The 57,671-nt window shown below is 42.6% G+C and carries 48 protein-coding genes and 2 pseudogenes; 36 read left to right on the top strand and 14 right to left on the bottom strand.

Annotated features, from left to right (window positions below):
• Nucleotides 1-101 precede the first annotated feature (101 nt).
• Nucleotides 102-719 (bottom strand): Maf family protein, encoded by a 618-nt coding sequence (locus tag EXU30_RS01330; protein ID WP_130597461.1) that lies wholly within the window; start codon nucleotides 717-719, stop codon nucleotides 102-104.
• A 237-nt stretch (nucleotides 720-956) separates the two neighbouring features.
• Here EXU30_RS01330 and yceD point away from each other — a divergent pair, with 237 nt between their 5' ends.
• From yceD to EXU30_RS01280, 10 genes and pseudogenes are all read left to right on the top strand, one after another.
• On the top strand, nucleotides 957-1,481 hold the full coding sequence (gene yceD, locus EXU30_RS01325) for a 23S rRNA accumulation protein YceD (RefSeq protein WP_130597460.1): 525 nt from the start codon (nucleotides 957-959) through the stop codon (nucleotides 1,479-1,481).
• An 18-nt stretch (nucleotides 1,482-1,499) separates the two neighbouring features.
• Complete coding sequence (rpmF, locus tag EXU30_RS01320) at nucleotides 1,500-1,670, top strand: 50S ribosomal protein L32 (protein ID WP_011496728.1); 171 nt, start codon at nucleotides 1,500-1,502, stop codon at nucleotides 1,668-1,670.
• A 15-nt stretch (nucleotides 1,671-1,685) separates the two neighbouring features.
• Nucleotides 1,686-2,713: pseudogene (gene plsX, locus EXU30_RS01315) on the top strand (phosphate acyltransferase PlsX).
• Between the two features lie 8 nt (nucleotides 2,714-2,721).
• A complete protein-coding gene (locus EXU30_RS01310; RefSeq protein WP_130597459.1) occupies nucleotides 2,722-3,681 on the top strand; it encodes a beta-ketoacyl-ACP synthase III in 960 nt (319 codons plus the stop codon).
• A gap of 50 nt (nucleotides 3,682-3,731) precedes the next feature.
• Nucleotides 3,732-4,658 (top strand): ACP S-malonyltransferase, encoded by a 927-nt coding sequence (gene fabD / locus EXU30_RS01305; RefSeq protein WP_130597458.1) that lies wholly within the window; start codon nucleotides 3,732-3,734, stop codon nucleotides 4,656-4,658.
• Nucleotides 4,659-4,668: 10 nt separating this feature from the next.
• The gene (gene fabG / locus EXU30_RS01300; protein WP_130597457.1) at nucleotides 4,669-5,409 is read left to right on the top strand and encodes a 3-oxoacyl-ACP reductase FabG; all 741 of its coding nucleotides are present in this window, start codon (nucleotides 4,669-4,671) and stop codon (nucleotides 5,407-5,409) included.
• A gap of 161 nt (nucleotides 5,410-5,570) precedes the next feature.
• Nucleotides 5,571-5,804, top strand: coding sequence for an acyl carrier protein (gene acpP, locus EXU30_RS01295; RefSeq protein ID WP_011496723.1), 234 nt, complete (start codon nucleotides 5,571-5,573; stop codon nucleotides 5,802-5,804).
• 137 nt (nucleotides 5,805-5,941) lie between these two features.
• Nucleotides 5,942-7,180: a beta-ketoacyl-ACP synthase II gene (gene fabF / locus EXU30_RS01290; protein ID WP_130597456.1), complete on the top strand. Its 1,239-nt coding sequence runs from the start codon at nucleotides 5,942-5,944 to the stop codon at nucleotides 7,178-7,180.
• A 114-nt stretch (nucleotides 7,181-7,294) separates the two neighbouring features.
• A complete protein-coding gene (locus EXU30_RS01285; protein ID WP_130597455.1) occupies nucleotides 7,295-7,783 on the top strand; it encodes an acyl-CoA thioesterase in 489 nt (162 codons plus the stop codon).
• Nucleotides 7,784-7,794: 11 nt separating this feature from the next.
• Nucleotides 7,795-8,670, top strand: coding sequence for an NAD(P)-dependent oxidoreductase (locus tag EXU30_RS01280; protein ID WP_130597454.1), 876 nt, complete (start codon nucleotides 7,795-7,797; stop codon nucleotides 8,668-8,670).
• Nucleotides 8,671-8,826: 156 nt separating this feature from the next.
• Here EXU30_RS01280 and cdd read toward each other — a convergent pair whose 3' ends face one another.
• The gene (gene cdd, locus EXU30_RS01275; RefSeq protein WP_130597453.1) at nucleotides 8,827-9,720 is read right to left on the bottom strand and encodes a cytidine deaminase; all 894 of its coding nucleotides are present in this window, start codon (nucleotides 9,718-9,720) and stop codon (nucleotides 8,827-8,829) included.
• A gap of 23 nt (nucleotides 9,721-9,743) precedes the next feature.
• The gene (gene sbcB, locus EXU30_RS01270) at nucleotides 9,744-11,165 is read right to left on the bottom strand and encodes an exodeoxyribonuclease I (protein ID WP_130597452.1); all 1,422 of its coding nucleotides are present in this window, start codon (nucleotides 11,163-11,165) and stop codon (nucleotides 9,744-9,746) included.
• Nucleotides 11,166-11,588: 423 nt separating this feature from the next.
• On the opposite strand from sbcB, the gene EXU30_RS01265 reads away from it, so the two are divergent.
• The 13 genes from EXU30_RS01265 to EXU30_RS20340 all read left to right on the top strand — a co-directional run bounded on the left by EXU30_RS01265 (nucleotide 11,589) and on the right by EXU30_RS20340 (nucleotide 32,380).
• Nucleotides 11,589-11,810 (top strand): hypothetical protein, encoded by a 222-nt coding sequence (locus tag EXU30_RS01265; protein ID WP_130597451.1) that lies wholly within the window; start codon nucleotides 11,589-11,591, stop codon nucleotides 11,808-11,810.
• A gap of 1,254 nt (nucleotides 11,811-13,064) precedes the next feature.
• Nucleotides 13,065-13,967: a polysaccharide lyase family 7 protein gene (locus EXU30_RS01260; RefSeq protein ID WP_423213391.1), complete on the top strand. Its 903-nt coding sequence runs from the start codon at nucleotides 13,065-13,067 to the stop codon at nucleotides 13,965-13,967.
• A 255-nt stretch (nucleotides 13,968-14,222) separates the two neighbouring features.
• Nucleotides 14,223-17,264 carry a TonB-dependent receptor gene (locus tag EXU30_RS01255; protein WP_130597449.1) on the top strand — a complete coding sequence of 1,014 codons (3,042 nt, stop codon included), beginning with the start codon at nucleotides 14,223-14,225 and terminating at the stop codon, nucleotides 17,262-17,264.
• A gap of 63 nt (nucleotides 17,265-17,327) precedes the next feature.
• The gene (locus tag EXU30_RS01250) at nucleotides 17,328-20,942 is read left to right on the top strand and encodes a VCBS domain-containing protein (RefSeq protein ID WP_130597448.1); all 3,615 of its coding nucleotides are present in this window, start codon (nucleotides 17,328-17,330) and stop codon (nucleotides 20,940-20,942) included.
• A 700-nt stretch (nucleotides 20,943-21,642) separates the two neighbouring features.
• A complete protein-coding gene (locus EXU30_RS01245; RefSeq protein ID WP_165398946.1) occupies nucleotides 21,643-23,016 on the top strand; it encodes a sugar ABC transporter substrate-binding protein in 1,374 nt (457 codons plus the stop codon).
• Complete coding sequence (locus EXU30_RS01240) at nucleotides 23,013-26,933, top strand: response regulator (protein WP_130597446.1); 3,921 nt, start codon at nucleotides 23,013-23,015, stop codon at nucleotides 26,931-26,933. The genes EXU30_RS01245 and EXU30_RS01240 overlap by 4 nt, the downstream gene beginning before the upstream one ends.
• Nucleotides 26,934-26,941: 8 nt before the next feature.
• The gene (locus EXU30_RS01235; RefSeq protein WP_130597445.1) at nucleotides 26,942-27,958 is read left to right on the top strand and encodes an HD domain-containing phosphohydrolase; all 1,017 of its coding nucleotides are present in this window, start codon (nucleotides 26,942-26,944) and stop codon (nucleotides 27,956-27,958) included.
• Nucleotides 27,959-28,034: 76 nt separating this feature from the next.
• Entirely contained in the window at nucleotides 28,035-29,570 is a 1,536-nt protein-coding gene (locus EXU30_RS01230; protein WP_130597444.1) for an ATP-binding response regulator, read from the top strand.
• 115 nt (nucleotides 29,571-29,685) lie between these two features.
• Nucleotides 29,686-30,495 carry a hypothetical protein gene (locus tag EXU30_RS01225; RefSeq protein ID WP_130597443.1) on the top strand — a complete coding sequence of 270 codons (810 nt, stop codon included), beginning with the start codon at nucleotides 29,686-29,688 and terminating at the stop codon, nucleotides 30,493-30,495.
• 6 nt (nucleotides 30,496-30,501) lie between these two features.
• Nucleotides 30,502-31,317, top strand: a complete 816-nt coding sequence (gene rlmA, locus EXU30_RS01220; protein ID WP_130597442.1) for a 23S rRNA (guanine(745)-N(1))-methyltransferase — start codon at nucleotides 30,502-30,504, stop codon at nucleotides 31,315-31,317.
• A gap of 258 nt (nucleotides 31,318-31,575) precedes the next feature.
• Complete coding sequence (locus EXU30_RS01215; protein ID WP_025009607.1) at nucleotides 31,576-31,785, top strand: cold-shock protein; 210 nt, start codon at nucleotides 31,576-31,578, stop codon at nucleotides 31,783-31,785.
• A gap of 139 nt (nucleotides 31,786-31,924) precedes the next feature.
• Nucleotides 31,925-32,077 carry a hypothetical protein gene (locus EXU30_RS20345; protein ID WP_207234091.1) on the top strand — a complete coding sequence of 51 codons (153 nt, stop codon included), beginning with the start codon at nucleotides 31,925-31,927 and terminating at the stop codon, nucleotides 32,075-32,077.
• Between the two features lie 21 nt (nucleotides 32,078-32,098).
• Entirely contained in the window at nucleotides 32,099-32,380 is a 282-nt protein-coding gene (locus EXU30_RS20340; RefSeq protein ID WP_207234090.1) for a GNAT family N-acetyltransferase, read from the top strand.
• A gap of 390 nt (nucleotides 32,381-32,770) precedes the next feature.
• Here the strand turns inward: EXU30_RS20340 and EXU30_RS01205 are convergent, their stop codons facing one another.
• The 4 genes from EXU30_RS01205 to EXU30_RS01190 all read right to left on the bottom strand — a co-directional run bounded on the left by EXU30_RS01205 (nucleotide 32,771) and on the right by EXU30_RS01190 (nucleotide 36,367).
• Nucleotides 32,771-33,673: an ABC transporter ATP-binding protein gene (locus EXU30_RS01205; RefSeq protein ID WP_130597441.1), complete on the bottom strand. Its 903-nt coding sequence runs from the start codon at nucleotides 33,671-33,673 to the stop codon at nucleotides 32,771-32,773.
• The gene (locus EXU30_RS01200) at nucleotides 33,670-34,503 is read right to left on the bottom strand and encodes an ABC transporter permease subunit (protein ID WP_130597440.1); all 834 of its coding nucleotides are present in this window, start codon (nucleotides 34,501-34,503) and stop codon (nucleotides 33,670-33,672) included. The genes EXU30_RS01205 and EXU30_RS01200 overlap by 4 nt, the downstream gene beginning before the upstream one ends.
• Before the next feature lie 232 nt (nucleotides 34,504-34,735).
• Nucleotides 34,736-35,389: a YceH family protein gene (locus tag EXU30_RS01195; RefSeq protein ID WP_130597439.1), complete on the bottom strand. Its 654-nt coding sequence runs from the start codon at nucleotides 35,387-35,389 to the stop codon at nucleotides 34,736-34,738.
• Nucleotides 35,390-35,530: 141 nt separating this feature from the next.
• A complete protein-coding gene (locus EXU30_RS01190) occupies nucleotides 35,531-36,367 on the bottom strand; it encodes a CvfB family protein (RefSeq protein ID WP_130597438.1) in 837 nt (278 codons plus the stop codon).
• 356 nt (nucleotides 36,368-36,723) lie between these two features.
• Here EXU30_RS01190 and speA point away from each other — a divergent pair, with 356 nt between their 5' ends.
• The 8 genes from speA (at nucleotide 36,724) to EXU30_RS01150 (ending at nucleotide 44,022) form a co-directional block, all read left to right on the top strand.
• On the top strand, nucleotides 36,724-38,637 hold the full coding sequence (speA, locus tag EXU30_RS01185) for a biosynthetic arginine decarboxylase (RefSeq protein WP_130597437.1): 1,914 nt from the start codon (nucleotides 36,724-36,726) through the stop codon (nucleotides 38,635-38,637).
• Nucleotides 38,638-38,690: 53 nt separating this feature from the next.
• On the top strand, nucleotides 38,691-39,704 hold the full coding sequence (locus EXU30_RS01180) for an adenosylmethionine decarboxylase (protein ID WP_130597436.1): 1,014 nt from the start codon (nucleotides 38,691-38,693) through the stop codon (nucleotides 39,702-39,704).
• A 40-nt stretch (nucleotides 39,705-39,744) separates the two neighbouring features.
• The gene (gene speB, locus EXU30_RS01175) at nucleotides 39,745-40,683 is read left to right on the top strand and encodes an agmatinase (RefSeq protein WP_130597435.1); all 939 of its coding nucleotides are present in this window, start codon (nucleotides 39,745-39,747) and stop codon (nucleotides 40,681-40,683) included.
• Nucleotides 40,684-40,776: 93 nt separating this feature from the next.
• Nucleotides 40,777-41,415 carry a pyridoxamine 5'-phosphate oxidase gene (pdxH, locus tag EXU30_RS01170; RefSeq protein WP_130597434.1) on the top strand — a complete coding sequence of 213 codons (639 nt, stop codon included), beginning with the start codon at nucleotides 40,777-40,779 and terminating at the stop codon, nucleotides 41,413-41,415.
• 8 nt (nucleotides 41,416-41,423) lie between these two features.
• Complete coding sequence (locus EXU30_RS01165) at nucleotides 41,424-41,879, top strand: YaiI/YqxD family protein (RefSeq protein WP_130597433.1); 456 nt, start codon at nucleotides 41,424-41,426, stop codon at nucleotides 41,877-41,879.
• A 58-nt stretch (nucleotides 41,880-41,937) separates the two neighbouring features.
• Complete coding sequence (locus EXU30_RS01160) at nucleotides 41,938-42,525, top strand: YceI family protein (RefSeq protein WP_130597432.1); 588 nt, start codon at nucleotides 41,938-41,940, stop codon at nucleotides 42,523-42,525.
• A 65-nt stretch (nucleotides 42,526-42,590) separates the two neighbouring features.
• On the top strand, nucleotides 42,591-42,941 hold the full coding sequence (locus EXU30_RS01155; protein ID WP_130597431.1) for a DUF3802 family protein: 351 nt from the start codon (nucleotides 42,591-42,593) through the stop codon (nucleotides 42,939-42,941).
• A gap of 184 nt (nucleotides 42,942-43,125) precedes the next feature.
• Nucleotides 43,126-44,022 carry a putative ATP-dependent zinc protease gene (locus EXU30_RS01150; protein WP_130597430.1) on the top strand — a complete coding sequence of 299 codons (897 nt, stop codon included), beginning with the start codon at nucleotides 43,126-43,128 and terminating at the stop codon, nucleotides 44,020-44,022.
• A gap of 120 nt (nucleotides 44,023-44,142) precedes the next feature.
• On the opposite strand, the gene ilvN is transcribed toward EXU30_RS01150, so the two are convergent.
• The 3 genes from ilvN to EXU30_RS01135 form a co-directional block, all read right to left on the bottom strand.
• Nucleotides 44,143-44,637, bottom strand: coding sequence for an acetolactate synthase small subunit (ilvN, locus tag EXU30_RS01145; RefSeq protein WP_130597429.1), 495 nt, complete (start codon nucleotides 44,635-44,637; stop codon nucleotides 44,143-44,145).
• Nucleotides 44,637-46,355: an acetolactate synthase 3 large subunit gene (locus EXU30_RS01140; protein ID WP_130597428.1), complete on the bottom strand. Its 1,719-nt coding sequence runs from the start codon at nucleotides 46,353-46,355 to the stop codon at nucleotides 44,637-44,639. The genes ilvN and EXU30_RS01140 overlap by 1 nt, the downstream gene beginning before the upstream one ends.
• 409 nt (nucleotides 46,356-46,764) lie before the next feature.
• On the bottom strand, nucleotides 46,765-47,979 hold the full coding sequence (locus EXU30_RS01135; protein WP_242620291.1) for a multidrug effflux MFS transporter: 1,215 nt from the start codon (nucleotides 47,977-47,979) through the stop codon (nucleotides 46,765-46,767).
• Between the two features lie 192 nt (nucleotides 47,980-48,171).
• On the opposite strand from EXU30_RS01135, the gene EXU30_RS01130 reads away from it, so the two are divergent.
• On the top strand, nucleotides 48,172-50,055 hold the full coding sequence (locus tag EXU30_RS01130; protein ID WP_130597427.1) for a choice-of-anchor I family protein: 1,884 nt from the start codon (nucleotides 48,172-48,174) through the stop codon (nucleotides 50,053-50,055).
• A gap of 136 nt (nucleotides 50,056-50,191) precedes the next feature.
• Here EXU30_RS01130 and EXU30_RS01125 read toward each other — a convergent pair whose 3' ends face one another.
• Nucleotides 50,192-51,427, bottom strand: coding sequence for a uracil-xanthine permease family protein (locus tag EXU30_RS01125; RefSeq protein WP_130597426.1), 1,236 nt, complete (start codon nucleotides 51,425-51,427; stop codon nucleotides 50,192-50,194).
• A 222-nt stretch (nucleotides 51,428-51,649) separates the two neighbouring features.
• On the opposite strand from EXU30_RS01125, the gene EXU30_RS01120 reads away from it, so the two are divergent.
• From EXU30_RS01120 to EXU30_RS01110, 3 genes are all read left to right on the top strand, one after another.
• A complete protein-coding gene (locus EXU30_RS01120) occupies nucleotides 51,650-52,717 on the top strand; it encodes a DUF2066 domain-containing protein (protein ID WP_165398945.1) in 1,068 nt (355 codons plus the stop codon).
• 90 nt (nucleotides 52,718-52,807) lie between these two features.
• The gene (hda, locus tag EXU30_RS01115) at nucleotides 52,808-53,518 is read left to right on the top strand and encodes a DnaA inactivator Hda (protein WP_130597424.1); all 711 of its coding nucleotides are present in this window, start codon (nucleotides 52,808-52,810) and stop codon (nucleotides 53,516-53,518) included.
• A gap of 173 nt (nucleotides 53,519-53,691) precedes the next feature.
• The gene (locus EXU30_RS01110) at nucleotides 53,692-54,876 is read left to right on the top strand and encodes a GGDEF domain-containing protein (RefSeq protein WP_165398944.1); all 1,185 of its coding nucleotides are present in this window, start codon (nucleotides 53,692-53,694) and stop codon (nucleotides 54,874-54,876) included.
• 120 nt (nucleotides 54,877-54,996) lie between these two features.
• Here EXU30_RS01110 and EXU30_RS01105 read toward each other — a convergent pair whose 3' ends face one another.
• The 3 genes and pseudogenes from EXU30_RS01105 to bepA form a co-directional block, all read right to left on the bottom strand.
• Nucleotides 54,997-55,377 (bottom strand): DUF2069 domain-containing protein, encoded by a 381-nt coding sequence (locus tag EXU30_RS01105; RefSeq protein WP_130603159.1) that lies wholly within the window; start codon nucleotides 55,375-55,377, stop codon nucleotides 54,997-54,999.
• 35 nt (nucleotides 55,378-55,412) lie between these two features.
• Nucleotides 55,413-55,766: an arsenate reductase (glutaredoxin) gene (gene arsC, locus EXU30_RS01100; RefSeq protein ID WP_130597422.1), complete on the bottom strand. Its 354-nt coding sequence runs from the start codon at nucleotides 55,764-55,766 to the stop codon at nucleotides 55,413-55,415.
• 94 nt (nucleotides 55,767-55,860) lie between these two features.
• A pseudogene (gene bepA / locus EXU30_RS01095) lies at nucleotides 55,861-57,347 on the bottom strand (beta-barrel assembly-enhancing protease).
• Nucleotides 57,348-57,446: 99 nt separating this feature from the next.
• Here bepA and EXU30_RS01090 point away from each other — a divergent pair.
• Nucleotides 57,447-57,665, top strand: a complete 219-nt coding sequence (locus EXU30_RS01090) for a sulfurtransferase TusA family protein (protein ID WP_130597421.1) — start codon at nucleotides 57,447-57,449, stop codon at nucleotides 57,663-57,665.
• Nucleotides 57,666-57,671: the final 6 nt, after the last annotated feature.

The following is a 57,671-nucleotide window of genomic DNA, read 5'->3' as shown; positions in this document are numbered from 1 at the left end:
TATCGCCGCTTTTTGTCGCGACTTATTGAATTCGCCTTGTGCGTAGTGTTTTCAAAACGCGAGAGATAAGACGTTACACGTTAAATAGGCTTTCTGGTTAACTACAACACGTGCACGTCATGCTGACTAAGTAGGTCGATAAGCTTGATTAACGGCAGGCCAATTAAGGTGTTTGGGTCGTCACCTTCAAGTTTGTCGAATAGCGCAATACCAAGCCCCTCACTTTTAAAACTCCCCGCGCAGTATAGTGGTTGCTCGGCTGACACGTAATTTTCAACTTGTGCTTTGGTTAATTGCCGAAAATGTACAGTAAAGGGCTCAATGCAGCTATGTACTGTGTTCTTGTTAACATCTAGCACTGCAAGCCCTGTATAAAAGGTGATGGCTTTTCCAGAGGCACTAAGCAGTTGCTTGACCGCATTTTCATGGGTCAGCGGTTTACCAATTATTTCACCATTAATCACCGCTACTTGATCGCTACCAATAACCAAGTGCTTAGGTTTCTCTGCGCTTGTGCCGTTAGAGGGCTTTTCTAAGCACATTTTTGCCACTGCTTTTGCTTTTTCAATCGCAAGGCGTTCAACTAATGCTGTTGGCGACTCTCCTGTAAGAGGGGACTCGTCAATGTCTGGACTTAAGCAGTCAAATTCGAGGTTTAATTTGGCCAATAATTGTTGGCGATAAACTGAGCTAGAACCCAGGGTTAACTTAGCTTTCATGGTATTTTTGATTAAATAATTATCTGATGGCTGAGAGTTTACTAAAATTAATTTCTAAATGTAGATTTTTAGCGATCAACAGCTTGTTTTGAACCATGCTGTTGGGTAGAATTCTGCTTCGTTTTAATATGGCGTTAGTTTAAAAGAGCACTTAGCCCACGAATAGGGTGATAAATCATCGTATTTAGGGAAATTTTCTTTGACTCTGACGCTTGCAAACTATAATATGCGCGCCTTATGCAAACAGTAAAGATACCGGTTTCAATTGATCCAGTTCGCGCCGCCACGAGTCGTCTTCGTTACGAAGGCATCATTCCTGGCAAGCAGAACAAGCGATTAAATGAATTATCAGCCGGCGACTGTTCCGACGTAGTTGTGTCGTTGGAATGTGGTGTCGACTTACAGGGGATAGTCTACCTTCGCGGGAAGGCTGTGACGGAGCTCACTCTGCTATGTCAACGTTGCATGACACAATTTACTACTGAGGTTACGGTCGACTTTTGTTTTAGTCCTTGTAAGACTGAGGCAGAAATCGATGAGCTCCCGGATGCGTATGATCCAATTGAGGTTAATGAGATTGGAGAAGTACGTCTACATCAATTGATCGAAGATGAATTGATAGTCGCTATGCCAATTGTTGCCATGCACGATGATGAAGATTGTCAGCAAGGTTCACAAGATATAGCTGTAGGCGAAATCGAAGAAGCTCAAGAGGAGCGTCCAAATCCGTTTGCAGTGTTAGAAAAACTGAAGAGCAAGTAATCGTAGGAGACAGGTCAAATGGCTGTACAACAGAATAAAAAATCTCGTTCTAAGCGCGGTATGCGCCGTTCACATGATGCATTGAGCACTGCTCAACTATCTGTAGACGCAACTAGCGGTGAACTACACTTACGTCACAACGTGACTGCTGACGGTTTCTACCGCGGTAAAAAGGTAATCAACAAGTAATTTGTTGCTAGCCTTATGAATAGTCTGACGCTTGCGTTAGATACGATGGGGGCGATCATGGCCCCCACATCACAGTGCCTGCCGCCGTGCAGGCATTGAAATCTCAAGCATTTCTAAAATTTATTTTGGTGGGTAACGAAGCCGAAATAAATCCACACCTTAAAGGTGTCTCCCCAGAAGTTACTTCCCGTATCGAGATCATTCACACCACCGAAGTTGTGACCATGTGTGATAGACCGATCCATGCTTTGCGTTTCCGTAAAAACAGCTCAATGCGTTTAGCGCTCGAGTTAGTTAAAGATGGCCGCGCTGCCGCGTGCGTAAGCGCCGGTAATACGGGTGCGTTAATGGCAATGTCGAAAATCATTTTGAAGATGTTGCCTGGTATTGACCGTCCAGCGTTGGTGTCTTGTCTGCCAGCAGTTACAGCCAAACCTGTTTACTTGCTAGATCTTGGCGCTAATGTCGCCTGTGACTCTGAGACTCTGTTTCAGTATGCGGTGATGGGTAGCGTGTTGTATGAAGCCATTCACAAGAACCCTCAACCAAAGGTTGCGCTATTGAATGTCGGCATTGAAGAGATAAAAGGCAATGACCAAGTTCAGCAAGCAGGGCAGATTTTGCAACATACCGATCAATTAAATTATGTTGGTTTTGTCGAAGGTGATGAAATCTATACCGGTAATGTTGATGTGATTGTGTGCGATGGATTCGTGGGTAACATCACGCTTAAAACTTCTGAGGGTATCGCTAAACTCTTAGTGCACCAGCTCAAAAATGGCCTTAAAGACGGTCTAATTGTTCGCTTATTGTCCAAATTAATAGCGCCTAGAATTCAAAGTGTTCTCAGCAAGATGAACCCCGACCACTATAACGGAGCAAGTCTGATAGGATTGCGCGGAATAGTAGTAAAGAGTCATGGAAACGCTGATGAAGCTGCCTTTTTACAAGCAATAAATCTAGCGGCAACTGAAGCGCAACGTCGTCTACCAGATATGATTAATGATCGTCTGGAGTCGATACTTTTAGACATCAATAGCTGATCTTTTTTATGCACACAAAAATTCTCGGAACGGGCAGTTACCTGCCTGCACAGGTTAGAAGTAACCAAGATCTCGAAAAAATGGTCGAAACCAGTGACCAATGGATTGTTGAACGTACTGGTATTTCTGAACGCCGTATTGCCGCTCAAGATGAGTCGGTATCAACCATGGGTTATCAGGCTGCACTAAATGCGCTAGAAATGGCGGGTGTTGACCCAAGTGAACTCGACATGATTGTATGCGGCACCACATCAGCGCCGAACGCATTTCCTGCAGCGGCATGTGAAATACAAGCCATGTTAGGCATAAAAAACATTCCTGCTTTTGACGTAGCTGCAGCTTGCTCAGGTTTTGTTTACGCTCTGTCAGTTGCTGATCAATTTGTTAAAAATGGCGCGGCTAAAAAAGTATTAGTCATTGGCGCCGATGTGCTTTCACGTTTATGTGAACCAGATGACAGAACCACTGTCATATTATTTGGTGACGGTGCTGGCGCTGCTGTTATTGGTACAAGCGATACTCCAGGTATTATCAATACCCATATCTATGCTGACGGTAGCCAAGGCGATTTGCTTAAATGCTCATTCCCTCCACGCGCTAATGAAAGCTCAGAAGCCGTGGGCTATATGACCATGAAAGGCAATGATGTATTTAAAGTCGCGGTGACACAATTGTCTAATGTGGTAACTGAGACATTGAAGATCAATAATGTCGATAAATCTGAAATCGACTGGTTAGTGCCACATCAGGCTAACTTTAGAATTATTAAAGCCACTGCGAAGAAACTCGACATGAGTTTAGATAAGGTGGTGTTGACGCTAGCGAAGCATGGTAATACCTCTGCTGCGTCAGTACCTATCGCATTAGATGAAGCAGTGCGCGATGGACGTATTCAGCGCGGTCACATGTTATTACTTGAAGCGTTTGGTGCAGGTTTTGCCTGGGGCAGTGCGCTAGTTAAGTTCTAATTTGACTGGTCTTTATACGACTAAAAATAACAACAAACAGGTATATACACATGGAAAAATTAGCATTTGTTTTCCCAGGCCAAGGTTCTCAAGCTGTCGGTATGCTTGCTGAACTTGCTGAGTCACAACCAGTTGTCGCACAAACATTTGCCGAGGCAAGTGAAGCACTGGGTTATGACTTATGGGAGTTAGTTCAGCAAGGCCCTGCTGAAAAGCTAAATGAAACAGATAAAACTCAGCCTGCATTATTGACGGCAAGCGTCGCAATTTGGCGCGCTTACCTTGCAGCTGACAAGCCTATGCCAGACTTTCTTGCTGGCCACAGTTTAGGTGAATACTCTGCGCTTGTGTGTGCTGGTGTCATTGAGTTTACCGACGCCGTTAAATTGGTTGAACTACGTGGTCAACTAATGCAGCAAGCGGTTCCTGCAGGCACAGGTGCTATGTTCGCAATTATCGGTCTAGATAATGATGCGATTGCTAAAGCTTGTGAAGAGTCGGCTCAAGGTGACGTTGTTAGCCCAGTTAACTTCAACAGCCCAGGTCAAGTCGTGATTGCTGGTGAGAAGCACGCGGTAGAGCGCGCAGCTGATGCATGTAAAGCTGCGGGCGCGAAAATGGCGGTTGCTCTGCCAGTGAGCGTACCATCGCATTGTGCGCTAATGAAACCTGCCGCAGATAGACTCGCCGTTGCATTAAAAGCAATTAATTTTAATGCGCCGACTATCTCTGTTATTAATAACGTTGACGTTGCAACGCTAACAGACGGTGATGCAATTAAAGATGCATTAGTACGTCAGTTATATTGCCCTGTGCGTTGGAGCGAAACCGTTGAGTACATGGCAGAGCAAGGTGTTACTCAAATGGCAGAGTGTGGCCCTGGCAAAGTGCTTGCGGGTCTTACAAAAAGAATCAACAAATCAATTAAAGCAAAACCTGTAAACGACAATGCTTCGTTTGCAGCTCTTACTGAATAAAGGAATTTTCATGTCATTTTCTGTAGAGGGCAAAATTGCTCTAGTGACTGGCGCTAGCCGCGGTATTGGCCGTGCTATTGCTGAAACACTTCAAAAGGCTGGTGCAACCGTCATTGGTACCGCAACCAGTGAAAAGGGCGCCGCTGCAATTCAAGCCTACCTAGGTGAAACAGGGTTTGGAATGGTGCTCAACGTCACAGATAGTCAATCAGTGGCCGATTTATATACTGAGATCAAAGAAAAAGCTGGCGATGTCGATATTCTAGTGAATAATGCTGGTATCACTCGTGATAACTTAATGATGCGTATGAAAGATGATGAGTGGCAAGACATCATTGACACAAATCTAACGTCATTATTTAAGCTAACTAAGCCAGTGATGCGTTCTATGATGAAAAAACGTCAAGGTCGTATTATCAGCATTGGCTCTGTAGTCGGTACTATGGGTAATCCAGGCCAAGTTAACTATTGCGCAGCGAAAGCCGGTTTGATTGGATTTACAAAATCTCTTGCGAAGGAGGTTGCATCTCGTCAAATAACAGTGAATGCTATTGCTCCAGGGTTTATCCAAACCGATATGACTGATGAGCTGACAGAAGATCAGCAACAAGCTATCATGTCGCAAGTACCTATGGAGAGATTAGGGCAAGCGCAAGAAATTGCCAATGCAGTATTGTTTTTAGCCTCAGATTCAGCCGCTTACATTACAGGTGAAACCTTGCATGTGAACGGCGGTATGTATATGGTTTAAAGCGATTGGCAGTAACATGCCAAATTTTTGAGTAACATGGGTAGCATTGAAATTGTAAATTTGTGGTTAGACCACAGAATCTATACTTGCAATGTTACCTCAATCTAATAAACTACTCGCAATCTTACGCAAGTGCGTAATTTGAATAGGAAAGAGAACTAATGAGCAACATCGAAGAACGTGTAAAGAAAATCATCATCGAGCAACTAGGCGTTAAAGAAGAAGACGTTAAATCAGCTGCTTCTTTTGTAGACGATTTAGGTGCAGATTCTCTAGACACCGTGGAACTAGTTATGGCTCTTGAAGAAGAGTTTGACACTGAGATCCCAGATGAAGAAGCTGAAAAGATCACCACTGTTCAAGCAGCGATCGATTACGTTTCTAAGAATCAGTAATCCAGAATTCTCAGAAACAGGCGGCAATTATGCCGCCTGTTTTTGTTTAAACCCCGATAAAACACCATCAACGTAAAATTCATTATGCTGTTTCTTGATTGCTTTTACGTTGGTTCATCACAATGAAGGTAATTACCATGTCTAAACGTCGCGTAGTGATTACTGGCTTAGGGTTAATCACCCCAGTTGGTAATGATGTGGACACCTCTTGGCAAGCATTGCTTGCTGGCCAAAGTGGCATCGAGCCTATCACCAAATTTGATGCTACCGAATATGGCACCCGCTTTAGCGGCTCAGTTAAAAATTTCGATATAGAACAATACTTATCGAAAAAAGACGCGCGCAAAATGGATCTGTTCATTCAGTATGGTATGGCAGCTGGCATCCAAGCTATGAATGACTCAGGTCTTGATATGAGCGCATTAGACCCTAGCCGCGTTGGTACTGCGATTGGCGCTGGTATGGGCGGTATGTGGTTGATTGAGCAAAACCACAGTGCATTATTAAAAGGCGGTCCTCGCAAGGTTTCTCCATTTTTCGTACCAAGCACGATTATTAATATGATTGCCGGCCATATGTCGATTAAGTATGGCATGACAGGTCCGAATTTTGCTGTAACAACCGCTTGTACTACGGGCGTGCATAACATCGGTTTTGCTGCGCGTACCATCGCTTATGGCGACGCTGATGTGATGGTTGCAGGCGGTAGTGAAGATGTGACTTGTCCACTTGGTGTAGGTGGTTTTGGCTCAGCAAAAGCGCTTTCTACTCGTAATGACGATCCAAAAGCGGCAAGCCGCCCATGGGACAAAGACCGCGATGGCTTTGTTATTGGCGATGGCGCAGGCATGATGATTGTTGAAGAATATGAGCACGCTAAAGCGCGCGGCGCAAAAATTTACGCTGAGCTTGTGGGCTTTGGTATGAGCGGCGATGCATTCCACATGACTTCACCTCCAGCCGATGGTGCAGGTGCCGCTGCAGCAATGGAAAATGCGATTAAAGATTCAGGCGTTGCTAAGACCGAAGTGGGTTACATTAACGCGCACGGCACATCAACACCTGCGGGTGATAAAGCTGAGGCTGCAGCTGTTAAATCTGTATTTGATGAGCATGCTTACAATCTGTTAGTTAGCTCAACCAAATCAATGACTGGTCACTTGCTAGGTGCAGCTGGTGCGGTTGAGGCTATCTTCACTGTACTTGCACTACGCGATCAACATGTACCTCCAACCATTAACCTGGATAATCCAGATGAAGGTTGTGATTTGGATTTCGTTGCACACACGTCGCGCAAACATAGTTTTGATTACGCTTTATGCAATTCATTTGGTTTTGGTGGCACCAACGGTTCGTTGATGTTCAAGAAGGTCTAATAGCAAGCAATTAATCGTCACTATCGAATAATTCAATTAAAAAAGCGCGTTACGCGCTTTTTTTATAGGTATACTGAACTTAACAGTAATTGTATGACAAATAGAGGGGCGACGATGGCGGGTCAAGATAGAGAGCTTACTTTACGGTTTTTAGCCGAACCTGCGGATGTTAACTTTGGTGGTAAGGTTCACGGCGGCGCAGTAATGAAGTGGATTGACCTTGCGGCATATGCAACGGCTGCAGGTTGGAGTGGTAAATACTGCATTACGGCATATGCAGGTGGTATTCGTTTTGTTAAGCCAATTCATGTAGGCAATATTGTTGAGGTTACTGGCAAGATAATTTATACCGGTGCCACCTCGATGCATGTGGCAATTGATGTACAAGCTGGCGATCCCAAAAATGCCGAACGTCAATTGACCACACATTGTATTGTGATTATGGTAGCTGTCGACGACGAAGGTAAACCCACTCCTGTACCCGAGTGGATACCTGAAGCAGAAGAAGACATTCGTTTACGTGACAGTGCGCTGCGCCTAATGGATATGCGTAAACGTATTGGCGCAGAAATGGAAGCGCACGTAAAACCGACCATAGACTAAAAGAGGATGGCATGGCAAAGGTTGCATTCATTGGCCTAGGAGTAATGGGCTACCCGATGGCGGGTTTTCTACAAGAAAACGGCCATCAAGTTACTGTATACAATCGTACTACCGCTAAAGCGGAAAAGTGGGTTGCTCAATATGGCGGTGAGTTTGCGTCAACGCCAAAACAGGCTGCTGCAGAGCAAGACATCGTGTTCACTTGTGTTGGTAACGATGATGACTTGCGTCAGGTGGTGATTGGTGAACATGGTGTCGCTCAAAGCATGAAAAGTGGCAGTATTTTAGTCGATCACACAACAGCATCTGCCGATGTCGCCAGAGAGCTAGCGACCAAACTTGCCAAAAATAATATTCGCTTTATGGATGCGCCTGTATCTGGCGGTCAAGCTGGTGCTGAAAACGGCGTACTAACTGTGATGATGGGTGGTGAACAAAAAGATTTTGATCAGGTTAAACCTGTCATTGACGCATACAGCCGCTGCGCAGAGCTGCTGGGTGAAGTGGGCAGTGGTCAGTTAACCAAAATGGTGAACCAAATTTGCATTGCCGGGGTGGTTCAAGGTTTGGCAGAAGGACTGCATTTTGCTCGCAGCGCCGGCTTAGACGGCCCTAAGGTTGTTGAGGTTATCAGCAAAGGCGCCGCGCAAAGCTGGCAAATGGAAAATCGCTATCAAACCATGTGGGAAGGCGAGTATGACTTTGGATTTGCTATCGATTGGATGCGCAAAGATTTAGGCATCGCGCTTGAAGAAGCGCGCAGAAATGGCAGTCATTTACCTGTCGCCGCGCTTGTGGATCAATTCTATTCAGAAGTGCAAGCAATGAAAGGCAATCGCTGGGACACATCAAGCTTAATGGCGCGTTTAGAGAAAACTCGCAGTTAACTGAGTTTGTATGTCAACGAGTTAGTCGTACAGCACTGCTTATTAACAAAACAAAAGGACAGCAAATGCTGTCCTTTATTTTTACTATGACCGTTTGCAACAAAGCAAATATGCTAATAGCTTTAGCCTATAAATAGCTTTACTCGTTGAGTCGCACTAGGTTTGTGGCTCAGCCACTAAATGCTCTAGCTCAACAGCCGCGACCGAATGAAGCGCATCCATTGCCGCACCAACTAAACTAATTTTCCCTGCTGCAGACTCGATTAGTACCGCGCGTTTAATGTCGCTGAATTGGTAATTACTGCGGACAAGGTTAGTCAGCGCCATTTGCATTGGTTGCATTGATGGATTAAACGCGGCGTTTTCAGCATATCGTCCACAAAGGATTTTACCATCAGCCATCTGCAGTGTGACAGCGCCATGACTTTGCGTATAAGGAGCATAGCTAGTATTGAGCTGCTCAAGCGCTTCAATGATAACAGGGTCATCACTAGGCAATACAAAATTGAGGTTCTGCTCAGTCAATAACGGTTGAGTCACTTGTAAATCTGCAGGACCAAAAGCATAGGGCAGATAGTGGGACAGCTTTTGTGGCCTTTGATTAGGAAGGTGAATAGTCACATCTTGCCCCTCAATTAATTCATTGATGAATTGGCGACAATGGCCACAAGGGCTGAAGTTAATAATGATGGCTTCAATGTGTTTTTCACCGGCAAGCCAAGCATGACTAATAGCGCTTTGCTCGGCGTGTACCGTGTGAAACAGTGCTTCACCTGGAAGTTCTAGGTTGGCTCCCATATATATGTTGCCTGAGCGACCTTTGACTATCGCGCCAACAAAAAACTGGCTGAGTTCAGGGCTTGCTAGTGCTGCCGCAATAGGTAATAGCGCAAGCAACAACTCATTAGTTTCTAGCTTGGTTTGCTCACTTAAGTTGGCTAGCTGCTCGGCGCTAATGTGACCATTAAACTGCTCGTTCAAAATCGGGACGATGGCAGTGGCTAATTCTTGTGGTAATTGGTTTAACGCAGGTGCAAATCTATCTTGCATATTCCTTTCCTTGTATTCACTTACTATAACGATTGTAGGTATTGGAATAGGGCTTTTAGTAATTTTTGTTTGTGTTCATTTTGGCTGGTTTCTTCGACCAAGTTTTCTAGGTTTATCACATAATCGGGATCTGATAAGCGTTGCTGGCAAAACTCTCGCCATTTGAGCGATTCTTCATCAGACAAGGTTGCTGGATAATTCCGTGCGCGATATCGAAACAGCATTTGATTAATTCTTTGGTCTTCAAACTGCAGATCAAGTGCTGCCAGGTGCTCTGGGGCTGTGCGCTGAATAATCTCCATTTTAGATTTATCCGCAGGGCTAAAGAAGCCGCCGCTGTAGAGCATAAGATCAGGGTCAGTGATTTCAGCGCGGTCTGATTCGATTTCAAATACCGCATTTAGCTTCTCGCGAATTTCAGTATTCTGCCTTAGCTTTCTAAATTGCTCTCTGGCAAATTCGATATCGAAATTAATGTGATCACAGACTTTTTCATCAAGTAGCTTTGTTGGACCAATAAATGGGCACTTATTAAGGTGCACCAGCTTGACGCCAACCGGTAGCTGCTCTTCGTTGAGCTGCGCTCTTGGCGTGTACATACGCTCAACGATTTCCTCTGGAGTGAGTGACAGCAAAGGCTCAATATCCATAGCAAGGTTAACGCAAATAACCGCATTTTTATTGGTTGGGTGGTACGCAACGGGAGCTATTAAGGTGGTGCACCCTTGGGCAGAGCTAATTTTACTACTCACATGGACTAGCGGCGTCATTTTGAGTACATCAATTTGTTCAGCTACTGCTTGTTTACGGCGCAAGTTAAAGTAGTAATCAAACAACTTAGGCTGCTTTTGCTTGATGAGCTTTGCCATATCAATGGTGGCGTAAACATCTGACATTGCGTCGTGGGCTTTCTCGTGACTTAAACCATTTGCCTGGGTGAGTAGCTCTAGCTTAAAGCTTGGTGCACCGTTTTCACCCATTGGCCATTCAATACCTTCAGGTCTAAACGCATAACAGGCTCTGACCAAATCAATAATATCCCAACGAGAGTTGCCGTGTTGCCATTCACGTGCATAAGGGTCGATAAAGTTACGATAAAAGCCATAGCGGCTGACCTCATCGTCAAAACGAATCGAATTGTAGCCAGCAACACAGGTATTTGGCGTGGCAAATAGACGATTAATCTTCGCCATAAATTCAGCTTCTGGGCTGCCTTTAAGATTGGCTAGTTGCGGGGTGATCCCTGTGACTAATATTGCTTCGGGTGCTGGAAGGTAGTCAGGAGCAATTTTGCAGTAAAATGTCTCTGGCTCGCCAATGATATTGAGATCTAAATCGGTTCTGATCCCCGCAAATTGGGAAGGTCTGTCTTTTGCTGGGTTTGCACCAAAGGTCTCGTAGTCATGCCAAAAAATAGACGGGCTCTCGCTATCGTTTTTATTCATTTGTTTGATCTTTCTTTTTCTTCGTTTTAATCGCTTAAATAAATAGCTTAAGCTTTAAAAATGTTGCGCTCTCATCATTTTAATTCACTTTGACTTATCTTGCATTAAGCCAATCTGCGTACATTTAGGAACTTGGGGGTTAAGGTTGTTTCATAAAAATGTACACCGACTCCCCTAAAGTGTCCTTAGCTGACATGCAGTTACCTGCAATTAATGGCAGTGCATACAATGGCAGCCCAGGAATCAAAAATCGTGACGGCCTTAGCGAGCGTGTCACACCCATTGGTTCCATCATGTTTCAGTACTGGTGCAGGCTTAACGGCAAAGCTGTTCGAGTAAGTTTAGGCCGATGCACGTAAGCAAGGGGGACGCGGCAAGCAGGCGCCTAGCTTAGTTAAAAGCCTAACTGTTAACTTTACATGGATGAATGACGCTTCAGGTGGTTCAAAATATCGACCTGTTGAAGTGAGTGTTACTCCGCAATCAATTCAACACCTTATTGAGTTTGTTGGCGGCGGGTTATTCCAAACCTCAGCTTGCACAGCAAGCCTTTCAGCCAAGCTAGCCAATGGCGGAGACATATTGACCGCAGAGATATTCCATTTTCGAAAAGGTTATCGGGACATGCTTCGAAATAAGCACTAATGCGCCTGACAGCGTAGCTTCGTTCAGCAAGAGCATTGATGATAAATCACAATCAATTCGAATTATCGTACTGCTTATAATCTGCACATTAGTTCTGAACTGCAATCGCATTACATCATCTGATGGTAACACCTGTGTGAAACTTGGTACTACCCGTATACAAATCGGTAATACCAATTTGTCGATTGGAATTACCAGCATGGAAATTGGTAATAACCTGTTGTGAATTTGGAATACAGCTGACGCACTGATTAGCTTTGTTCTGCTATTTGGTAATGTTGTCATATCCATTGGTAGCGAATATAAAAACTACTCAACAATAATTGCTTGGCTTTTCTGTAAGTGTTTGTTTATACAGTCTCTTTATGTTTGGTGAACGCATGTCAAACCAATGCGTTAGTCCTTTTTGTACCTCTGTTACAACCAATTTTTGTTTTTGGTAATGTTTTGTGTGCTGTTTTTGGTTGACAATGGTGTGTCGTGGTGGTTATATTTTTGTTAATTAGAGGTTACAGGTGTGAGCGAGTTGTTAGGTGTGTAGCTGTGTGGGGGAAGTTGTATATGATTCTATGTACAACCAAGGCGAGCGCATGAGTGATTGATTATCAATCATGTGCTAAGAGTTGTTGAACTTTGAATGCGCAAGACGCCGTAAAATCATCCTTGCTAGCTTCGCTTGAGCATCCCTGCTAAATAGGCTTGCTTACTCAAAGCTCATAAAGCTCATAAAGCTCATAAAGCTCATAAAGCTCATAAAGCTCATAAAGCTCATAAAGCTTATAAACCTCATAATAAATCGCGCGATAAAATGTTCAGGAACTCGCCCTGTATGTATAACGATTAATCACAGCTCTTTGATCATATGCGACAAAGAGTTCTGCTTCTTATTACAACGAACTTAGATAATTTTTGGTGTTAATTAGAAGCGGTGGTAATTAGAAGCGGCGTTAATTAGAAGCAACGTCTCATCTATTTATATTGCGTTTTTTAGGGTTGGTTAAGTTCATGTTTAGGTGCAACACTATATGCACCGAATATAGGTGTTCTAAGTAAGATTTGAAAATAGTTAAGCCGAACAATACACGAACATATTCAACAAAGAGATCGTAAATTATAAAGGATTTCAATATTAACACATATAAATCTTACCGACATTTTCAAAATAAAATGTGTGACGTTTTCGCAGTGCTCGCGTTTGCTTTAGCTGTTTTTAGCGCATCACTCAATGCTCAGGAAGTTGAGGAAAATACGCTTATTCCCAAGTCACACACTAGCCTTGCTGAAGGTGTTTTACTGGGGGATTTGTCAAAACTCGATCCGCATAAAAAGCCAGGTGAAAATTTTGATTTACTCGATTGGTCGTTAACGTTGCCAACCGATCTCAACAAAGATAAAAAAGCTGATACCGTCTATGAGAAATCATTAGCTAAGGGCTTTAGCTTAAAGCCATTTTTTTATACAGCAGATGATGGTGGCTTGGTCTTCGCTTGCCCAAACGTTGGTGCCAAAACCTCAAAAAACACCAAATATGCGAGAACCGAATTACGCGAAATGCTACGTAGGGGTAATAGTCGAATAAAAACGCGTGGCCTGACAAAGAATAACTGGGTTTTCAGTAACGCGCATGGTTCAGCAAAAGCTAAGTCTGGCGCTGTCGAAGGCAGTTTGGAAGGGACTTTGGCAATAAACCGAGTATCTACCACAGGTGATGTAAAAAAGGTTGGACGCGTGGTCATCGGGCAAATTCACGCGACGGATGACGAACCTATTCGTTTATATTACCGAAAATTACCAGACAACTCGAAAGGGGCTATTTATTTTGCCCATGAAATAAATGGTGGTGATGATATTTGGATAAATATGATTGGCTCACGTTCACATACTTTATCAGACCCTGATGACGGCATCGCCTTAAACGAAAAATTCTCTTATAAAATTTCCGTCATAGATGAAGTGTTGTTCGTCACTATCATCAGGGAAGGTAAGCCTAATATTACTAAATACTACGATATGAAAGATAGTGGTTATAGTGCTAGTAATCAGTATATGTACTTTAAAGCGGGTGTTTATAATCAAAACAATGACGGCGCTGATGGTGATTATGTACAAGCCACTTTCTATCATATCCATAACACGCATAAAGGGTACAAGTTTTAGCGCAATTAAAGTATCAACTTATAATTCTAAATTCATAACTCGTAACTATGGTTTTTGGGTTGCATTTTTATTTGGATTAATATTTTGGAGGTTTTAGGGTTTCGTCTATTTTAATTGATATAACTCTAATTAAAGTATAATAGTTTGATGGTATTTACCGCTTGCAAAAATGAATATAAGAATTTAATGGTAGTAACCTGTTTGCAATAAAAATATATCAATAAATGGCATTAAAATACTAAGGGGAAGTACGGTATGTCGACGAAATTAAGTAAAAAAACACAACCCATCCTTAAAATAGGGAAGTTCAAGCTTTCACCTATCGCAAAATGGTTGAAGCTTGCTGCATTTACTTCTGTAACTAGCTCTTTTGCATTTTCGGCTACAGCACAAGAAGCCGAAACTGAAAATCTAGATAAAGCTAAGGATGATATAGAGGTTATTGCAATTGTTGGTACACGTAGAACAATTCAAGACCAAATTGCAATAAAGCGCGAGTCTACCACGGTTGTAGACGGTTTATCTGCTTCAGATATTGGTGATTTACCTGCACTTTCAATTGCTGAGGCGCTAGAATCATTAACGGGTGCATCATCGCACCGTGAAAATGGTGGTGCTACTGAAATCAGTATTCGTGGTTTAGGTCCATTCTTAAGTGCCACTAACATCAATGGCCGTGAAGCGACCAATGGTAGTGGTGACCGTTCAGTTAACTTTTCTCAGTTCCCATCAGAACTGATGCAGAAAGTGGCTATTTATAAAACACAAGACGCCTCAATGATTGAAGGTGGGGTTGCCGGTCTTATTTCATTGGAGACACTTAAGCCTTTAGAATTTGGTAAGCAACGTTTTCAGGCTGAAGTAAAAGCTAATTACAACCCAGACCAAGCCAACGTTGACAGTTCACTTCAAGATGATTTGGGCTACCGTGGAACACTAAGCTATGTTGACCAATTTGAATTTGATAACGGCCAAGCATTTGGTTTGAGTGTAGGTTTTCAACGTCAAGATATTAGCCAGCCAGAAGCTGAATATAGGAGCTCAAGCCCAACCGGTTCATCTTTGTGGGCATGTTTGAATGATCCAACCGATACCAATACCGGTTTTTTCCGCAGCTCAGCGGGCGATTGTGAAGATAGCGTTGATGGTTCATTTAGTAACCAAGGTTATAATAATGATATTGATCCAGAAACAGGTCTTGCAGTAGATGAAGGCAGAGAATATGCATGGACTGGTTCAAGCCGAAGCTTCCGTCAAAATGAAACATCAGATAAAAGAGACGCTTTATTCTTTGCTCTGCAATACCAACCCTCAGAAAAATGGGATATCAATTTTGACGCACAATTTTCAGATCGTACCCAAGCAGAAGCGCGTCATGATTTAATTTTCTTACAAAAGCGCGTTACGCCAGGTGTAACGGGACAAAATCTGATCACAAACGATGTTGGCGGTATTTTACATTGGGAAGGTGAAGAACGCATCGAATCTGCGGGCGAGCAATTTTCGCGTGAAGAAAACTATCGTGGATATGGCTTGAACGTAGAACATTTTTACTCTGATGATCTAAAGATTAGTGTTGACCTTGGCTATTCTAAAACCAGCCGTGAAGAACTACAAATAACTAACCGAGGAAGAACGAGCTCTCGTCCTTTCATATCTTGGGATTTAGGAGAACATATTCCTCATTTCACAGTGACTGATTTTGATGTGACTGATATTTCCAATTTTACAGATAGTCTTCGCACTCGCCTCGACAGAGAAAATGTTCGCGACAACGAAATTATGGGTGCACGCGTTGACGTTCAATATTATCTAGACAGTGATGTTTTTAGAAGCGTTCAAGCTGGCGTTCGCGTTTCTGAACTAACATTTGTTCAATTTGGTGGCACTAACGGTAACGGCTCAAGAACGACATACAATTTAGATGAATCTGCAACGTCGGCCATCGATGTACTTGAAGGTTGTCAAATAGCCTTCCCTGAGAGTGATTTTTTATCTAGTGTTTCTGACGGTAATATTATCACCCATGTTGACAGCTCAGGTAATGTTGTTGAAAGCGGTACAGGCAATTCATGGGCAACTTACGATAACGAGTGTTTCTCTCAAGCATTAGCAGCATCACAAGGCGGCGAATTCGCCTATCCAGAGGTGATATACGAGAATGCGGGTACTATTGACGTAACAGAACAAACTACCTCTGCTTATGCAATGCTTAATTACGACACTGAAATGTTTGATAAATTTGTTCGCGGTAACTTTGGTGTGCGTGTAGTAAATACTGATGTTAACTCTATTGGTTTTAGAGAAGGTTTTGACGTTGTTACAGATCCGGTCACAGGTGTGGTATCTCTAGTACCAAATGGCACTATTGAACAAATTGAAAGTGGTGGCGATTACACTGAAGTACTACCAAGCTTTAACTTAGTTGTTGATTATGATGATAATATTCTCCTAAGGGCCGGCATTTACCGAGGTATGTCACGTGCCGATCCATCTGATATGGGTTATAGCCGCACATTTGTAACCGATGACTCTGATGACCCTCAATCCGTTGAAGACTTGTTAGTGGGTGCAAATGGCTCTGGTAACCCTGAACTTAAACCATTAATGTCATGGAACTATGATCTTGCTGCTGAATGGTACCCAAGCGACGATGCTATTGTTGCTTTAGGTGTTTACTACAAGCAATTTAATGGTGGTTTCCAACAGCAAACACAATTAGAGACGTTTACCGTTGACGGTGTGGAAGTTGTTTTACCTATAACTAATTCAGTAACGACTGAGGAAAAAAGTGACCTTTATGGTTTCGAAGCGACATTCTCGTATCGTTGGGATTTAGGGATTGGTGTGAAGTTTGGTTATAACTATGCAGATACTACCTATGAATTTGAAGATAGTAACTACGGTAATACCTTTACAACTGATTTAGACGGTGTAACCACTCAGCTTACCGCAGGTATTGTTCCACCTGCCTCAGTCCCCGGATTTTCTGAGCATGTATTCAATGGTCAGGTTTACTACCAAATAGGCGATTTTGATACTGCGCTTATCTATAAGTATCGCAGCGAATACTTCCAACCTTACACTTCTAACGGCACAAGACTGCGTTATGTTGATGAGGCAGGTACTTGGGAAGCTCGTGCGGCATACAAAATCAATAAACACGTTCGTGTTAAATTTTCAGCAATTAACTTGTTCAGCGAACCTCGCAGTGATGACTTCTATGTCAAAGGTAACTTGGGTCAAGTAAGTGATTATGGTCCACGCCTGTTCGCAGGTGTCAGCTTTAAGTACTAGCCAAGTCTAGTTCTTAACTAAAACAAGCTAATTTGAAGAAAGAATCTTTTTGGAGTAATAAAAATGAATAATAAATTACTTTTACCGCTCATCATTGCGACAGGCCTAGTAGGTTGTGGCGGTGATGACGGTGCTGAACTCGATGCTAATACTCGCGGTAGTATAGAAATAATCGGAAGCGACTTTTATGCTGGCGCCACGCTCTCTGCAATAGCTACTGATGCTGACGGAATTAAAGAAGACACCATTACATACGTTTGGTCAACAGGTACTATTGGCACATCTTACACAATTACTGAAGCCGACGAAGGCACAATCATATCTGTTTCTGCCAATTATACCGATAATGCAGGCTTTACAGAAGGTGTAGGTGCATCAACACCTACTATCAACCCAACCCTAAATGTTTCAGCTAGCATTATTAAGGGCCCTATTGATGGTGCAAACTGCGACATATTTGAAGTTGATGATAGTGGTGCTGCAGTTCTTCCTGCGCAAGGCACTGCAACCTCTGACGCTTCAGGTGGCGTTACATTTATCGACGTACACTTCGAAGGTTTAGGTTTAATTACTTGTACTGGTGGTACTTATACTGACGAATCAACAGGTTTAACCTTAAATGCTCCTCAACTACGATCTGTAGTGACTGTCGATGAATTTAGAGTTGCTAAAGATGAAGAGGGTAATGATGCCACAGATGAAAATGGAGATTTAATACTCGTAATACCTACCTATGTTGTCTCACCTTTAACCGAAATGGCTGTTCAAAACGCGGGTAGTGATTTAAACCAGTTTGCTGAAGCAGCTGAGATAATTAATGGTCGTTTTGGTATTCGTTTTGATACAACAGAGGTGCTTCCTACTTTAGTTGGTACTGTTGAACTTGGTGCTGATGGTGCTGAAGATGCCGATAGATATGGTTCTGTGCTAGCGCTACTATCACAAGTTGATGCAGACAACGCAGACGCAGATTTATCTACCGTTATGGAACAACTTGCTAGTGACGTCGCTGATGGCTCTTTTTCTGAAGTGTCTTTAGTGACACTTGAGACAGCACAAATTAATTTACAAACGACTTCACAAGTTGCTGGTTCTGTTGATGAGGAGCTACTTAATGTAATTGGAGCCGCTGTTGGTTATAACAATGACCCTGTTGCTGCAATCATCGAAGGTGAATTTGGCGGTACTGTTCAACATACTGCTGTTAATCCACTAACTGGTTCACTCACCATTATTGATCCAAACTTTGAAGAAGATGCTTTTGTTGCTCAAACTGATGTAGCACTTGATTATGGTTCTTTTAGTATTAGCGCCAACGGTAGCTGGTCTTACACGGTTGACACTGCAAATGACACTTTAGCGAGCCTTGAACTAGGTGAATCTGTAACAGACTCAATCACTATCGCTTCTATTGATGGTACGACTGCTGATATTGTTATTCGTGTTGCTTCACTTACTCAAGTTGTAAAAATAAGCGATACAGGCGGCGATACGGGTGAGATTAGATTTAGCGTTGATAACCTTCGTCAAGGTAAGCTGACTGCATCTATATCTAAAGAGGTTGCGCTTGGTAGTGATGGAAATATTAAAGATGCTTATATTACGCTTTATGGTTCATCTGGTAGTTCTAGTGAATCGCTTGTAGATTTGCGTATTCAAGGAACTCAAACTCAAGCCGATGGTACTGTAATTGAACCTCGTTTCTTTGTTCGAAATACTGACAGTGACGCTTATCCTGGCAATATTATCACTGCACCATTTGTTGAAGAGCAGTTTTATGATGTAGAAATCGAATGGGACTTAGATCAAGCAGATCAAATCACAGTGACTATTGATGGGGTAGTGATTGGTGGAGGTTCATTCTCTACTGCAGCAGTTGTTGACTCTGATTATACAAGCTTAGACCAGTGGTTTGCTGATGGTGTTAAAGCTATCCAATTTAGATTTGGTGATAATGATAGAACGATTCCTTTCGGTTCTTTCTATGTTGATAACATTGAAGTATTTTCTGATACCGCTGGCACTGCAAGCGTGTTTTCAGATGACTTTGAAAGCTATGATGCAGGTGAGACTTTAGATGGTGTAGACAGCAAGTACGGCTTAGCTATTTACTCAGAAGTTATTGTATTTGATGCAGGTGAGGGCACAGAAGAGCCTACACCAGCAGTATTCTTTGATTTAACGGGAAGAATTGCAGCTGATGAAGCAACGACTACAGGTTTGGTAAGTGTACTTGACCCAGATGAAGGCGAAGCATTTATTGTTCAGGCAACCTTAATGGGTACATACGGTTCATTAGCAATATTAGAAGATGGCTCTTGGACATATTCACTTAATACTGCTGATCCCGTTATTGCAGCACTTGTTGTTGGTGAAAGTGAAATCGATACCTTTACTATTGAATCTTTGGATGGTACTACCGCTGAATTAATTATCACTATTACAGGCACAGTTGTTGTTGATACCGGAGCAAACAATGTTGCTAGAATGGCTGATACTACAACAGACGCCGATGCCGAGCTACGTTTAACCACAGATCCACTTGCTGAAGGCTCTATTTCTGCAACCATTAAGCTACAAGCAATTGATGGTTTCACTGCTACACCAGGTGTTTCTGAAGATAATACCGCTTACATCAGTATTTACGGCGGCTCAGCTTCTTCAAGTAACTTAACTGGCGAAATAATCTTTGCTAAAGACGGTAAGGTTAAATATCGTGATGCAGCAAAATCGCAGCAAACCATTGAAGGCTTAACTTATTTTGATGATACCGATATTGACGTTGTTATCGATTGGACTGCAACAGGTTATTCAGTTTCAATTGATGGTGGTACAACCTTCTACGGCCCATATGAAGCAATCAATACAGGTACAGCAACAGAAACGTATCAAATCCGTATTGGTAGCTCTTCTAAAGAGTCAGCAAAAGAATTACTCGCTGATGATGTCGTCATTGCTGATGAAACAGATATGGCAGTATTATCTGAAGACTTTGAAAGTTATGCTGACGGTGAAGATTTAAGCTCTACTTACTCAAGCTCTGCTGAAGCAACTGTTAGGACCATAGCGGGAACGAGTGTAAATAAAGTTGCTAGAATGGCTGACACAACAACAGACGCCGATGCTGAGTTACGTTTAACAACAGCGGCTCTTGCTGAAGGTTCTATTTCTGCAAGCATTAAGCTTCAAGCCATTGCTGGCTTCACTGCTACACCCGGTGTTGATGAAGATAATACCGCTTACATTAGTATTTATGGTGGTTCTGCCTCTTCAAGTAACCTAACTGGCGAAATAATCTTTAGTAATGATGGTAAGGTTAAGTATCGCGATGCAGCAAAATCGCAGCAGGTTATTGATGGCTTAACGCATACAAACGATACGGACATTGATGTAGTGCTTGAATGGACAGCAACGGGTTATTCACTTTCAATTGATGGTGGCACAACCTTCTACGGTCCTTATGTTGCCATTAATACAGGGACTGCGACAGAGACGTATCAAATCCGTATTGGTAGCTCTTCGAAAGAGTCAGCAAAAGAGTTACTCGCTGATGACATTGTTATCGCTGATGCAAACAATACGGCAGTGCTATCTGAGGACTTCGAAAGTTATGCAGTGGGTGACGATCTAAGTACGATTTACTCTAGTTCTGCCGAAGCAACAGTGCAACAAGACTAATCAAATTTCAGTTGTAAATTAATATTTTAAACAATGTGTTAAAAATGCCGCTTATTGATAGCGGCATTTTTTGTTCTACTTTTGTAGACCAAAGTGTGCTGCTTGATTGCGACTTTCGCTCTTTTACAAGTAATAAATAGCAAAGTATCTATTTTTACCGCTTTATCTTTTTGGTCTTTAGCGAGTTTTTTAATTATCAGCCATAAGCATGTTAACAAATAGGTGAGTGAAAAAAGCAGAGTCTAGATCATCAAGCTTGTAGAGTGTTTGAAAGTTGAATTTGGGAGAAATGTGTACATGGTAGAGTACATATGAAATCGATCTAAAAAATATACCTAATTCAAATCAATGCCTTATATGATTAGGTGACCTAGTCGTGCCCAAAATAGTGGCCTGTGTATCTTGGTCCCTTGACGCATTCATTATTGCTACAGAGTAAGAAGTTGTTTGAAGCCGACTGTCCGAAGAGTCAACGTAAAGCCTCGGCTGATAGTAAACGTTTATTAGCATCAAATCGATATCACAATTGTTTTAGTGTGTTTTTCGATCGCATACCAATAACTTGACTTAAAGCGCAACAGTACACTGTTCCCATTGCAAGCTTTAACTCGTTTGAAAAATATGCTGTTATAACAATCTGTTTACTTTTTCTGTTCGAGTAATCAATCTCATCGAATTTCTTATTAAGGATCGTATGTTGATGTGTAACTCAGAAATCAAAGTATGGCTATTTGGGTTCGCTGCCATCGTTGCAACAGGTTTTGCGCAAGCGCAAGAACAGGTGCGTATGCCTGAAACACAGCAAAGTAATCAAGCAGAGATTAATTGGCAAAAGGTGGTATCACTGCAAGGGAACGAGTTAATTCAGTATGTCGACAGCTTAAAATTATCAGGACAAGCTTCGTTGAATTTTTGGAAGCAGTTACCGCTGAGCCACGCAAATCATCAAGTTGCTCATTTCTATAATAGTCAGGCGTTTCCCATCTATATGCGTCGCTACCCAAGACCGCAAAAAGATGCCATAGAGTTTACGCCCAATATGGGTACGAAAATTATCAGTCCGATTGATGGTAACACTTTGATGCTGCCATTTACTGATTACTATCCAATTGATTCAGGTATTTATGGTGATGCTAAAAAGACCTACAAAATTGGTTTTTCTACTCATGGATTAGAGCACCCGTGGTTAATGAACAGTGCGGCCTCTGCGCAGTGGCAAGCGAACGAGTTGACCAACGTGGAGTTATCGATAGCAGATGCTCAGTTTGATAATCAGGTGCAAGCCAAGCATATCGATACTTGGATTGAACAACAATATGATGGAATTTTGATTTGGCCAATGCAAGAGGCTCCTACTGGGCCTCCTGTAGATAGAGCATATAAAGCGAATATACCTGTTGTATCGATTGACAGGCTAGTGGGCTCAGCAAGAGTAAGTAAACAAATAACAGGTAACTTTGCTGCGAATGGCGCTCAGCAAGCGATGTACCTTGTAGATAGGCTTTATAAAGAGCTTGGAACTGTAAAAGCGAATGTGGTCTTAGTAAGAAAGCCGCTTGGAAGCACGGCCGATGCCATGCGCACTGGGCACTTTTTGAAAGTTTTAAGCTACTTTCCTGAAATCAACATTATAGAAAGTGTTCACAATAACTCTGATCGAGAAGACTCGTTGCAACAAGTCGCAAAAGCGTTAGTTAGCCACTCGATTATTGACGTAGTGTTTTGCACTGGCGCTGAGCAGGCCATGGGCGCTGTGAAAGCAATCGATGATGCTAATCGTTGGAATAGCAGAGCCGGGGGAAACAAGGTGATAGTACTCAGCAATGATGAGCTTCATTCTTCATTAGATGCAATAAAAGAAGGGAAGATCGCAATGGCGGCCCCTTATACTCCCTTTTTAGCGTCTCTTGGGCTTAGAGTACTACTCAAGCATATTGAAACTGGCACCGGACACAAAAACATTACTACACCCGATTTACCCATGATCACCAAGCAAAGGATGAATATCTTTGGTGTAGATACTCTGTCTGCTGAAGATTGGTTGCCATACAGTTATGGAAGTACCAACGAATGAATCTATTGAAATCAACAAGTATCCGAACCCGATTTCTTACTGTTTTGTTAGCGGTGAGTTTACTGCCGGTGAGTACTGTTAGCTTAGTGATCACTGATTACGTGCAACATACCTTGTCAAATAACATATTTAATAAACTTGAATATGTGCGCTCGGCAAAGCACAGCCAGCTTAAACATTACATTAATACGCTGCATGCTAATGTGAGCGTACTTGCGGAAAGCACTACGATTAGTTCTTCGGTTGAAGCGTTTTCTTCAACATTCGACGAGGGAGTAATGGATGAAGTTCAGTATAACTTTTTTGAGTCATTAGAGTATGGGGATGCTTTTAAGAAGTTTCTGGCCGGGTATCAATACTATGATCTGATGCTGGTAAATAATGATGGCAACATCATATACAGTGTTTTGAGAGAGGACGAACTTGGCCAAAATGTTCAATCCGAACGGTTTACGAACACCTTACTACCAGTTGCTTACGCTAAGGGGCGACAAGGAGTGTCAATTACTGATTTTGGTGAGTATTGGCCCTCAGCTGACAAAATTTTGTCCTTTGTATCTGCGCCAATTACCAGTCAATATGGAGAGATACACGGTGTAGTAATCCTTAAAGTCTCAAATGATTATGTGAATGAGGTAATGAAGCAACGCTCTGGCATGGGAGAAACCGGTGAATCTTTATTGATCGGGCCAGACTATACGATGCGATCTGATGCTTATCTTGACCCCGTTAATCGTACAGTGTCAGCATCATTTGCCAATCCTGAGTTAGGGTCAATTAAAACCGAAGGTTCAATTGCAGCTTTGCAAGGAGAGAGTGGTGGCATCATCACCAAAGATTACCGAGGAGTATCCGTTCTATCGACTTACACTCCCATTATGTGGGGCGATATCAACTTTGCTTTACTGGTAGAGATGGATGAGTCCGAGGCATTTCATGCGATTTTGCAAACCAGAAAGATTATCTTTGTCACCGTAATATTTCTTGCTGCTTTGATGGCCATCATCGCGATATTTCTTGCCACTGTACTAACCAGGCCTATTTTGAAATTAACCCATGCATCACAGTCTATCGCTGTAGGGGTACACACCGATGACGTGATTGTAAAACGTGACGATGAACTTGGGACGCTAACCAATAATTTCAATCAAATGAAGCATGCGATTAACCAGCAATTGCAAACTATCCGTACCCAAAAAGCGGCGCTGAACAAGAGCAATGAAGATCTTGAAGCCCAAGTCAAAGCACGCACTGCAGACTTAGAGGAGTCGAAAAAACGTTTTGAGCTTGCAATACATGGTAGTGGTGATGCCGTGTGGGAGTTTGAAGCATCTGGAAAGATGTGGTTTTCGCCTCGATTCTATGAAATTGTCGGTGAAAATATGATTATAACAAGCCGTGAACATTGGCATGAGTTAATCCATCCTGACGATTTTGCACGCACTTATGAGGCGATGAAAGCGCATATATTCCAGCAGCAGGCATTTAATATTGAATTTAGGGTTTATGGCAGCAATAAAAAGCTCATTTGGTTCCAGGCCAGAGCGAAATCACTGCGTGATGAAAACGGAATTGCTGTGCGCACCAGTGGTACCTTGACTGACATTTCATACCGTAAACAAATTGAACATGAACTGGCTGAGACGACAGAAAAAGCCAAGCTTGCAAGTAGAGCTAAAAGTGATTTTCTTGCCAATATGAGCCATGAAATTCGCACACCAATGAATGCCATCATTGGGATGAGTTATCTAGCTTTGCAAACTGAATTGAACTCTAAACAGCAAAATTATATCGAGAAAGTGAATTCGTCGGCAGAGTCACTACTTGGGATTATTAATGACATACTCGATTTTTCTAAAATTGAGGCTGGCAAGCTCAATATTGAACATACCGATTTTAACCTTGACGATATTTTTGACAATCTAGCAAATATTGCGGGGTTAAAAGCGGAAGAGAAAGGATTGGAGTTGATGTTCCAAATTTCTCCACAGGTACCCAAGTATCTGTTGGGAGATCCGCTTCGTCTTAGTCAGATCCTTATAAACCTAACCAATAATGCAGTTAAATTCACTCAACAAGGAGAGGTAGTCGTTAAGGTTGACGCACAAGAAATTGATGAAAATAGCGTGAAGCTATTGTTTTCAGTAAGAGATACAGGCGTTGGGATAAGTCCAGAAATCCAATCACAATTATTTACATCGTTTAGTCAGGCTGATACGTCTACTACGCGCAAGTTTGGTGGTACAGGATTAGGGCTTGCTATTTGCAAAAAGCTGACTGAGCTAATGGACGGCGATATTTGGGTTGATAGCCGTGAAGGTGAGGGCAGCACTTTTCATTTTAACCTTGTGTGTGATTTACAAACTCATATTTTCGAGAAACAGGCGCAGTTCCCAAGTGCTGATCAGAATAAAGCCTTCCATATTCTAGTTGTCGATGACAATAAGTCATCACGTAAAATTCTTCTCGAAATGCTAAGTGTTCATGGTTTCAAAGTTGATGAAGCAATAAGTGGGCTGAAAGCTATTGATATGCTGGTAGCTAGAGATAAAACAACGCCTTATGACCTAGTATTAATGGATTGGAAGATGCCTGAAATGGACGGTATCAAAGCAGCAGAGATCATTCAGACACATCAACAACTCACCCATTATCCAACTGTCATTATGGTTACAGCCTATGGCAAAGAGGAAGCGGCAGAAGCGGCTAGAAACATCAATATTGAAGGATTTTTAACTAAGCCAGTTGTCGAAAATCAGCTTATTGCAGCCATATTATCGTCTCTGGGTATAGCTTATGAAAGTGCTCCTGTGAGCAAGACAAGTAAGCTTACTGATTTTGCTATCAGCAACCTAGAGGGAGCGAAAATACTATTGGTGGAAGACAACGCTGTAAACCAGGAGTTAGCGAAAGAGCTGTTGGTTAGTAGTGATATAGAAGTCACGGTTGCCAACAATGGCCAAGAAGCACTGGATATACTTGAAACTGCAGATTTTGATTGTGTGTTGATGGATTGCCAAATGCCAGTGATGGATGGTTATGAGGCGACTAAAGCAATAAGACAACAGAAAAAATTTAATAAGTTACCTATTATTGCGATGACGGCCAATGCAATGGTTGGTGACAGAGAAAAAGTGATCGCATGCGGGATGAATGATCATGTTCCCAAACCAATAAGAGTAAAGGAGTTATTTTCAACGCTCAGTAAATGGATTTTGCGAAGCCCAGTCGTCGATTCACTGACTAAATTCAAACAGTTTGAAGTTAGCCCTGAATTACTCGAGCTAGTACCAAAGCTCCCAGGTGTTGATAAAACCCTAGGGCTTAACATTTGCCAAAACAACGTTGACCTCTATTTAAAACTGCTGAAAATTTTTCACGATAATGAGCAGCATTTTACTGAAAACTTTACCCAACTCATGTTGGCCGAAGATAAGCAGTCTGCCTGTCGAATGGCACATTCATTAAAAGGTGCCGCTGGAAATATAGGCGCAACTCATATTCAACAAGCTGCTGCCAAATTGGAGTTAGCTTGTCACGAAAACAAGTCATTAGAAGAGTTGTCCAGTGAGCTAGATCTGGTGACATCTTCAATGGCCGCCACAATTGCTGACATGTCAAAAATTGATTTTGAATATTTATTGGGAGCAATCAATCAGGCATCTGAGCAATCTGATATTACGCAAGTAGAAAATCTGACCGAAGAGGTCGCTAAGCTTAAGCAGTTACTTGAAACATTTAGTACTGATGCTTTGAGTCACTTTGAGTTGATACGAGGTGCGTTAGAGGACGCTGCTGGTCGTAAAACAGTTGCAAAACTACATCGCATGATTGATGGGTTTGAATTTGAACGTGCAGTTGAGCATGTAGATCAACTCGCAACTAAGCTAGCTGAAAAAACTAGACACGAACTTTAAGGGAACAGATGACAAAGCACACCATTCTGATAGTTGATGACGTAGCGGACAATATTCATTTGTTAACTGATGTGCTCGGTGACGAGTACACCATAAAAGCGTCGTTAAACGGTACGACTGCGCTGAAAATATGCCAGCAACCAAGCAAACCCGACTTAATCTTGCTCGATGTGATGATGCCAGAGGTCGATGGTCATGAAGTTTGTCGCAAGCTTAAAGCTGACCCCACCACAAAATCAATTCCGATTATTTTCATCACAGCCAATAGCGAAGTATCTGATGAAACACTCGGTCTGTCATTAGGGGCGGTTGATTATATTACCAAGCCTATCAGTCCAGCGATTGTAAAAAGTCGGGTCAGAACCCACTTGGCTTTGTACGATCAAACAAGGGTACTGAATAAAAAGGTTTTAGAGCGCACTAAAGCGTTAACACAAACTCAAACCAAGATCATTGAGCGTCTAGGTAAGGCTGCTGAATACAAAGATAATGAAACGGGAATGCATGTCATTAGGATGAGTCATTATGCGCATATTCTTGCAATAGCGAGTGGCATGGATGCACTTGAAGCTGATTTACTTAAACAAGCCGCACCTATGCATGACATTGGCAAAATAGGCATACCAGATCATATTTTATGTAAACCAGGACGGCTGACAGATGATGAAAGAGTTGAGATGCAAAAACACGCCGAGATTGGCGCCGACATTATCGGCGATGACGATTCCGAATTACTTAAACTTGCTAAAACGGTGGCAATCAGCCATCACGAAAAATGGGACGGAAGTGGTTACCCAAATGGGTTGTCGGGTAATGATATTCCACTGTGCGCACGAATAGTCGCTATTGCTGATGTGTTTGATGCGCTGACCTCTGAACGTCCTTATAAAAAGCCATGGTCAATTGAACAGGCTACTGTGTTTTTACAAGAGCAATCTGGCAAGCACTTTGACCCTTATCTTGTACCATTGTTTTTGAACAACCTTGAAGAGGTGATTGCAATTAAGTCTACCTTTAAAGATTAGCCAAGAGTTGCAGATCTCTCGCGAGCGTATGTGATAGAGAGGTTAGGATTATCGTCAGCCCTAAGGAAGTCAATTAATGATGCTGGAAAACGCAAGTTCGACCTCAGTGCTCGTTGTAGAAGACATCGACAACATGAGGCTTACCATTGTTAAGATGCTATTAACACTAGGCTTTTCAAAGGTATTTCAAGCAAAGAATGGTATTGAAGCGCTCGAAAAACTAAATGAACATGATATTAAGCTAGTTGTTTCGGATATTGGCATGCCGCAAATGGACGGCATGACTATGTTGACACATATTAGAAAAAATAGAGACTGGGACTCACTTCCAATTGTCATCATTTCGAGCGTGGTAGAGCAGTCTATCGTAACTAATGCGATAAAGCTGGGTGTATCGCAATACATCGTCAAACCGTTTTCGCAACACATATTGCTTGATCATATTCATAAAGCCCTTGCAAACCCTGTTGTTTTTGATTCTTCGGTTGAGCCTGAAACTGCAAATGAACCAGTTTCCGTAGTCAACAACGAGCCCGAAAAACTGTCTATATTAATTGTCGATGATGTACCCGAAAATATTCATGTCATTGCGAATACGTTAAAAGGTGATTACCAGTTAAGGGCGGCCACTTCAGGTAAGAAAGCACTAGAGGTTTGTTTGTCAAACAATCCACCAGATTTGATTTTACTCGATATTATGATGCCGGAAATGGATGGCTTACAGGTAATGGAGAAGATTAATCAACATAGCCAGTTATCTCATATTAAGGTGATATTTTTAAGTGCGCTCTCAGAGAATGAAAATATAGTACAAGGCTTTGAGTTAGGGGCTGTTGACTACATAACCAAACCAATCGTACCTACCGTATTAAAAGCCCGCCTTTTGACTCATTCCAATATTATTAGGGCTCAAAAAGCCAGCACAGCTCAGATCCGCTCGATGATGGAAAGCCTAAAAGTTCGCAATGATTTTGAGCGCATCATGCAACACGATTTGAAAAACCAATTGCAAGTTATTAATTCTACAACCAACAGCATTCGCAAGAATATTAAAAGACCTGATGTGGTTACCTATATGCTAAATGCTGTTGAAAACGGCACTTTGATGATAAATCAGATCATTGACAATATGGTCATGATCAACCGTATAGAAGAGGGGCAGTATCAATTCAAGCCTCGCAAAATTTTCGTCGCTGAGATAATCGACACCGCGATTGACGTTAACACGGTTACAGTAAAAGAAAAACGCCTCGAAGTTGAATCACATGTATCTTCTGAGATCTGTGTGATGGGAGAAACCCCACTGATGGCATCTATTATTAATAACTTGCTGCAAAATGCCATGCAGGCAGCGCCTAATGGCTCAGCTGTAATGATACGTGCCAATACTGACAGTGATACAACTAGGATTGAAATTCATAATGTAGGCGTGATCCCTAATAGCATTCGCGATACGTTTTTTGAGAAGTATACAACCTATGGCAAAGCTTCTGGCACGGGTATGGGAACGTATGCGGTTAAGTTGATGGTTGAAATTCAGCAAGGACAAGTGAGTTTTACTTCTAGTGTTGATGAAGGTACGACCCTAATTGTAGAGCTTCAGGCGGGTTAGCGGTATACCAAGCTCTCTTGCTAGATACTTAGCTATTACTCGCATTTTCTTAGAATTAGTCGTGACGCAGATACCAATGCAGGCTACAATCAGTCGGCATTACTAAGGTAACTTCATGAATCGACACGTTTATAATTTGCCTCACTTAGTTGAGTTTCACCATCACAGTCGGGTGCTCGTGCGCCTTGAGGATGAAGTTAGTGATCTGGCTTTACTTGGGCATTTGGCCAATCCGCTGGCAGAAATTGTTGTAAATCAGTGTCAGCCATTACAAGCACGGTTTATCATAAAGCAGGCGCCATTCATTTGTATTGAGCTGCAAGAGTGGCAACAAGCTACGATAAATGAGTGCTCATCAGTTTCACGTTCGTTAGGCCAAGGTTTTCGCTTGTTTTTAAAACTTGGGCACGATCCAAGGCAATGCATTGAAGAGTTACGTGAGGGCGTAATAATTTATGTCGAGCTAGGTGACAGTGTCAGGATTTCACTTGCGAATAATAGCCGCTTTGAGTTACTTGAGTTTGAGCAAGACTTTAGGCAGCTTAAGTTACCTGAGTCATTGATCAAAGCTCAGTCTATTGTGGAGCGTGAGTTTACTCGAGAAGAGTCAACGGGCAGCCTTGCACTGCAAATTACTGAGCTTGAACAGGTGCGCGCTGAAATTAGTCAGTTACTCAAGAGCGATGCGACCAAGATAAACCATAGCTTAAGCAAAGAGCTAATGAAGTACGATCATCTGCTGCACAGCAAGCGTCAATGGTTGTTTCGCAGTTATCAACAAACCTTAGACCGCCCAAATTTGAATACCTCTGCTAATCAACCAAATCTTGAAGTTGAGAAGCTACAACATAAACTTGATTGTTTTAACTTACTCGCACCAAAAAGTGTGGTTGAAATGGTTGATAAGCTCGCCGAAGAGTCGTAAATCCCTATGTCATATATTTGTCCTTTATGCGCAAGCCCGTTGAGCCTTGCAGGTCGCAGCTGGGGCTGTGAAAACGGTCACCAGTTTGATAAAGCCAAAGAAGGCTACGTAAATCTGCTGCCAGTACAAAAAAAGAAAACCAAAGATCCCGGTGACAGCAAAGAGATGATGCAAGCCCGCCGCAGTTTTCTTGAGCAAGGCTTTTATCAAGCTCTGAGCGATAAAGTAAATCAGTTAGCCAGTAGCTATATTGACGATGATGCCTGCATTTTAGATATTGGCTGCGGTGAGGGGTATTACACCAGTCGACTAGCTCACAGTTTGGCTGGTGAACATGTTTTTTATGGCCTCGACATTTCAAAAGCGGCGGTGCGCTATGCGGCAAAACGTTACAGTGAAATTAATTTCAGCGTAGCCAGCGTGTTTGAAATGCCATTTGCCGATAACAGCTTTGATTTAGCCATTCGTATTTATGCGCCATCAAAGCCTGAAGAACTGCAACGTGTGATTAAGCCTGGTGGGATTTTAATCGCGGTTTCACCCGGCCCTAAACACCATTATGCAATTAAGCAGATTATTTACGATACACCAAAGCTTCACCCTCAAGATAAGATCCAAATCGCTGGATTTGACCATATAGCCGAACACCAGGTGTGCTATGAGTTAGATTTGACGGATAAAGCGGATATTGAGAATTTGCTTAATATGACACCTTATGCCTGGAAATTGTCGGATTTTCAAAAGGCTAGGTTAGCCAAGCAAGGACTAAAATGTGAATTAGACTTTAAGATTGAGATCTACCAGCGTCCGTTGCAAAGTTAACAAAACTGATGCAAGTTTATGCGATTATTTTGCTGGTTAAACAGAGGTACAAAACCCGGTAAAAAAACTTTATTGATAAAGGGTTATGTTTGTTGACTTATAACGTGGATGGGTTATAGTCATCTTGGCTTGAAGGTTGGGCTTATAGTTATGTGTTTCAATACGACCAGTTTCGTCCTGTAACATAAGTAATAGTAAACCGGCATTTTCAGCTTTATCGCCGTTAAGGCTTATTAATATATTTACAGGATTTATATCATGTCTCAAGTAACTGGTGTAGTTAAGTGGTTCAACTCTGACAAAGGTTTTGGTTTCATCGAGCAAGAGTCTGGTCCAGACGTATTTGTTCACTTCCGTGCAATCAACTCTGACGGTTTTAAGACTCTTGACGAAGGTCAAAAAGTTTCTTTCACTGTTACTCAAGGTCAAAAAGGCCCACAAGCTGAAAACGTATCAGTTATCGGTTAATTGATACTCTATTAGAAACATTATTGGTTTCTGATAAGTAACAAAGAATCTTTAAAAGCCGTGGTTTTATACCACGGCTTTTTTCTTGCCTGTGTCCCGACCTAAAGTGTGAGTTTCACAACTCGAGTTACGATAAAAAATGAAATTAGTACGAGTTACCAATGATAATCTACGCGAAGTCATTAACTTAAAGTTGGATGAGGCACAAAGAGGTTTCGTGTCTGAAAATGTTTACTCGATGGCGCAAGCAGCGGTGAATCCGAATTATCAACCAAGAGCGGCAATTGCTTAAGGTAGGGTGGTGGGCTTCATTATGTATAGCGAATGGCTAAACGCTGAATGGGCAACAGATCCACGACCCAATGAGTACTATATATTTCGCGTAATGACAGATAAAGATTGCCAAGGTAAAGGATATGGCCGCCTAATGATGAACACGGCATTAGAAGAAATTCGAGCAAGAGAGCCTAAAGCAATCCATATTGGTTATAGTGCGGATAATGACCTAGCAAGAAACTTTTACCAAAGCCTTGGTTTTGTGGAGTATGGACGTTTTGATTGGGGCGATATAGCTGCCAAAATTGAATTCAAATAGTGTTCGTGGTAAATCGAGTAAGCTTGGACAAGTTCGCAAGTAACAAAAGCGTTTAAGATGGAATCTTAGCACTCAGTACTCAGCATTTAGCATTTAGCATTTAGCATTTAGCATTTAGCATTTAGCATTTAGCATTTTAAGTTTGACTGTGGTTTTTATCACTTTACAGGGCACTTAAATACTTTCAGCGATTGGCGCTAGCAGCGCACGTGAGTATTCCAGGCTAGATGCGTAAACCACATTTGGTATTTCGTTATAGCAAGGCCATTTGTGTTTACTTCAGACAATAAAAAACCGACCTGAAGCGGCCGGTTTTAACTTGTTAGCTAATAGAGGTTGTCATCAACCTCAACCATAGCTTTTATCAACAACAGCTCTTATCAACAAAAGCTATTTGGCAAATAGCGTGTCCTCTAAGGTTCTACCCGCCAGCATTGACTTATATTGCAATCTGTTAGACTCAAATAATTCCAGCAAAGTCCGTTCGATGTAGAAAGGTGATGACTTGCTGTATTCTATCACCAGCTGTTGTTCGGACGTTTGTTTTACTTCAATGACCGAATCTATTCTAGTAATTGATTCAATTAGCTCAGATTCAAGGTTATTAGTCAGTGTAACAGTTAAGTACTCACTGCTTTGTGTTGAATGAATCGACACTGACTGTTGCAACTGACCATTTTCAAGATACAACACCTTGTCACAAAGCTTCTCTAATTCTTCAAGGTTGTGTGAGCTGATCATAAAGGTGGTGTTGGCAGATTGCTGCTTTACGATCTCTCTCACTTTTCTTGCATTGGCAGGATCAAGCCCTGCTGTCGGCTCATCAAGCAACACCAGTTTCGGCGAGCCGATTAAGGCCTGGGCAATGGCAACACGCTTAGTCATACCATGGCTTAAACTTAAAGGCTTAAGCTTGGCAGATTGCGCCATATCAACCAGCTCTAACACGCGCTTTACTTCTTGTTTGGCTTGCTTACTCGACATGCCTTGCAGACGGGCGAAAAAGGCGAGCTGTGTTTCTACGGTAAAATTAGGGTCTAACGCGGCATCTTGAGGTAGGGCTGACACCTGATTATGTAAACTAGCACTGCCGGGTTTGTGCCCTAAAATGCTTACTTCACCACTTGAGGGCAATATGTAACCGCAAAGCAGACTAAACAATGTTGTTTTACCTGCGCCATTAGGCCCAACAAGTGCAATTGGCTCGCCTGAATCTAACGTTAGCGATACCGAGTTAAGTGCTAACTTGTCACCGTATTTTTTAGATAGGTTATTGCATTCAATTAGCTTCATATTTTGCTCCTATTCATAATTGAGTGACCAAGGAGCAAAAAGCATACGGTTTGGATAAGTGGGATTGGCGCATAAATGAGTGCGTTTATACCAAGCGAGTTAATCATGCTTGAGATCTGGGAACCAGGTAAAACCCAATGCAGGAACTCTAATGCAGGATATTGCATGTTAATAATCGATATCACCATAGAGGCAATGACCCAAAGCACAATGGCAAAAATACTGGCTTGTCTAGCGGTTTTTGCAATAAGCGAGAACACTGCCATTAGCGCTACATAAGGCATGATAACCACAATAAGGTTAAGCAAAATGATTAATGCACTACTAAGGGACGGCAGCAATAGGCTGGCGTCGCGAATAAGCACAAGTAACAACGTCGCGACTAAAGTAACGCATATCAACAGCGCTTGAATTGCCATTTGACCAATAAAACGGCCGAAGAATAGCTGGCTTCTGGATACTCGCAGAGTTAAAAACCTGAAAGTGCCTCGCTGCTTATCAGAGCAAAACTGATCCGCGCAAATAAACAAGCTAAATAATGGAAACAGATATAATGAGATACACCAAAGCACGGCATATTCAGGTACAGGTGCATCAAATAAGGTGTCGAATGCGCCAGGCCCGTATAGGCCGACAACAAACTCTTTAAACATTGGGTTAACTAAAAAGTCTGCAGCGCTTTGCACTGGATAAAGCAGAATTAATGCCCAGATCAGTACATAAGCGAGCAGGGCAATCATGCCGCCCGGATTAATAAAGCGTTTTGTCACTTCAAATTGGCTTATCATGCCAATTTGCCTCATCGCTGAGGGAGCTGTGGTGCTGGTCATTAGATTCTTCCTTAAAATATTACATAATTAACCTGAACACAGGATAATAAATAGGTTTCTATCGCCTATTTTTGCCTATCTTTTAGTAACAAAGAGGGCGTTAAAGCTACTTCCAATAGGCTAGCTATTGACGCGTAGCTTCGCCTTGAACTAAACAAAACTATCTCGATAGAAACACTAAGCTAGGCATTGAACCGTTCTAGAGTGCTATTGACACTTCCTTATCCCGAGCTCAGGTTAGTAGTCCTTCAAGCTCTTCAATACGTTTAGTTAGTTCATCAACTTTGGCTTCGAGTTGCTCAATACGTGTATTTTGCGCCGCTTTGTCAGTCACGTCCTGACTAACACTGACTTGATCGCCGCTTGCCATGATTTGCTCGGCATCGTATTCAGAAAATAGCTGCTGATATTGATGATCACGTCTGTTTGCTTGCTTAGGCAGTTGCGCCACTACTGGCGTTTCTAATTGTGATAAGGCAACCAGCACTGATTCAACATGTGAAGCATCATCAAAGTTGTACATGCGTTGACAGCGGGTTTTTAGCTCGCCCGGAGTCTGTGGTCCTCTGAGCATGAGCACCGTTAGCACGGCAACTTGTTCTGGTTTGAATTGGTTTTCGCTAAATTCGGTATTACAAAAGCGGTGTTTATATTTAACGACTCTTGAGCCGAAGCCCGATTGCTCACTGATAAGCCTGAGCTTATTAAGCGACTCAATGGTTTCACTAACTTGCTGCTCAGATAACGACATCACTGGCTCGCGGCTGCTTTTTTGATTACAGGCAAGTGTCAGTGCATTAAGAGAGAGAGGGTATTGATCTGGTGTGGTAATTTCTTTTTCGAGTAAACAGCCAATGACTCGAGTTTGCTGTGGGTTAAGTTGCATAAACGCCCCAAAATAAAAAGCCTGCTTCTGTTATAACAGAGGCAGGCTTTGAAGCAAAGGCAAACAAATGTAAGTACTTATATTAAAATGATAACTGAGACTAATCTGTACACTTTGCGTAAGGGGCTAACTACCAACTCCCTAGCTACCAGTTAAATGGATGCCATCTGTCTCAATGGTGATTTTCTGTGCTTTGAACAGGCCGCCGATGGATTTCTTAAAGGCTTTCTTACTCATTCCAAGCTGATCGTAAATCACGTTGGCATCGGTTTTATCATTAAGCGGTAAAAAACCATTGGCTTTGTTTAGCCTAGATAAAATCAGCATAGCGTGTTTATCAAGCTCAGCTTTACCACCTTGTTGCAGTACTAAATCGATTTTGCCGTCGCTACGTACTTGCTTAATGTAACCAGTAATTGATTGACCGAACCTTAGTTTCTTGAACACTTCATTTTTGTAAATTACGCCCCAGTGACTATTGTTGATGATCGCTTTATAACCAAGGTCAGTTTGGCCGCCAATAATCAGTGAAACTTGTTCACCTTTACGGTATTTAGGTTCAGTTTTATCAAGAAACTTATCTACTTTGGCTGAGGCAACGATACGCTCATCGACATGATTGATGTGCACGTACACTAAATACGAGAAGCCTTCTTCAACCGGGCGCTTTTGCTCACCGAAAGGGAGAAACAAATCTTTCTCTAACCCCCAGTCTAGAAATGCACCGACTTTATTGGTCGCGACGGCTTTAAGAAAAGCAAATTCACCTACTTGGGCTTTAGGCTTTTGAGTAGTAGCGATCACCACGTCTTCGGAATCAAGGTATAAAAATACCTCAATTTTATCGCCAACTTGACTGTCTGCAGGGACATATTTTTTAGGTAGTAATACCTGACCTAATTCAAGGGCATTAAGGTACACACCAAAGCTTACTTCTTTGACGATTTCGAGTGAGTAGTGGTTGCCAATATCTATCATCTTACGCTCAATGTTGGAGGTTTTTATAACTGCGGCAATTATACACGGCTTTTTATCTTTGATAGTGCTTAACTTAAAAAATGCCAAAATATCCACTATAAATTAACCAATGTAAGCACCGCGCAAAATAAAGGTAGCCTTTTGAATGTTTTTGCTTGCTTATTGGTAGGTTAGCGAGTTAAATTCTCGCGCTTTTTGTTGATACGGCGCTCGTAAAGCATTGGATAAGTATATAGGTTTAAGTGACAAGACTATCGACAGTTACTTAAACACTAAATTCTTGCTAAAGAGCGAAAAATAACGCAGTGTTAACTGTATTGTTCCATGGTTTTATATCGTTTTATTTGGAAAATGTTATGACTGAATGGTCTATTGAAGATGCGCGCGCAACCTATAACGTGACGCATTGGAGTCAGAAGTTTTTTGGGATCCGTGATGATGGTGAAGTGACGGTGTCACCTGATCCGCAAAATCCTGAGCATAAAATTGGCTTAAATGAGCTCGCTAAAGACATGGTTAAGGCCGGTGTGTCTTTACCCGTGCTGGTGCGTTTCCCACAGATTTTACACCATAGAGTTGAAAGCCTGTGCGAAGCCTTTAATGAGGCTATTCAGAAATACGAATATCAAAATAAATACCTGTTGGTTTACCCGATTAAGGTGAATCAACAGCAAACTGTTGTTGAAGAGATTTTAGCGAGTCAAAAATCTAAAGAAGTCCCGCAACTCGGGCTTGAGGCCGGCAGTAAGCCAGAGCTAATGGCGGTGCTTGCGATGGCACAAAAAGCTAGCTCGGTGATTGTTTGCAATGGTTATAAAGACAAAGAATACGTTCGCTTGGCATTAATTGGCGAGAAGCTTGGCCACAAAGTTTATATTGTGCTTGAGAAAATGTCCGAGCTAAAACTGGTACTTGCTGAAGCACAACAGCTTGGTGTTACCCCGCGTTTAGGTATTCGTGCGCGCCTTGCATTTCAGGGTAAAGGTAACTGGCAAGCCAGTGGTGGTGAAAAGTCAAAGTTTGGTTTATCTGCTGCGCAAGTATTACAGGTGGTTGAACAGCTTAAAGCACAAGATATGCTTCCTAGTTTGCAATTGTTGCACTTCCATTTAGGCTCGCAGATCGCCAATATTCGCGATATTAGGCAAGGTGTGAGTGAAGCTGGTCGCTTTTATTGTGAATTAAGGCAGCTTGGCGCTCCTGTGGATTGTTTTGACGTTGGTGGCGGTTTAGCTGTTGATTATGACGGCACTCGTAGCCAGTCAAGCAACTCAATGAACTATGGTCTAACAGAGTATGCCAATAATATCGTTAACGTGATGACGGATTTATGTAACGAGTATCAACAGCCAATGCCGTTGATTATTTCTGAGTCGGGTCGTCACCTTACTGCGCATCATGCGGTGTTGATTACCGATGTGATTGGCACGGAAGCTTATAAACCTGCTGACGTTACTGAGCCTGATGAAGATGCACCTCAACTATTACAAAATATGTGGCAGTCGTGGGGTGATTTAAAGGGACGGTTAGATCAACGTGCTTTAATCGAGGTTTATCACGATACGCAAAGCGACATGGCCGAGGCCAACTCATTGTTTGCGGTAGGTCAACTGACATTGGCGCAGCGCGCGTGGGCTGAGCAAACAAACTTGCGAGTGTGTCACGAGCTTAAAGGATTGCTAAGTAACAACAACCGCTTTCACCGACCTGTTATTGATGAGCTAAACAGCAAGCTAGCTGATAAGTTCTTTGTGAACTTTTCATTGTTCCAGTCATTACCTGATGCCTGGGGTATTGATCAGGTATTTCCTGTATTGCCGTTAACAGGACTGGATAAAGCACCTGAAAGACGTGCGGTGATGCTGGATATTACCTGTGACTCTGACGGTATTGTAGATCAATATGTTGATGGTCAAGGTATTGAGTCTACCTTACCCGTGCCCGCTTGGAGTGCTGAAAGCCCGTATTTAATTGGCTTTTTCATGGTTGGTGCTTATCAAGAAATTTTGGGCGATCTACACAACTTATTTGGCGATACTAACTCTGCAGTAGTGCGTTTAGATGATCAAGGTTTAGCCAATATTGACTCAGTGCTAGAGGGCGATACTGTCGCTGATGTGCTTAGATACGTGAATCTTGATGCAGTAGAATTTATGCGTACCTACGAAGAACTCGTCAACAAGCACATTGTAGAGAATGAGCGTGCATCAATTCTTGAAGAATTGCAGCTTGGCCTGAAAGGCTACACCTATTTAGAAGATTTCTCCTAGCGGTGTCACTTGCGCCGCAACTTTTGCTGCGGCGCGAGTTTTTGAGTGGTTAGATGTTTGAAGCCAGTGAAAAAAAACTTGAGATAGTTGTTGCGAATGAGTTTGGCTCGTTGAGAACTTTGCCTGATGACTTTAAGGCAAAGCTGTTAACGCTTGCTGGCGCTGAAATCTTATCTCACGTTCACAATGACTGCATCGATGCGTACGTGCTGAGTGAGTCGAGTTTATTTATTTGGGACAATAAACTACTGCTGTTGACTTGTGGGCAGTCAACCTTAATTGAGTCGGCGCTTTATGCATTAGGCGTAATTTCTACCGATCATATCATTAGTTTCAAGTATCAACGTAAAAGCGAACTTTTTGCGGCGCTGCAAACTACAACCTTTGCTGAGGATGCAAAGCTGTTAGCTCAGCAACTACCAGGTCGATCTCTGACGTTAGGTGACAAACCTGAGCAACAACATTTCATGTTCTATTATACTCATCGTGATTTAGATACAACATTAGTTCCGCTACCAGAGTTAACACCTCAAGAGCATTTAATTAGCGAATTAATGCTTTACCAACTCGATAGTGACAGTGCGGCACGTTTTATGGCGCTAAAAGGGCAAGGCAAAACCTTAACCGCAGCCAAGCAACGTAGGCTACTTAATATTGGTGAATTACTTGTGGGCTTTAAGTTTGACGACTATGCATTTAGCCCATGCGGATACTCGTTAAACGCAATTAGTGGCAGTTATTATTTAACCTTGCATTTAACTCCTCAAAGCAGTGGCTCTTACTTAAGCATTGAAACAAATCTAGATAATTTAACCATCGTTTTCGGGATATTTACTCGTTTACACCACCAATTTAGTCCGGCTCGTTGCGATCTTGTGTTAAGTGGTCATGGCGCTTTTACCAGTGATGCGAGTCAATACTTAGCAACAACGCTAAACCTCTGTGATAGCAAACACGGTAGCGATGTCAACATTGTCGACACTAGCCTTAATGAGTTAGATAACCATACTGAAAGCCCTGAGCAGAGATATACTATACACTTGCGCCAATTTTGCCGACGTCAATAAGACACGGTGCGCATTACTTTTGTTATTAAGTGAGGAGTCTATGACGACTTTTGCTGAAAAACCAGATTATTCATTGTATTCAAATGCGTTTGGCTACTTACGCCAGCCGTTAGATTTTAAACCACTAGCGAGCAACGCCGATGTCGTTGTCATTGGCCTACCGTTTGATATGGCGACTACAGGTCGCTCAGGCGGCCGCATGGGGCCCGATGCAATTCGCCGCGCCTCAGTTAACTTAGCCTGGGAGGATACTCGCTGGCCTTGGCATTTTAAGTTGAGCGATAGCATTAGCATTGTTGATGCGGGCGATTTAGTGTTCGACTGTGGCGATCAAGCCGACTTTACTGGCCGATTAGAAGCTTTTGCGACTAAAGTGGTCGAGTCTGATAAAGCGCTGTTGAGTTTTGGTGGTGACCACTTTGTTACCTTGCCACTGCTGCGTGCTCACCATAAGAAATACGGCAAAATGGCTTTATTGCATTTCGATGCTCACACGGACACTTACAGTCAGGGCAGTAAATATGATCATGGCACCATGTTCTACCATGCGCCGAAAGAGGGGCTGATTGATGTTGAACATTCGATTCAGATCGGCATTCGCACTGAATACGAACAGCAAGGGCACGGTTTTGACGTAGTCGACGCTGCAACTGCAAATGAAATGACCGCAGATGCCATCATTGAACGTATTAAACAGCGTGTTGGTGATTTACCGCTATATGTAACCTTTGACATTGACTGCCTTGATCCTGCTTTTGCGCCGGGCACTGGTACGCCGGTGTGTGGTGGCTTAACCAGTGATAAAGCCATGAAGATTATTCGCGGCCTGCAGGGTATGAATATAGTGGGTATGGATGTGGTAGAAGTTGCCCCATCGTACGATCATGCAGACATTACCGCACTTGCTGGCGCCACATTAGGGCTTGAAATGCTGCATTCATGGGCAGTGGGTAAAAAGCTCGCACCGGCAAAAGACTAGTAATGTCATCGATTAATTGAAAAGCACAGCTGGAGTAGACACTTGCAGCTGTGCTTTTATTTGATAATCAAGAATTAAAAAGCGAACCGAACAATGAGTGATTTAAGTGATATTCGCCGCGAGTACACTCAAGGTGGATTAAGACGAGAGCAATTGCCAGACAATCCGATGGCATTGTTTGAAACCTGGCTTGAACAAGCACGTGATGCCAAGTTAATCGACCCAACTGCCATGAGTGTAGCAACGGTTGATGAAGACGGCCAACCATTTCAGCGCATTGTGCTATTAAAGCAATTTAGCGACAAAGGTTTTGTATTCTTTACCAATCTTGAAAGCCGTAAATCTAAGCAAATTGCCTGCAATAGCAAGGTAAGCTTGTTATTCCCTTGGAATGTATTAGAGCGTCAGGTGGCGGTAACTGGCGAGGCAAAGCCACTGTCTATGCTTGAGGTGAGTAAATACTTCATGAGCCGACCAAAAGACAGTCAGATTGCTGCCTGGGTGTCAAAGCAGTCTAGTAAGATTTCTGCCAGACAAGCCTTGGTGGGTAAATTTAACGAGATGAAAGCCAAATTTGCCGAAGGTGAAGTACCGCTGCCTAAATTCTGGGGCGGCTATATTGTTGAGCCAACAAGCATTGAGTTTTGGCAAGGTGGTGAAAGCCGCTTGCATGACCGGTTCTTGTATGAAAAACAGCAAGGTAATTGGCAGATTGATCGCTTAGCACCATAGGGCTTGTTATGAGTAAACCATTTATTTGGGTCGATGCTGATGCTTGCCCAAACCCTGTGAAAGACATGTTGTTTCGAGCAGCGGAGCGTAAACAGTTGCAACTACGCCTGGTTGCGAATCAACTAATCGGTCATCCTCCATCGCAATTTATCAAAGCGATTCGCGTGAGTAGTGGTTTTGATGAAGCTGATAACTTTATTGTCGAGCAAGCGTCACAAGGCGATTTAATCGTTACTGCTGATATCCCACTTGCAGCAGATGGCGTTGCAAAAGGTGCTTTGGTGGTGAACCCACGAGGTACTTTATATACAAAAGATAATGTTAAGCAAGCACTTAACTCGCGTAATTTTATGGAAGAAATGCGCTCAGCTGGTGTAGTTACCCAAGGACCCGCTAAATTCTCAGCTGCCGATAAGCATGCTTTTGCAAAAGTCCTGGATAAATGGCTTGCTAAGATAAATTAAAGATGACTAATATTTAGTTAGAGCGTTAATTTATTACGTCATAAAAAGGACTTACATCATGAAGACTCAACTCAAATGCTTATCTGTAGTAGCGCTTAGCGCTTTTTTTAGTGCTAGTGCGTTAGCTGGAGATTGGCAGGTTAATTCAGCCAACTCAAACGTCAGCTTTATTTCTACTAAAAAACAAGACATTGCTGAAGTACATCACTTTAAGAATCTATCTGGCAGTTTGTCGGAGTCAGGTGAGTTTAGTTTAACTATTCCACTTAAGAGTGTTGCGACAGGTATCGAGATACGCGATCAACGCATGCAGTCGATGTTGTTTGAGGTGAGTAAGTATCCAAGTATGATGCTTAGCGCTGAGGTTAAGCCTGAGTTGTATAAATCGCTTGCGGTAGGTCACAGTGTCATTGCACAGGTAAATGGTACGATTGACTTACATGGTATTAAAGCTGATAAAGTTTTTGATGTTATGGTCGCGAAAGTGGCAAAGGAAAAGTTACTTGTCACCAGTTTTAAACCCGTGGTAGTCAACGCCAAAGACTTTGGATTAGAAGGTGGGGTAGAAAAGCTTAGAGAAGTGGCTGGTTTATCAAGTATCAGCTTAGCAGTACCTGTGAGCTTTGTGATATCCTTATCGCAATAAATTTAAATAGTTAGCGAAAGAGGGCGCACTGTTAAATGCGCCTTTTAATTGCTCAAGGAGCCATAATGGTTACAGATAAAGACGGTTATGTTCATCTTATTCAGTACTTAACCGAACACTTGCACTTGTTTGAAACCAACGACGCTAGTGTTGAAGATGCTGGCAGTGTACTTGAGCTATTTGAAGAACAGTTATCAGCACAAATCATTATGGTTTGTGGTCAAAACCCGCAACTTAGTTTTGCCCAACGTAATATGGTTATCCGCGAGATCGATGCCATTGTTTATGATCTTGAAGAGATTTTAGGCTCCAAAGGTAATCATCAAGCAACAGCTCAACAAAGTATTTTTGTCACAGAATTCTCAGGCTTGATTAAAAACTTGTTTGATCAAGAAATCGAGCGCATGGTGCCTTAGGCTTGTTTGTGCTCGGTACCGCGCCAGACTCCATCTGCTGGTTACAGTCAGTTAGATACACAAATTTGGCATGCTAGATTAAATTGTAAAGCGCATGCACCCACCACAGCTAGCTTTATCGTAACAACTAGTTGTAGCGTAAAATACCTACCTCATTGATTGTCATAGTAAAAGGAATATAAATATGCTGCGTTATCTTTTCTTGTTTCTAATGATTAGTTTGTCAACACAAGTACACAGCAAACAAGTCGACCCTCAAAACCAGAGTAAACAAACGCTCAAAGGGTTTGAAACTATGACGGTAGCGGGCTCGAATTTAATGTTTGCTGCGCGTATGGACACCGGAGCTAGTAAGTCATCTTTGCACGCCGTTGATTTAGAAATCAAAGGCGGCGCGCACAAAAACATGAAGAAAAATATTGGTAAAACCATTGAGTTCACAACCATGAATGAGCGTGATGAAACAGCGCGCTTGTCTGGCAAGATTGTCGATACTTCTACGGTAAAAAACTCTCAAGGCACAGAAACTCGCTACATTGTTGAGCTTGCCATTGGCTTCCCCGACAAACTCAAAACGGTGCAGGTTAATTTACGCGATCGCGCCCACATGGATTTTAAATTACTCATTGGCCGTAATTTCTTAAAAGGTGATTATGTGGTCGATGTGTCGGAGAAAAAGTACATTGGCCCAGTAGAAAAGCTGTCTATTGTTGAGTCTGACTTACTTTTCAAAACCCGCATTGACACTGGCGCAGTCGAGAACTCACTGCATGCGGTTGATATTCATATTGAAAATGAAGACAAAGATAATATGGATAACAATATAGGTAAGATGATCACTTTTACTACCGAAAACGAAAAGGGCAAAAAGGCGACCGTGAAGACTCGCATCACTAACACCTCACTTATTCGTAATGCTCAAGGTAGCGAAGTGCGCTATATGGTCAAACTCAAAATTGGTGAGCCGGGCAGTGAGTTTATGGTGGAGACCAATTTAAGAGACAGAAGCAAGATGAGTTATAAACTACTCATTGGGCGTAATTGGCTGCAAGGGCATTACATAGTGGATGTAGACCTTTAAAGAAGCGCCATAGGCTAAAATTTTTTTCGCTCGCGACTAGCGCAAACAAAAAAACGCCAACAAAAAACCGCTAACAGTAATGTCAGCGGTTTTTGTTTTTATAGCGGTATAAAAGTAGTGTTAAGCCCGCATTGATTTTTCACCACGAGCCAGTCCTACGATGCCTGAGCGAGACACTTCAATAACCTTAGTGACATCAGCGAGGTTTCCTATAAAGGCGTCTATCTTTTCCCCCGTGCCAACCATTTGAATGGTATACAAGTTAGGAGTCACATCGACAATTTGACCGCGGAAGATATCAGCTGTGCGCTTAACTTCTTCCCGGTTTGCGCCTTGCGCTTTTACCTTAATTAGCGCAATTTCACGCTCAATGTGCGCACCTTCAGTAATGTTGGCAACCTTAAGAATATCTATCAGCTTGTGCAGCTGTTTCTCAATTTGTTCCAGTACGCTGCTGTCAGCGGTAACCGTGATATTTAGGCGTGACAAGGTATTATCTTCTGTCGGTGCAACGGTCAAGTTCTCAATGTTATAGCCGCGCTGTGAGAATAAGCCAACAACGCGAGATAAAGCACCGGGCTGGTTTTCAAGTAATACAGAAATAATTCGACGCATTAGCTTTTCTCCGTTTTGCTTAACCACATTTCATTCATCGCACCACCGCGAATAAGCATTGGGTACACGTGCTCAGTTTCGTCAACACTGATATCAACAAACACTAGCTTATCAGTCATGCTTAGCGCTTGTGCCAGCTTAGTTTCAAGCTCAGCAGGATCGCTAATCGTCATACCTACGTGGCCATAAGCTTCAGCAATTTTGGCGAAGTTAGGTACAGAATCCATATAAGAGTGGGAGTGACGACCTGAATAAATCATGTCTTGCCACTGCTTAACCATGCCTAAGAAACGATTATTGAGGTTAATAATTTTCACCGGAATATCGTATTGCAGCGCTGTCGAAAGCTCTTGAATATTCATTTGAATAGAGCCATCGCCAGTAACACAAACTACGCAGGCATCAGGGTGGGCAAATTTAACGCCCATAGCCGCAGGCAAGCCAAAGCCCATGGTGCCTAGACCGCCAGAGTTAATCCAACGTCTTGGTTTATCAAATGGATAGTAAAGCGCGGCAAACATTTGGTGTTGACCCACGTCGGATGCAACATAAGCATCACCATTAGTCAGCTTATGGACGGTTTCAATTACCTGTTGCGGCTTAATTCTCTCTGAGCTTGTATCGTAAGCAAGGCACTTACGGTTACGCCATTGGTTGATTTGGCTCCACCACAAGTCCATGGCATTGGCATCGTTTGCTTTGCCAGAATCTTCTAAAAGCGACAGCATACTAGACAGCACTTTGTCAGCGCTGCCTACGATAGGAATATCAACCCGCACAGTTTTAGAAATAGATGATGGGTCAATGTCTATGTGGAGAATTTTGGCATTCGGGCAGTACTTTTCGACATTATTCGTTGTACGATCGTCAAATCGTACCCCAATACCGAAGATCAGGTCGCAGTTATGCATAGCCATATTGGCTTCATAAAGGCCGTGCATGCCAAGCATGCCTAAACATTGTTGATGGGTGCCAGGAAATGCACCCAACCCCATAAGAGTGTTTATCACTGGGATATTAAGCTTTTCAGCTAGCTGTAAAATTTGTTGATCACATTCTGATATGATCGCGCCTCCGCCAACATAAAGCACTGGCTTCTTTGCTTGTAATAAAGCCTCTAGACCACGTTTTATTTGACCCTTATGGCCAGTAGTCGTTGGGTTATATGAGCGCATGCTTACCGTTTCAGGGTAAACATAATCATGCAATACATCAGGATTCAAACAATCTTTAGGTAGGTCTATAACAACCGGGCCAGGACGTCCGCTTGCAGCAATGTAAAATGCTTTTTTGACGATAGCGGGTATGTCAGCAGGATCGGTAACCAAAAAGCTGTGTTTCACCACAGGCCGTGAAATACCAATCATGTCGCATTCTTGGAATGCATCATTACCAATTAAGTTACTTGGTACTTGGCCTGACAACACCACCATGGGAATTGAGTCCATATAAGCGGTAGCAATGCCGGTAACTGCATTAGTTGCGCCAGGGCCTGATGTCACAAGCACCACACCAACTTTGCCTGTTGAGCGGGCATAACCATCTGCCATATGCACGGCAGCTTGTTCGTGACGCACAAGAATATGTTCAATACCAGAGATTTTGTGCAGAGAATCGTAAATGTCGAGGACGGACCCACCAGGGTAACCGAAGATATGTTCAACGCCCTCATCGATTAGAGAGCGCACAATCATGCTCGCGCCGGAAAGCTTTTCCATAAAAAACATCCTTTAAAGTTACCGTATGGTAAACAGTAGCTTGAATACAACGACGGTAATCGTTAAATCAGCGGGAGAGAAGGGTAATTCGCTCCCATGTCGAGCTCGATCAAGAGTCTTGATACAGCCTTAAAAACATCATATGTAAAAATAAATTTACTGCAATAGCTGAAACTAATTTATTTATAAACTTGAAGTTTATTCAACTTTGTAGTCTTGAGTGGGCTTGTGTGGATTTGCAAGGCTATAGCCTGTGTAGTGAGTAAACTTTGTGGATAGGTGGCAGAGAATAGTAGATTCTGAAGCGGCAATGATGCCGGAACCAATTTTGGCACCGGCATTAAATATTTAAATTCGCTTAAAGGGCGTAATCACAGAGGCTTAATCATAGAAGGGCAAACTTTAATGACTAGTTTGCTCTTTGTCTTGTTTGCAGAACAAGGCAAACCACTACCAATAATACTGAAATCAACATTAGCGCAGAGAATGGCACGGCATCGCCGGTATAGAACAGGGCTAAAAGTGGCCCAGCGAGAGCGCCAAAGCCAAATCGCAACGTGCCAATCACTGCAGTCGCCGTGCCGGTTTCTTGTTTAAACTTCATCAGTACGATGGCATCGGCATTCACCGACATGACACCCAAGCAACCCATTAATGGGATCAGCATTGCCACTGTGTAGTGATAACTTAGCCCAAACACGTTAGCAGCTAGCAATGCTGATGCCGAAACAGTTGCGCCAAAGGTCGCCATTACCAACATACGTTTTGAACCAAAGCGGCCAACGATTCTAGAGTTAATAATATTGGCGAGCATCAATGCGCCAACATTACTACTAAACAAAATTGCAAACATGTTTTTGCTTAGCTCAAACACTTCCATGTAAACAAATGGCGATGCGGTTAGGTAACAGAAAAACGCAAATGACGTCAGTACGCCACAAATGATGTTGAGTTTTACACCCTCGCGAGAAAATACCGTGTAGTAGGCACGAAAAAACGATTTCTGACTGCGCTCATTGCCAGCATCACTAGGCATTTTAAGTTTGATGAGCACCAATATTAGCAAGCCAAAAGCATATAAAGCCTGACTGGCAAAAATCATGTGCCAGTCAGCAAAGCCAAGGATAATACTGCCAAGGGACGGTGCAACAAGCGGCGCTAACATCATAATCAAACTGACATACGACATGCCTTTAGCTGTGTTATTACCGTAAACCTCTTTAATGTAGCCAGGAACTACTACGGTCGCTGCCGCGCCAATAAATGCTTGTAAAAAGCGTAATGCCAAAAATACTTCGACGCTGGTGGTTATCGCAATAAGTGTACTGACTAGGGTAAAGCCTGATAAGCCAACTATCACTAACGGACGGCGTCCAAAACGATCGGCTAATGGGCCAAAGGTAAGCATTCCTATTGCGTAACCCGCTAGGTAAATGCTCAAAGACTGTTGAACAGTTGTTACACTAGAATTGAAGCTGTCAGCCAATATCGACATTGCGGGTAAATACATGTCGATTGCCAATGGGGTGATGGCAACAATCGCCGCTAGCATTGGGATTAATAATGCAAGTGGGGGGAAGTTAGCTAGGGGATCTGTTTGATTGACATGGGTACTGGAACGCAAAACTACCTCAGAATACCGTTGAAAACAGTCACATTTTAACACGCCAACTAAATTAGCGTCCGGCTAATTACGTTTTAATTGTAAGATTTTACAAAGATTGCAGCTTGCAATATATCGTTAATCTTATCGACGCAAATTTGTCATTTTTATCCAGTACGTTATGCGAAATCAAAAAAACAGGACGTACTAAAAATGAAAAAGCGCTTATTTTCTTTATCGGTAATTTGTTCAGCCATGTTGCTAAGTGCATGTGATGGCGATGATGGTGTCAATGGCACTAACGGCAGCAATGGTGAGAACGGAAAGGATGGCTATAACACTGTCATATCAACAACAGATATTGCTAAAGGTAGTGAACAATGTGTGTTTGGTGGGCAAATGATCCAAGCTGGGTTAGATGTTAACCGCAATGGCGTGCTTGATGCTGATGAAGTTGATACGAGCTTAACGGTTTATCAATGCAATGAAGCACAGGGGAAATTAGCGGCTAATTTGATTGGTCGCTATGAATCTGGCGTGTTTGGCCAAAGCGCTGCTGAAATTGTTGATTTTCACGTGTCAAGTAAACAAGCATTTGTCGTAAACGCGCAAAGTGGCATGGTAGATGTGCTCGACTTGTCAAAATTAAGTGCCGCTGAACAAGTTGAGAATCCATTCACGCTAAACAATATCGACAAGCTGATGACAATAGACGCAGCTGCCGATAGCGCACTAACAGGCTTGGGTAGCGTAAATAGCGTTGCTGTACATGGTGATTTAATGGCGATGGCGATTGAACGTGCTGATAGCGCTGGTAACAGCAAGCAAGGTAATGGCGTAATAGCATTTTATCGTTTAAGCGATTCTGCAGCTCCAGTATTCCTAAAAACGGTTGAGGCTGGCGCGCTTCCAGACAATGTGACATTTACTCCTGATGGCGCGTATTTACTGGTAGCCAACGAAGGTGAGCCAAATGATGCTTATGATGTTGACCCAGAAGGTAGTGTGTCAATTATTGCAATCACTGATAATACCCCTGCAGATACGGCAACAAGTGTTGGCTTTACTGAGTTTAATGTTGGAAGTCCACGTAATAGCGAGCTAAGCGATAAGATTAAAATCAACGGCCCTGGAGCTAGCATCGCTCAAGATCTAGAGCCTGAATACGTCGCAGTTTCACAAGACAGTAAATACGCATTTGTCAGCTTACAAGAAAACAATGCTATTGCTGTGATTGATATTGCTAACGCAGAGGTGGTGCGGATCAATGCACTAGGTCTTAAAGACTATGGCTTACTCGGTAATGAAATCGATGCTTCTGATAAAGATGACATGATCAATATTCGCACTTATCAGGGTGTATACGGCATGTATCAACCAGATACTATCGCAAGCTATCAATGGGGCAACACCGATTTCATCGTTAGCGCTAACGAAGGTGACTCACGCGACTACAGTGGTTTCTCAGAGGAAGTGCGAGCTGAAGATCTCACTTTATCAGCAAACCACCCTCAAATTGCGGCAGCGCAAGATAAAACGCTACTTGGCCGTTTAAAAGTCACAACGTCAATGGGTGAGTCTGAAACCGCTGGCATTTACGATAAAATTGTATCTTACGGTGCGCGCTCATTCTCTATTTGGACTAAAGAAGGCACGCAAGTTTTTGATAGTGGTAGCCAGTTTGAAAAAATCACAGCGGCATTGCTTGGTGATGACTTCAATAACCATAATGAAGAAAGCAAAGGCGACAGCCGCAGTGATGATAAAGGGCCTGAGCCGGAAGCGGTTGCATTAGGTAAAGTCGGTGACGCCTTGTATGCATTCATCGGATTAGAGCGCACCGGCGGCTTTATGATTTATGATGTGACCAATCCTTTTGAGGTTAGCTTTATTGATTATGTCGTTAATCGTGATTTTGATGTCGAGTTCGAAATCGATGGAGCTGATATCACAGGTACACCAGAACTTGCCGGTGATTTAGGTCCTGAAGGGATGAAGTTTGTTGATGCAATGAATAGCCCGACCGGTTTGCCTTTGCTTATTGTCGGTAATGAAGTGAGTGGTAGCACTGCGGTTTACCAGTTCGAGCTAAACTAAATTGACAATTATTCGTTCAAGCTCCAGTAACAAGAGTATTGAACCTTAATTTTGTTTAAAAATTTAAACTAGTGCAGTGTACGAAAAAGCCAACGGTCATACCGTTGGCTTTTTACTTGTGACGATTAACTGCTAGTTAACTCGTCTCGTCAGCTTCTTTGCTATCCTGGTGCGGTAAAACAGCATTTAGGATGATGGCGACGATACCGCATAGACTAATGCCAGATAAGCTAAACTCGCCAATACCAAACGCCATGCCACCAATGCCGAATACCAGTGTTACTGCGACAATTGTGAGGTTTCGCGGCTCTGATAAATCAACCTGATTGCGTATTAGGGTATTTAAGCCCACAGCGGCAATCGAGCCAAACAACAAGCACATAATGCCGCCCATTACAGGTACTGGAATGGTTTGCATCAGCGCACCTAGTTTGCCGACAAAGGCGAGAATAATGGCAGTAATTGCCGTCCAGGTCATAATGCGAGGGTCAAAGCTCTTGGTTAAAGTTACCGCGCCAGTTACCTCTGAATATGTGGTGTTTGGCGGGCCGCCGAATGTAGAGGCTGCAATAGTGGCAACACCATCACCCATAAGCGTGCGATGTAGCCCTGGCTTTTTCAAATAATCCTTACCGGTTACATTAGAAATAGCCAGAATATCACCGATATGTTCAACCGCTGGCGCGATTGCCACTGGTAACATGAACAATATAGCTTGCCAGTGAAACTCGGGCGCGACAAAGTTAGGTAGGGCTACCCAACTGGCGTTAGCGACAGGTGAGAAGTCAACAATGCCGAAAAATAAGCTCATGATGTAACCAACAACAATGCCGGCTAGAATTGGCATTAGTCGAGTAATTCCTTTGGCGAACACGGCAACAATAATCGTTGTGGTCAATGCACCTAGCGAAATAATGAGCGCCGTTGATTGCTCAATTAACACCGCGCTACCATCACCAGTTTTCCCCAGAGCCATATTTACAGCTACCGGTGCAAGGCCTAAACCGATGATCATAATGACTGGGCCAACCACCACAGGCGGTAACAGCTTATGAATAAAATCCGTGCCCTTAAACTTAACGGCGGTGCCCATCAATACATAAACAAAACCCGCTGCCATTAAGCCACCCATGGTAGCTGGGATGCCCCAGGTTTGAACGCCATATAAAATTGGTGCGATGAACGCAAATGACGAGGCTAGAAAGATAGGGACTTGTCGGTTAGTGATAAGTTGAAATAATAGGGTACCAATACCTGCAGTAAATAGCGCTACACTGGTATCTAGCCCTGTGATTAAGGGCATGAGCACCAGCGCGCCAAATGCGACAAATAACATTTGTGCGCCCTGAAGTGGTACAAACATACGATTCATTTCCGTCTCCATTTAGTGATGATTAAATTTGATTAATTACAATCATCTATTAACCGATCGTGCTAATCGTGATTTACTTCCTGTCACATTCTTATGTTACACTTTGGTCACTTTGTTTTGTTGCGTTTATCCTATCTAATGTTAAAAAATACACTCAATGTCATACTTTTAGCTGCTTCATTAGTTTTTACTACATCAATTTCGGCTGTGGAAATTAAGAAGTTGGATCAGGCTGATATACAAGTTAATAGCCGCAGCAAAACTGATCGCACTAACGCATTAAAGCAAGCTTTGTCGCAAGTGTTTGTGAAAAACTCAGGTAACGCCAGTGTGTTAAGTCATGAACTAGTGAGTGCTCAGGTTCAAAAACCACAGTCATTACTGACGCAATACAACTATTACCAACAAGATAACCAACTTTATTTGCAGGCTATCTTTGATCACCAGCAGTTAGTACAAATTCTACGTAAAGCTGACCTACCTGTGTGGGGCGCGCAGAGGCCATTGACATTGTTTTGGCTAAGTATGCCAAGTGAAAACGGTTATGAAATTGTGTCTGACGCTATGGTGAGCGCCAATGAAGATGGCATGAACGACTATGCAATTAGCCAGGGGATCCCTGTGCTATTTCCGTTGATGGATTTAGACGATTTGATGCAGGTAAGTGTTACCGATGTGCGTGGGCAATTTGCACAATCGGTGGCGATGGCTAGCCAAAGGTATGATGCCGAGTACTTTGTCGTGGCCAATATGGATACCTTTGCTGGTGAAGTGCGTTACCAAATGAGTTTATATGCCAAGGATAGCCAAGATCCGATTATGCAGCCGTTACTTTCTCATCAAGGTCTGGCGCTAGATTACCAGCTAGCTGGGCAGCAAATGATGGATAAATTAGCGCAGTACTTTGTTAGCCAATACGCGATAGCATCTTCTGGCGAAGATTTATCGACATTACTTAGTTTTGTCGGCATTGCATCAATGAAAGATGTGGTGGAAATTGAAAGTTATTTGCAAGAGTTAACTGCAGTTAAAGCCATTCAGTTGCACCAAATTAATGCTGATACTGTGACTTATGCCGTTGATTTATTTAGCCAGGTTGCCGACTTGCAACGACTGCTAAATATCGACAATCGCATACAAGATATTACCATACCTCAAACTGAGTCCACTTTAGGTAGCGGCTCAAGCTTTGATCAAGGATTTGGTCAAAGTCCAGATCAAACGAATGAGCAGCCTAGTGAGAAAGACGGTGAGCCGGTTACCCTCATATATCAATGGCTAGCACGCTAGGCATTGACGTTCCTTGCGGTGAAAGTTCACCGCACTATTCTTAGCTTGTGTTATACTGGCGCCGTTAAAATTTAGTGAGATCTCAATTTAGTGAGTCAACATTCCCCAAAACAGCTTTCATTACCCGTTTATTTACCGGACGATGAGACATTTGATAGTTATTATCCTGCATCTGGCAATGATGAACTGATCGAAAAGCTGCAAGCCAGTGCCAAAGGGGAGTTATGCAATTCGCTATTCATCTTTGGACCGGAAAAGTCTGGTCGTACACATCTGCTCCATGCCGCTTGCGCTCAAGCTAATGAATTAGAGCGACGTACCTTATATGTACCACTTGGTATCCATGCCAGTATTTCAACGGATTTGTTTGAAGGTTTAGAGTCTTTACAGCTTATTTGCATCGATGACGTTGATGCCATTGCAGGACACCCAATTTGGGAAGAAGCGCTATTTCATTTATATAACCGCATTAATGAGCAGCAAGACTGCCAGCTTATTGTGAGTGGCTGTAAGTCACCAACCGAAGCTGGTTTCTCACTTCCTGATCTCGTCAGCCGTATGCAATGGGGGCTCAGTTACCAATTGCAACCAATGAAAGATGATGACAAATTGCTTGCTTTGCAGCGCCGTGCTGCAATGCGTGGGTTGCAGCTTTCGGACGACGTTGGACGCTTCTTACTTAATCGTATGGCAAGAGACTTACGTACCTTGTTTGATGTGCTAGATAAGCTAGATAAAGCGTCTATGGTTCATCAACGCAAGCTGACGATCCCTTTTATCAAAGAAATGCTCAGGCTCTAGGGGCAAATCATCTGTGAATGCTTGTCGCGCTAGCATTAAATAGCGTGGGCAATTCGCCTTTCAACATTGTTAGTACAATTAATTCACACCTATTGCATATACACTTAATGCTGTATATGCTCAAAACATGTTCCCTGTTTGCTTTTCTAGTTTGGTATCAAAGGTTTATTGCTGTGCAAAAAACTGAGATCATAAAAACGCTTCAAGCAGATCCTAATTTTGATGAAGCGAATATCAATGAGCTGCTTTACCAGTCAAACCGTGATATCGCCAAGCGTTCATCGACGGGGAGTTATATTTACCTGTTGATATGGTTTGCACTCGTACTGCCATCAAACTTATGGCAAGTTAACTCAAACTTATCCATTATTGTGACTTGCGCTTTTTTACTGTTAGCTTGTTTGCGTTTGCCGTATGTATTTAAATTCGATTCCATCTATTTAAAATTCCCTGGCGTGTGGCGTTACGGTTTTCCCCTGATCGTTTTGTCTCCTGCTTTAATGTGGGGCACATTATGTTCATTGTGCTTCGTTATTCCTAAACTTGAGCCTTATGCGCTGATTATTATTATCTCAACAGCTGGCCTGACAGGTGGTGGCGTTGCAGCGCTTATTCCATCGCGCTTCCTTACTATTGGATTGTTTTCGGCATTTTTAGTGCCGCCCTTTATCACGCTGGTAGTTACTCAACATGAAAATGTATCGTTAACGCTAGTTTTTGCAATCTATTGGCTAGGTATGTATTCAACGACCAATGAGCAACACGCTCAGTATTGGAAGGCCCTAAAGGATTCGCTGTTTATCAAAAATCATGCAAAAGAGCTTGAGCATCTCAATAATATGGATGAGCTAAGCGGATTAAAAAATAAGCGCTACTTTAACAAGGCCCTGATGCAAAACGTGAAATTGGCTGCTAGAGCTAGTGGACCACTCGCAGTAATGCTACTTGATATTGATAACTTCAAACAAATTAATGATAAGTATGGTCATCTTGTCGGCGATGTGAGTATTCATAAGCTTGGTGAAGTGCTTAAATCTATCGTCAAAAGAGATACCGATGTTGTTGCTAGGTTCGGTGGGGACGAATTTGCAATTATTTTGCCAAGTCAGGATAAGCAGCGCTGTGTTGAGATAGGTGAAAGCATTTGTCGCGCGGTGGCTTCACTAAATCCAAGTTCACCAGAAACGAGCCTTGTGGATCAAAGCCCGCAGGTTAAGTTTACCGTAAGCATAGGGCTTTGCTTTAGTATGCCTACATCGAGTACGCATCATAACGATCTTGTTGAGCAAGCTGACCACGCGCTTTATGAAGCGAAACATCAAGGCAAAAACCGTGTCGTTGTGGTAGACAATCACTAGTTTCCCAATCTGAGGTTAAGCGGACGAAAAAGCGCCTTGTGATTGCAAACTTACCATTGGTATCAATGACCGTCGCAATGACAAAGGCGCGAATTTAGCCAACCCTTTGTTGGCTGTGAATTACTTGTCTTTATTCTTGTGCTTTTTCAGCCCAAGTCCTAGCTCTCTACCACGTTTGCGCGCATAGAAAGGAAAGCCTATGAGTAGCAAGCTGATCAAAACCGACTCAATAATCGCAAAAAGCAATAACTCTTCAGTGACATAAACTAGGGTAAGGCCATGCAATAAATATAGGCATAGAATGAAGCTCGCCCACGCATAGGTGTATGGGTTGCCCGTAATTACGCCTTTTAATGGCAACAATAGCGGTAGTATCCAAAGTACACTAAACACCATTGAATAGTCGCCATTTATCCCTTGCTGGATAAAGTAACCAGCGAGCAAAGCGACCAACGCTAGATAGCCGATACGGCAAAGCTGCATCAAGGTTGCTGAACTCATACCCGATTGAACTTGGTTATCTTGCATGTTTAAACCTATAGGATCTCAAGCACATTTTCAGGAGGACGACCCACTGCAGCCTTACCATTAGCGAACACAATAGGGCGCTCAATTAACTTAGGTGTTGCAACCATGGCTTCAATAAGTTGCTCGTTTGATAATGCAGCATCACCTAGATTTTGCTCTTTGTATTCTGTCTCTTTGGTGCGCATCATCTCACGTGGTGAGGTTAAACCAAGTAGCTCAATGGTTTTGCTAATGTCTTGTACAGAAGGTGGCGTTTTTAAATACTCAACAATCGTGATCTCAGCTTGTTGTTCTTCAAGTAACGCCAGCGTTTGACGGCTCTTTGAGCAGCGTGGATTGTGATAGATAGTTGCTTTTGTCATTGTTGCTTCCCTTAATCGCTAGCTATAAAAACGGGCAAATCCGTAGATTTGCCCGCAATTGTATAGAAAATTACTGTTTAAAATAAGTCTAAGTCTATTTTAAAGCGTCAAGTTGTTTGTCTGCCTGGCGGAATTGCCTGATCCGAGCGTCAATCCTTGCCATTTGTAGGCTGTTGCCCTCAGAGTATCTGTGTGCATAATTTAGCTGATCAATGGCGCCTTTATAATCTGCCGCCAGCGCAAGTACTTCAGCGTTGCTGTAATGCTCCAGTGCTCGATTGCCAAGCTTTTTGTATGCATCAGTCATCAACTGGTAAGGCAGCATACTCTGTTTGTCTAAAAACAGCATATCTTCTAGTAGCGGAATCGCTTTTTCTGGCTTACCCGCCTCGGTGTATATGTGGGCGAGGTTAATGCTAACGACAGAAGATGTTGGCATTAGCCCTAGACGATGCTCAAGCATTGCTATCGCATCTTGATAGTCTTTGCGCTCAGCGTACAAATCGCTTTGAGTGTCGATGTAGAACAAGTTGTTTTTATCTTTTGCAAGTAGTTCAGTGATGATTTCTTGCGCTTCATCAAACCGCTTTAGCCTAAATAGCGCTAATGCTTTACCGTATAATGCAGCATCTTTAAATTTAAAAGTACGCTTTTTAAGTTGTTCTTCAAATCGGTACAAAGCAGCGCTATCACTAAGGCTTGAAAAACGTACCTGAATACGGGCTTTTGCCAGATGGTAATCAAGGTTATCTGGAATATAACGTTTAGGGTATTGCGCTGCGCGGTTACGAGCTTCACTAATACGCGATTCTGGTAATGGGTGAGTTAACAGCATTTGTGGCGGCTTTGAAGTAAAGCGGTAACGCACGGCTAACTCTTGGAAGAAGTCAGCTGCGCCGTTTGGATCAAAACCCGCTTCCGCCAAAATTTGCATACCAATACGGTCAGCTTCTTTTTCGTGTAAACGGGTGTAGTTAATTTGTGATTGAGTCGCCAGTGCCTGAGTTGTGGCTAATGCTGCCATACCCGCTTGTGGGGCAGCAATGGTTAACAATATTGCGCCTAGCATACCTGCGATAGTGGCGGTTGAGCTTTTCTCTTTGGCTTCAAATGAGCGCGCTAAGTGGCGTTGAGTAACGTGTGCGATTTCATGCGCCATAACTGATGCGAGTTCACTTTCGGTTTCTGCATTCAAAAACAGTCCTGTGTGTACACCAACATGGCCACCAAAAAAGGCGAATGCGTTAATTTCGTCATTTCTGAGCAAGAAGAAATAGAAAGGGGTTTTAACGCCGGTTGCATGAGCAACGAGTTTGTTGCCAAGCTCAGTTAAGTATTGATTTAATACAGGATCGTTGAGCATGGGGCTGATGAGCGAATAACTCTCATGTAGGCGTCACCAAAGACCATTTCTTTCTCGAGACTTAAGGTGTTAACCGCGGCAGTACCTAAATCAGGCAAATCATTGCTGGCGAAACTTTTCGCAACGCCCGCTAAACAAATGAGTAGTGAAGCGCTAAGTAGTATTTTTTTAATAAATGCACTAGATAATGTTGGCAATGGAAACCTTCGTCGATACATAAATTGAGACATAAAACACCACATTCGGCGGATTTCTTGCCTTGTGGTTTGTTTTGCAAGCTAGGATAATAGCCTTAGTTTGTTTAACGCAAGTTGATTATGGAATTTATTGATTTAACTTCATACCGATGTCCTTACCCTTTAGTTCAGGTGAAGCTGTTGATGAAGCAAATGGTTAAGGGAGATAACTTGCTAGTATATCTATCTGACCCAGGTTCACGCCAAGATGTTCCCGCCTTTGTGAAAAAAATGGGCTTTGGTATTGAAATTAAAGAGCAAACTGATCTGCGACTTTCCTTAGTGATCTCCAAAAATTAATTGTTA

The sequence above is a fragment of the Shewanella maritima genome (assembly GCF_004295345.1).
Lineage (GTDB): Bacteria > Pseudomonadota > Gammaproteobacteria > Enterobacterales > Shewanellaceae > Shewanella > Shewanella maritima.
This window is presented reverse-complemented; position numbering and strand designations above follow the sequence as displayed.

Coding starts and splice junctions, on each gene's coding strand:
- EXU30_RS01330 (WP_130597461.1), bottom strand. CDS start 719: ATGAAAGCTAAGTTAACCCTGGGTTCTAGCTCAGTTTATCGCCAACAA.
- yceD (WP_130597460.1), top strand. CDS start 957: ATGCAAACAGTAAAGATACCGGTTTCAATTGATCCAGTTCGCGCCGCC.
- rpmF (WP_011496728.1), top strand. CDS start 1,500: ATGGCTGTACAACAGAATAAAAAATCTCGTTCTAAGCGCGGTATGCGC.
- EXU30_RS01310 (WP_130597459.1), top strand. CDS start 2,722: ATGCACACAAAAATTCTCGGAACGGGCAGTTACCTGCCTGCACAGGTT.
- fabD (WP_130597458.1), top strand. CDS start 3,732: ATGGAAAAATTAGCATTTGTTTTCCCAGGCCAAGGTTCTCAAGCTGTC.
- fabG (WP_130597457.1), top strand. CDS start 4,669: ATGTCATTTTCTGTAGAGGGCAAAATTGCTCTAGTGACTGGCGCTAGC.
- acpP (WP_011496723.1), top strand. CDS start 5,571: ATGAGCAACATCGAAGAACGTGTAAAGAAAATCATCATCGAGCAACTA.
- fabF (WP_130597456.1), top strand. CDS start 5,942: ATGTCTAAACGTCGCGTAGTGATTACTGGCTTAGGGTTAATCACCCCA.
- EXU30_RS01285 (WP_130597455.1), top strand. CDS start 7,295: ATGGCGGGTCAAGATAGAGAGCTTACTTTACGGTTTTTAGCCGAACCT.
- EXU30_RS01280 (WP_130597454.1), top strand. CDS start 7,795: ATGGCAAAGGTTGCATTCATTGGCCTAGGAGTAATGGGCTACCCGATG.
- cdd (WP_130597453.1), bottom strand. CDS start 9,720: ATGCAAGATAGATTTGCACCTGCGTTAAACCAATTACCACAAGAATTA.
- sbcB (WP_130597452.1), bottom strand. CDS start 11,165: ATGAATAAAAACGATAGCGAGAGCCCGTCTATTTTTTGGCATGACTAC.
- EXU30_RS01265 (WP_130597451.1), top strand. CDS start 11,589: ATGAATGACGCTTCAGGTGGTTCAAAATATCGACCTGTTGAAGTGAGT.
- EXU30_RS01255 (WP_130597449.1), top strand. CDS start 14,223: ATGTCGACGAAATTAAGTAAAAAAACACAACCCATCCTTAAAATAGGG.
- EXU30_RS01250 (WP_130597448.1), top strand. CDS start 17,328: ATGAATAATAAATTACTTTTACCGCTCATCATTGCGACAGGCCTAGTA.
- EXU30_RS01245 (WP_165398946.1), top strand. CDS start 21,643: ATGTGTAACTCAGAAATCAAAGTATGGCTATTTGGGTTCGCTGCCATC.
- EXU30_RS01240 (WP_130597446.1), top strand. CDS start 23,013: ATGAATCTATTGAAATCAACAAGTATCCGAACCCGATTTCTTACTGTT.
- EXU30_RS01235 (WP_130597445.1), top strand. CDS start 26,942: ATGACAAAGCACACCATTCTGATAGTTGATGACGTAGCGGACAATATT.
- EXU30_RS01230 (WP_130597444.1), top strand. CDS start 28,035: ATGATGCTGGAAAACGCAAGTTCGACCTCAGTGCTCGTTGTAGAAGAC.
- EXU30_RS01225 (WP_130597443.1), top strand. CDS start 29,686: ATGAATCGACACGTTTATAATTTGCCTCACTTAGTTGAGTTTCACCAT.
- rlmA (WP_130597442.1), top strand. CDS start 30,502: ATGTCATATATTTGTCCTTTATGCGCAAGCCCGTTGAGCCTTGCAGGT.
- EXU30_RS01215 (WP_025009607.1), top strand. CDS start 31,576: ATGTCTCAAGTAACTGGTGTAGTTAAGTGGTTCAACTCTGACAAAGGT.
- EXU30_RS20345 (WP_207234091.1), top strand. CDS start 31,925: ATGAAATTAGTACGAGTTACCAATGATAATCTACGCGAAGTCATTAAC.
- EXU30_RS20340 (WP_207234090.1), top strand. CDS start 32,099: ATGTATAGCGAATGGCTAAACGCTGAATGGGCAACAGATCCACGACCC.
- EXU30_RS01205 (WP_130597441.1), bottom strand. CDS start 33,673: ATGAAGCTAATTGAATGCAATAACCTATCTAAAAAATACGGTGACAAG.
- EXU30_RS01200 (WP_130597440.1), bottom strand. CDS start 34,503: ATGACCAGCACCACAGCTCCCTCAGCGATGAGGCAAATTGGCATGATA.
- EXU30_RS01195 (WP_130597439.1), bottom strand. CDS start 35,389: ATGCAACTTAACCCACAGCAAACTCGAGTCATTGGCTGTTTACTCGAA.
- EXU30_RS01190 (WP_130597438.1), bottom strand. CDS start 36,367: ATGATAGATATTGGCAACCACTACTCACTCGAAATCGTCAAAGAAGTA.
- speA (WP_130597437.1), top strand. CDS start 36,724: ATGACTGAATGGTCTATTGAAGATGCGCGCGCAACCTATAACGTGACG.
- EXU30_RS01180 (WP_130597436.1), top strand. CDS start 38,691: ATGTTTGAAGCCAGTGAAAAAAAACTTGAGATAGTTGTTGCGAATGAG.
- speB (WP_130597435.1), top strand. CDS start 39,745: ATGACGACTTTTGCTGAAAAACCAGATTATTCATTGTATTCAAATGCG.
- pdxH (WP_130597434.1), top strand. CDS start 40,777: ATGAGTGATTTAAGTGATATTCGCCGCGAGTACACTCAAGGTGGATTA.
- EXU30_RS01165 (WP_130597433.1), top strand. CDS start 41,424: ATGAGTAAACCATTTATTTGGGTCGATGCTGATGCTTGCCCAAACCCT.
- EXU30_RS01160 (WP_130597432.1), top strand. CDS start 41,938: ATGAAGACTCAACTCAAATGCTTATCTGTAGTAGCGCTTAGCGCTTTT.
- EXU30_RS01155 (WP_130597431.1), top strand. CDS start 42,591: ATGGTTACAGATAAAGACGGTTATGTTCATCTTATTCAGTACTTAACC.
- EXU30_RS01150 (WP_130597430.1), top strand. CDS start 43,126: ATGCTGCGTTATCTTTTCTTGTTTCTAATGATTAGTTTGTCAACACAA.
- ilvN (WP_130597429.1), bottom strand. CDS start 44,637: ATGCGTCGAATTATTTCTGTATTACTTGAAAACCAGCCCGGTGCTTTA.
- EXU30_RS01140 (WP_130597428.1), bottom strand. CDS start 46,355: ATGGAAAAGCTTTCCGGCGCGAGCATGATTGTGCGCTCTCTAATCGAT.
- EXU30_RS01130 (WP_130597427.1), top strand. CDS start 48,172: ATGAAAAAGCGCTTATTTTCTTTATCGGTAATTTGTTCAGCCATGTTG.
- EXU30_RS01125 (WP_130597426.1), bottom strand. CDS start 51,427: ATGAATCGTATGTTTGTACCACTTCAGGGCGCACAAATGTTATTTGTC.
- EXU30_RS01105 (WP_130603159.1), bottom strand. CDS start 55,377: ATGAGTTCAGCAACCTTGATGCAGCTTTGCCGTATCGGCTATCTAGCG.
- arsC (WP_130597422.1), bottom strand. CDS start 55,766: ATGACAAAAGCAACTATCTATCACAATCCACGCTGCTCAAAGAGCCGT.
- EXU30_RS01090 (WP_130597421.1), top strand. CDS start 57,447: ATGGAATTTATTGATTTAACTTCATACCGATGTCCTTACCCTTTAGTT.